This window comes from Neorhizobium huautlense (assembly GCF_030811685.1).
Lineage (GTDB): Bacteria > Pseudomonadota > Alphaproteobacteria > Rhizobiales > Rhizobiaceae > Neorhizobium > Neorhizobium huautlense_A.
Genome location: NZ_JAUSRF010000004.1, coordinates 341,609 through 391,283, shown reverse-complemented (window position 1 = coordinate 391,283; position 49,675 = coordinate 341,609). Strand labels below are relative to the sequence as shown.

The following is a 49,675-nucleotide window of genomic DNA, read 5'->3' as shown; positions in this document are numbered from 1 at the left end:
CCTCTTTAATCGTAGCTACTAACACCTAGCAAAACCGCTTCTAGCGGTTCAAGCGCAGCGTTTCAAACCTCCACCTCTGGTGGAGGTCGTGACTTTGTGGGTAACAAAATCAGGCGGCGCGTCGATGTGCCGGCTGGTATGAACATTTTGCCGCTTCGTCGGCGAAATTGAATTTTGCGATCAGCTGCGACAACTCCTGCGCTTCCTTGACGAGGCCGTGGCTTGATGCCGTGGTTTCCTCGACCATGGCTGCATTCTGCTGGGTCATCTGGTCCATCTGGTTGATGGCCGTGTTGATCTGCTGCAGACCGGTCGACTGTTCCTGCGTGGAATAGGCGATGTCGCTGACGACGGTGTTGATCTCGTTGATCTGGTTGGAAATGTTGCGCAACACTTCACCAGTCTGGTCGACAAGGGCGACACCCTCCGTGACCTGACGCGACGAGGTGTCGATCAGCGTCTTGATTTCCTTCGCGGCATTGGCGGAACGCTGGGCCAGTTCGCGCACTTCCTGGGCGACGACGGCAAAACCACGTCCTGCCTCGCCGGCACGGGCGGCTTCTACGCCTGCATTGAGGGCGAGCAGATTGGTCTGGAAAGCGATTTCATCGATGACGCCGATGATCTTGCCGACCTGCTGCGAGGATTCCTCGATCTGCGACATGGCATTGACGGTGCTTGCGACGACCGATGTCGAGGTTTCGGCGATCTGACGGGCGGAAAGGGTCAGTGATGCGGCCTGCTTGGAGCCGGATGCCGTCTTGCCGACCGTCGAGGTGATCTGGTCGATGGCCGAGGCGGTTTCTTCCAGTGCTGCGGCCTGTCGTTCGGTGCGCGTGGCGAGATCATCGGAAGCGTGGCTGATTTCCGAGGCGGTACCGTGCATGCTCTGCGTCGCGTGGGCAACGGAGGCGACCATGGTCTGCACGGTGCGGACGGCGCGATTGTAGTCGTCCTTCAGGAGGCGGGTCTTTTCCGACAGTTCTGCATTGATGCGGAAGGTCAGGTCGCCGCTCGCCAGTGCCGACAGGCCCTTCAGCAGGCTGTCGATGGCGATCTTGTCCTCGGCGGCCTCACGGGCGGTTTTCTGTTCCAGCAGGATCTGCTCGTGGACATCGGTCAAGGATCCGCAGGCGCGAATGGTTTTACCATCGGCCTGGTGGCGGCAGCCGCCGGTGGCGCGGAACCAGCGATAGGAGCCGTCACGCATCTTGAGACGATAATTGACGCGGTAGCGGGCGCGGCCGGTCTTGTCGGTCAGGTGGCCGGCAAAAGCGGCGAAGGTCGGCTGGACATCATCGGGATGCAGCTTGTCGGACCAGGAGTGCACGACGTTGGGGAAATCCGCAGCGTGTTCATAACCGATCATCCGGCGAAATTCTGCAGACCATGTCCAGCGGCTCTGCGGATGCATGGCGTCGCCATCGACAAGGACAGCTTCCCAAAGGCCGATGCCGCAGGCTTCATCGAGCAATTCTGAGCGTTCGCTGACTGCGGCCAGGCGCTCTTCGATCTGCTTAGTATTCGCGCTTTGTTTGCCACCGAAAAACGACATCGGAATATTCCCTTTTGAAATGGTGAGGCATGGTGCGCAATGGATAGCTGTTCATGGTTATTACTTCGTGAATCCAAGCATATTTCTAAATGTGATCACGTGTATTCATTTGGTGATGTGCCGAATGTTCTTAATTCTTGAAATGTATTATCTGGAGCTGACCTTCCTGTGGTTGTGCTTATGGTATTTGGTGTGTTTTTTATTCATGCGTTGTTTTTGGTTGTGCCTGTGTGGCGACAAAAGCATGTAGCGATGCCGTGGATTTCCGGCGCCGCTGATCTATATTTGCTGTGAAAACTGTCGCTTAGGAGAGCATGTCATGCAGTGGAGAGGTCGGCGCCAATCGGACAATGTCGAGGATCGACGCGGTGGCGGCTCCATGGGTGGCGGTGGCTTTCGCATCCCGATCGGCGGTGGCGGGCGCGGGGGAGGCGGCATCGGTATCGGCGGCCTCGTGCTTATTCTGGGGATTTGCTGGTTGACGGGTATCAATCCGCTGACGCTGCTTTCCGGCGGCGACATCATGGGTGGCGGGAGCGGGTATGAGCAGAGCGACCAACGCCGTACACCCGCCAACGATGAAATGAGCCAGTTTGTCCGCACCGTTCTGGCGGACACCGAGGATACGTGGACGACCATCTTCCAGCAGGCCGGGGAGCGTTATCAGCCGCCGACCCTGGTGATGTTTTCCGGCGGCACCAATTCTGCTTGCGGGACTGCGTCATCGGCGACCGGACCGTTCTATTGCCCGAGTGACCGCAAGGTTTATCTCGATACGGATTTCTTCCGCGAACTCGATCAGCGTTTTGGCGCATCCGGCGATTTTGCCGAGGCTTATGTCGTGGCGCATGAAGTCGGTCACCATGTGCAGAACCTGTTGGGCGTGCTGCCAAAGTTCAATCAGGCGCGCCAGCGCATGAGCGAGGTCGAGGCCAACCGCATGTCGGTGCGGGTCGAGCTGCAGGCCGATTGTTTTGCTGGTGTCTGGGGCAAATATACCGAGCAGCAGGGCATTCTGGAGCGCGGTGATCTGGAAGAGGCGCTGAATGCGGCCCAGCAGATCGGCGACGATACGCTGCAGAAACGCAGTCAGGGTTATGTCGTGCCTGACAGTTTCAATCACGGTACGTCGGCGCAACGGATGAAATGGTTCAAGCGCGGTTTCGACAGCGGCGATATCAAAAGCTGCGATACGTTCTCCGGCGAAGTCTGATCGTCACATCAGCAGTAGTGCCGTGCCGTAAAGCCCGATCGCGAAGATCGTGTGGGCGGCAAAATTCATCAGCCTTACTTTTGCGGGATTGGCCGTCTTCGAGGCGGCCCATCCAAGTCCCATGCCGGGTTGCATGAGGAACCAGCCCGCGCCAATCGTGACGATGCCGAGCAACCATGCGGGTATGAAGGTCGGGCCGGTAAACCACTCCGCGCCGACCAGCACGGCCAGAATGATGCCGTAGAAGATGCCAACGGCATAATGCCCGACCCAGCCGAGGGCGTTTTCGTGAGCGTAGGGTTCGGCCTTGCCGATATCCTCGTGAAAGACTTTTCCGCGCCCGAGATGGTAAAACCAGCGGCCGCCGGGCGCCCAGTTGGGTTTTGCTTCGCCGAGCAGAAAGTGCAGGGCAAAAGCCCAGATATCCATCAGGAGAGTTGCGCCAAAACCGATGACCGCGCCCTTGAGAAGAAGTTCCAGCATATCCATCCCCGTTCAGTTGCGTCTTTTGTGAAATGAAAAACGCACTGTTGTCGAGGTGCACCGCGCCACAAGTCGACCACTGTTCAACACAATTGAAGCCATCGACCAAAAATTCTGCTCGGTCGTCGCCCAGGGTTGCCGTGGTGCGCCCGCTGGTCTATGGCGAGGGCACATCGCCGCTCTCCAGACTTGGAAGCGGCGTTTTCCTTTAGGAGGTCAAAATGTCTGTCGCAGCGGCGCGCCCTGAAACGACGCCCGAAAAAGGGATCGACAATTCGTGGTTCACGCATATGCGTGCCACGCTGATGCTGGGTGTTCCGCTGGTCGGTGCACAGCTGGCACAGGTCGCGATCCACACGACGGACGTCATCCTAGTCGGCTGGCTCGGTACGACGGAGCTTGCCTCCGTGGTTATCGCCACGCAGCTCTATTTCATCACCTTCATCTTCGGCAGCGGCTTTACCAGCGCGATCGTGCCGATGGTGGCGCAGGCGCTCGGCCACGGTGATACGACCGGCGTGCGTCGTTCGGTGCGCATGGGGCTCTGGGTGGTGCTGGCCTATTGCGTGCTGGTCTCGCCGATCCTCTGGTTTTCCGAGCCCCTGCTCCTGAAGCTGGGGCAGGAGCCGGATGTCGCCGCCACCGCCCAGAGTTATCTGCGCACCGCCATGTGGGGCATTTTTCCGGCACTCGGCTTTTTCGCGCTTCGCGCCTTCGTGACGGGGCTGGAAAAGGGCGGCATGGTGCTGTTCGTCACGCTCGGCATGTTCTTCATCAATCTGATCGTGGCCTATCTCCTGATCTTCGGCCATTTCGGTGCGCCTCAGCTTGGCCTGCATGGCGCGGCGATTGCCGCCGTCTGCGCCAACCTGACGGGTTTCGTCATCATCGTCGTCTACATTCAGGTCCTGCGGGATACCCGCGCCTACGAGATTTTCGTGCGTTTCTGGCGACCGGACTGGGGCATGATCCGCGAGGTTTTCGTGCTCGGCCTGCCGATCAGTTTTACCATTCTCGCCGAAACCAGCCTGTTTGGCGCAGCGGCGCTTTTGATGGGCATGATCGGCAAGCTGGAACTGGCCGCCCACGGCATCGCGCTGCAGCTGGCCTCCATCGCCTTCATGATCCCGCTCGGCTTGGCGCAGGTCGCCACCGTTCGCGTGGGGCTGGCGCATGGCCGCCGTGACATGCAGGGCGTGCGGCGCGCCGGTGTGGCCGCTCTGGTTGTCGGGGTGGTGTTCACGACGATCGGCAGCATTCTTTTCATCGGTTTGCCAAGATTTTTTGGTGGTCTGTTCCTCGATACGACCCAGGCCGACGCCGAAACGGTGCTGAGCCTTGCTGCACCGCTGATCATGCTCGCCGGCGTGTTTCAGCTCGTTGACGGTCTGCAGGCGGTCGGCGCCGGGATCCTGCGTGGTCTCAAAGACACGACCATCCCAATGATCCTGGCGCTGATCGCCTATTGGCCGATTGGTTTCGTGTGCGCCTGGGTGCTCGCATTCCCGCTCGGTCTGCGCGGCGAAGGGGTCTGGATCGGTTTCGTGCTCGGTCTTGTCGCCGCCGCGGTCTTTCTCTGCGGGCGCTTCTGGCTGCTGGTGCGCAACAAGACGTCTATCTGACGTTGGCTCGCGCCGGTCCCGTCAGTTCGGGCCGGCGTGGCGGTAAAAGCCGATGTCTGCCTCGATGCCGAGCCTGCGCGACAGGCCTTGCCGATCAATGCCGGCTGCGTGATCCGCCTGCGCGATCGCCGCAATGGTCGGCTGCAGCACATGTTCTCCTTCGAAGCGGATGATCGCCAGAACGCTGAACAGGTTCACTGCCACCTGCTGCTCCAAAATCATCTCGTCGATCACGCCGGACTGGGCGCGAATGACACCGTGTGTCTGTTCCAGCAGCGCCATGAACTCGTCGCGGCCGTCTGATGGCACCGAGAACCGGTTGACGCGGATGACCTGGTTTTGATTGTTGTGCATGAAAAATGCCCCTGCTCGTGTGAACAGGGGCATTTGTGCATCCTCAACAAAGGTTGAGGTCAAGCGGATTTTTGCGTGTGCCGATCAGCGTTCGGCCAGCGCCGGTTCGCCCTTCTTTTCGCGCACCATGTTGATGAAGCGGCGGAAGAGATAGTGGCTGTCCTGCGGGCCTGGCGAGGCTTCCGGGTGGTGCTGCACCGAGAAGACCGGCTTGCCGGCAAGGCGCAGGCCGCAGTTCGAACCGTCGAACAGCGAAACGTGGGTTTCTTCGACACCATCCGGCAGCGATGCCGACGAGACGGCAAAACCATGGTTCATCGACACGATTTCCACCTTGCCGGTGGTGTGATCCTTGACCGGATGGTTGCCGCCGTGATGGCCCTGATGCATCTTTTCGGTGGTGGCGCCGAGCGCCAGACCCAGCATCTGGTGACCGAGGCAGATGCCGAAGGTCGGCAGGCCGGATTTCACGATGTCCTGAATGACCGGAACGGCGTATTCGCCGGTCGCAGCCGGGTCGCCCGGGCCGTTCGACAGGAAAACGCCATCCGGGTTGAGTCCGAGGATCGTTTCACTGGACGTGTTGGCCGGAACCACCGTGACCTTGCAGTCGAGGCCGGCAAACAGGCGCAGAATATTGCGCTTCACGCCGTAATCGACGCAGACGACATGGTATTTCGCGTCCGCCGGGTCGAGATCGGAAAGTTCCTCGTTCCAGACCCACGGTGTCTGCGTCCACTGCGAAGACTGGCCGGACGTGGCTTCCTTGGCGAGGTCGAGGCCGACAAGGCCGCCCCAGGCCTTGGCTTCGGCCTTCAGTGCCTCGATGTCGAAAACGCCGTTCGGGTCATGGGCGATGACGGCGTTCGGTGCGCCGTTCTCACGGATCCATGCGGTGAGTGCGCGCGTATCGATGCCCGACAGGCCGATGACGCCGCGCGCCTTCAGCCATGCGTCGAGATGTTTTGCGGACCGGTAGTTGGACGGATCGGTGATATCGGCCTTGAAGATGGTGCCGACAGCGCCGCGACGTGCTGCCGGTGTCAGGTCTTCGATATCTTCGTCATTGGTGCCGATATTGCCGATATGCGGGAAGGTGAAGGTGACGATTTGGCCGAGATAGGACGGATCGGTCAGGATTTCCTGATAACCGGTGAGTGCCGTGTTGAAGCAGACTTCCGCTGTCACCTTGCCGGTGGCGCCGATGCCGGTGCCTTCGATCACGGTGCCGTCGGCAAGCACGAGAAGGGCAGTGGGTTTGCTGGTGGTCCATGGGGCGGTCGAGGGGGCTGTCGCGGTCATTCGGTTCGTCTCCGCCCGTGTCCGCCAGAGTGTTCTAGCAGAGTGCAGGGCCATCACTGTGGTCGCAGGGGAAGGGGCACGCGAATGCTCGCGCGAAAACCTTCGTTCAATTGGGTGCTAGGTGCGGGAAAATATCGAAGCCGAGGTTCGTGGTCAACCGACAGCGGGCCCCGATCCGGTATTTATTCGCGTATCATTTCATTGAACGGGCGGTTCGCCTCGTCTATGTACGCGTTACATTATTATATTGAGCCGAAAACGGCTTTTAAGGAGTGAGACCATGATCCGCGAAACGCTTTCCACCGCCATGAAGGAAGCGATGAAGGCCAAGGACACGCGCCGCCTTTCGACCGTGCGCCTGATCCAGGCCGCGATCAAGGATCGCGACATCGCCAATCGCGGCACTGGCAAGGACGAGACGAGCGAAGACGAAATCCTGCAGATCCTGCAGAAACTGGTCAAGCAGCGCGAAGAATCGGCCAAGATCTATGACGAGGCCGGCCGCACCGAACTTGCCAGCCAAGAGCGTGAGGAAATCGCCGTCATCAAGACTTTCATGCCGGAGCAGCTTTCCGACGAGAAGGTGTCGGAAATCATTGCCGGCGTCATCGCCGAGATCGGTGCTTCCGGCATCAAGGACATGGGCAAGGTGATGGCGGCGCTGCGCGAGCGTTATGCCGGCCAGATGGATTTCGGCAAGGCATCGGGCGCGATCAAGGCGCAGCTCGGCTAAGCGGCCGGGCCAACCGGAGCGGGGAACCGCTCCGGACACAGGACAGAGTCCACCCTTGGTGATCTTCGATTTTCAAAAAAACACCCGCGGCCATTTTGGGTTATGGGCGGGTTATGTGGTCGGGGCACTGAAAGCTGCCTCGTAATTTAGTGAGTAATTGACACCTCTCAGTGCCCCGTTCGACGGTTTTTGCCCGCGACTTCGGTTCCTCTGCGAAAGCCATCCCGGTGTTTCCACCGACTGGCGATCATGTGTGCCGCACAGGCACGCCCGGCGCGCTTCTTTCGGGCTTCAGAAACAGAGAGACGTTTGACGGCCTCTCCATTTCCCCCGTGTCGCCGGAGGAGAACCAGTTTCCGCGAACCCTGTTGCTGGAGACTTACGTCTTTTCTCCAACACCAGCGCCGGCTCCAACTCGCCGGGACGCCTCCCGGTGTATCCACGATGGAACACTTCGAGTGTAGGCACGGGTTTTCAGGGCGTGGATGAAGTGGGGTTCAACTTTTTTACAAGCCGTTGATTTCGCTTGGAACTATTTTCCGGAAATAAGGCAATCGGGGCAACGTGTTCTGTTTGCGACATGGAGGTGTAGGCCGGACCGGCGTTCAGGACGTAGAGTCCGGGGGTAACCCTCACCAAGCGCGTCCAGCGATCGGCTTCGCCTCTCGCTGACTTGCTATCCTCTCCCGCAAGGGGAGAGGGAGGCGTCGAGGGTGCCGCACCGTTATCTCTCCCCTTGCGAGAGCGAAAGCGATATCAACATCTTAGATTCAGCTAAGTGCTAGAAATCTCAAGTGAGGGGCTTTCTTTTTGGGTGACTTCGGCCAGCTGGGCGCTCTCTTATTTCCGCCACAAGGGCGAGAATGACGGAGGGGGAGGTCGGGATGACGAGGGAGAGAGGACCGGGGATGACGTGGTGCGAGCAAAGAAAAGGCCGGGATCCGATCATGGACCCCGGCCTTTTTGCTCTTCATGCATCCCGCCGGCCGACTGCGGACTTGCCGCCGGCGAGGTAGGCGGCCAACATCACCTTGATGGTGACATCTCCACCCGAAGAGCCAAGGAAGTTTGTACCCGGTTGCGCGGTACATTGTCGGCGCTTTGAAAAAAGCCGCTGACGCTTCCTGACCTGAGATGCAGATTGATCTCGCGCGACGTGCTTTTCAAATTACAAAAAGATAATCTTCGGCCGGGCAAGGCTGCCGCAAATTTGCCTGATCTTGCGCTATGGAGACAAAGGTTGAGCCTGTGAATAGCGGGCACTGTGTGCGCAAGACTCATGTTATAGAATGGCGTTCCGCCGTGCCGGTGCTTATATGGAAGCAGGCTCCGAGGTGACAATGCGCTTTTCCGATACCTTTCTTGATGAAATCCGTGACCGTGTGCCGATCTCCTCGGTGGTCGCGCGGCGCGTGACGTGGGATCGCAAGAAGACCAATGTATCGCGCGGCGATTATTGGGCCTGCTGCCCGTTCCATGGCGAAAAGAGCCCAAGCTTTCACTGCGAGGACCGCAAGGGCCGTTACCACTGCTTCGGCTGTGGCGTGTCCGGCGACCATTTCCGCTTCCTGACCGAGCTGGAAGGGCTGAACTTTCCCGAAGCGGTGCAGCAGATTGCCGACATGGCCGGCATTTCCATGCCCGCACCGGACGTGCAGGCGCAGAAACGGGAACAGCAGCGCACCACGCTGCAGGACGTGATGGAAATGGCGACGCTTTTCTTTCAGGAGCAGTTGCAGGCGCCGATCGGTGCCAAGGCGCGGGCCTATCTGCGCGACCGTGGCCTCACCGCAAAAACCATCGAGACATTTCGCCTGGGCTTTGCTGCCGACAGCCGCAATGCGCTGAAGGAGCATCTGGCGAACAAGGGCGTGCCGAAGGATCTGATCGAGGCGTGTGGTCTCGTGCGCCACGGCGAGGGCATTTCGGTTTCCTACGATTATTTCCGCGATCGCATCATGTTCCCGATCCTGTCGGTTCGGGAAAAGGTGATCGCCTTCGGTGGCCGCGCCATGGCGCCGGATGCACCGGCCAAATACATGAACTCGCCCGAGACCGAACTCTTTCACAAGGGCAGCGTGCTTTACAATCACGCGCGCGCGCGCCAGTCGGCGCAGATGGCAGGGCGTCAGGGCGGCCGTGCCGAGCCGGGCGACGTGATTGCCGTCGAAGGTTACATGGACGTGATCGCGCTCTATCAGGCCGGCGTCGAAAATGCCGTGGCACCGCTCGGCACGGCGCTCACCGAAAACCAGCTGGAACTGATGTGGCGGATGACGCCGCAGCCGATCCTCTGCTTTGATGGTGACGGCGCCGGTATCCGCGCCGCCAACCGCGCTGCGGATATGGCGCTGCCGCATATCAAGCCCGGTCGCTCTGTAAAATTCGCAATGCTGCCGGATGGCAAGGACCCGGACGATCTGGTGAAGCAGGAGGGGCGTGCGCCGTTCGACCGTGTACTGGCCGAGGCAAAGCCGCTCGCCACGATGATCTGGCAGCGCGAATCAACCGGTGCCACCTTTGATACGCCCGAACGGCGGGCCGAGCTTGAGGCGCGGCTGAAGCAGATCGTGTCCGTGATCGCCGACGAAAATGTCCGGCGCTATTACCAGCAGCATATGCGCGAACAGCTGAATACGCTGTTTCGCGGATCGGATCGGCGTGGCGGTTTCGAGCCGGGCAGGGGCGGTGGCGGCGGTCGCCAGAATTTTCGTGGTGGCGGGCAGCAGGGGCGCGGCGAGTTTCGCGGCAGCGTGGCTGTCTCCGATCGGCTGGCGAAATCCGGTCTCGTGCGTGGGCATGTGGAGCTTCCGGCGCTGCGCGAAGTCGTGCTGGCGCTCACCGTCGTCAATCATCCGCTTCTTCTGCTCGACCAGTATGATGATGTTTCCACGGTCGAGTTCGAAAACCGCGATCTGCAGCGTTTCTGGGCTTGTGTGCTTGCGATCATCACCAAGGCCGGCACGCGGGCGACACCGGCACTTGTGCGCGAACAGCTCGAAGAGAATGGTTTTGCCGATCTTCTGAGGTCCATGACCGTGCAGGTGCGCAATGCACGCCTGTGGACCGCGACCGAAGAGGCCGACATGCAGGACGCCCTGCAGGCCTATATGCAGACGCTGGCGCTTTATCTTCGCAACAAGGAGTTGCGCTGGCAGAAGATCGAACTGGAGCGTGAGATCGCCGAAACGCCGGGTGACGAGCCGGAGCGTGGCGATGCATTGCTTAGGGCGCTATCGGAAGTTCACAATGAAATTCTGCGTCTGGAGAACCAGGAAGCGATTATCGACGGTTTTGGTGTGATGTCGGGACGTATAAAGGGAGCGGCTGTCGGGCACGGCTGAATAAAAGCGCCGGTTGTTTTGTACGATAGGGAGGCTTGTCTTTGACGATCGTCTGCCTACATATCAGCCGGACGTAGTGATAGGGCTCTTTAACCCGCGTACCCAGCACTCTCAACTTTTTCTGATTAATACCCGTTTTCAGTGGGTATTTTCCGGGAAAAGCTTGACGGGAAGGAATTTTGTGGGAATCACCGTTTCAGGCAGAATTAGGTGGATGGATCGGACAGGCCAAGGAACCATGAGCGGGGCTCCGATGGTCAATCGATCCTTTATGGCGAACGCCGACGGCGTGGTTAAGCTCGAATTAAAGGTCAGTCGGTTAGGTGAGTGATTGCGATTCGCGGCGGCGGGTGGCAAATCACCCGTAACAGGCAGTACCCGATAACCGCGACGGAATGGCGTCCAGGGAAAGCGACGAATTAAATGGCAACTAAAGTCAAAGAAAACGAAGAAGCAGAAACCGAACGCGAAGGCGCTACGGATGGTCCGCTTCTCGATCTTTCCGATGACGCGGTCAAAAAAATGATCAAGGCCGCGAAGAAGCGCGGCTATGTGACGATGGACGAACTGAACTCGGTGCTTCCCTCCGAAGAAGTGACGTCCGAGCAGATCGAAGACGTCATGGCGATGCTCTCGGATATGGGCATCAATGTTGTCGAGGACGAAGAGGCCGAGGAAAAGGCCGAATCAGACGACGACGGCGATGACGATTCCGAAAGCGAAGGCGGCGAACTGGCGCCATCCGCCGGCACAGCCGTCGCGACCGCGAAGAAGAAAGAGCCGACCGACCGTACGGATGACCCGGTGCGCATGTATCTGCGCGAAATGGGTTCCGTGGAGCTTCTGTCGCGCGAAGGCGAAATCGCCATCGCCAAGCGCATCGAAGCCGGCCGCGAGACGATGATTTCCGGTCTCTGTGAGAGCCCGTTGACGTTCCAGGCGCTGATCATCTGGCGCGACGAACTCAACGAAGGCACGACGCTGCTGCGCGAGATCATCGACCTCGAAACGACCTATTCGGGTCCGGAAGCCAAGGCTGCGCCGCAGTTCCAGAGCCCGGAAAAGATCGAGGCCGACCGCAAGGCCGCCGAAGAAAAGGAAAAGACCCGCAAGAGCCGGGCTGCCAATGACGACGACATCACCGCCGTCGGCGGTGACCTGCCGATGGAGGAAGAGGAAGAGGACGACGACGAGTCGAGCCTGTCCCTGGCCGCCATGGAAGCGGAACTGCGCCCGCAGGTCATGGAAACGCTCGACATCATTGCCGACGTCTACAAGAAGCTGCGCAAGCTGCAGGATCAGCAGGTCGAGGCACGCCTTTCCTGCACTGGCACGCTGTCGTCCGGCCAGGAGCGTCGCTACAAGGAACTCAAGGATCAGCTGATCACGGCCGTCAAGTCGCTGTCGCTGAACCAGAACCGTGTCGACAGCCTCGTCGAGCAGCTTTACGACATTTCCAAGCGTCTGATGCAGAACGAAGGCCGTCTGCTGCGTCTGGCCGAATCCTATGGCGTCAAGCGCGATAGTTTCCTTGAGCAGTATCAGGGTGCCGAGCTCGATCCGCACTGGATGCAGTCGATCGGAAACCTTGCCGCCCGCGGCTGGAAGGAATTCGCCAAGGCTGAAAACAGCACGATCCGCGACATCCGTCAGGAGATCCAGAATCTCGCAACGGAAACCGGCATTTCGATCTCGGAATTCCGTCGCATCGTGTCGATGGTGCAGAAGGGCGAACGCGAAGCGCGTATCGCCAAGAAGGAAATGGTCGAAGCGAACCTTCGTCTCGTCATCTCCATCGCCAAGAAGTACACGAACCGCGGTCTGCAGTTCCTCGACCTCATTCAGGAAGGCAATATCGGCCTGATGAAGGCGGTCGACAAGTTCGAATACCGTCGCGGTTACAAGTTCTCGACCTATGCGACATGGTGGATCCGGCAGGCGATCACCCGTTCGATCGCCGACCAGGCCCGCACGATCCGTATTCCGGTGCACATGATCGAAACGATCAACAAGATCGTTCGTACCTCGCGCCAGATGCTGCACGAAATCGGCCGCGAGCCGACCCCGGAAGAGCTGGCTGAAAAGCTGGCAATGCCGCTCGAAAAGGTCCGCAAGGTCCTGAAGATCGCCAAGGAGCCGATCTCGCTCGAAACCCCGGTGGGTGATGAAGAGGATAGCCATCTCGGTGACTTCATCGAGGACAAGAACGCGCTTCTGCCGATCGACGCCGCCATTCAGGCGAACCTGCGCGAAACGACGACCCGCGTTCTGGCATCGCTGACGCCGCGTGAAGAACGTGTTCTGCGCATGCGTTTCGGCATCGGCATGAACACCGACCACACGCTCGAAGAAGTCGGCCAGCAGTTCTCGGTTACCCGCGAACGTATCCGTCAGATCGAAGCGAAGGCGCTGCGCAAGCTGAAGCACCCGAGCCGCTCGCGCAAGCTGCGGTCGTTCCTCGACAGCTGATCAGCTGGCGGTAAGAAGACATCAAGAGACCCGGTCCACCGCAAGGTTGGCCGGGTTTTTGTTTGGCTGGGAGCGATCAGAGAAGCGTGCAGCGGGCGCCGATGGTTTTGGCGGCGGCGGCGAAGCGTTTGTCGAGGGTGATGATTTCGGCGTTGAATTCCGTTGCGACAGCGAGATGGAGGGCGTCACCGGAGCTCCATTTGATCTGCGAGATGGGCTGCGGTCTTAAAATGGCGGGAGAAGACTGGCGCCACTTCAAGTGAGTTATTGGCCATCTGAAGGAAGCCGCCCAAAGCGAGCTTTCTTAAAGAGGGCGAAATTTTTTCGACACGCGCTTTTACAGACAGTGCAGAGGAAAATTCTGTGTAAGTCCATTCGCTGATGAAAAGGCGTTCGTCTCGGTGATGGTCCATCCATCTCGACACGATGTCGACTGTCGGTTCGCCGACGAGAAGTGCAATCAGTACTGATGTATCTACATAATACATCAGTATCTTTCGCCGTCGCGTACCTTCCGCATGAACTCGCCGGCATTTTCAATCTGTACCGGCATCTGATCGCGAATTGCTTTTAATCGCTCCAGGTCGACGGGTTCTTTTCTTCGTGCCGGCTCTGGCTTGCGCTCCGGTGCCTTTAACGTCGCCACCGGTTTTCCATCTCGCACAATTTCGACAGTCTCGCCGCGTGCGACGCGGTCGATCAGTTCACCGAGCTTTTCCTGTGCTTCTGCCACTGAAACGGTCGCCATTAGAACCTCCAGGCTTCAAGGCAGGGATCATACGCGCAGCAACGGTTTCCCGCAATCAATGCGAAACGCTGTTCGAAAACACGTTGACCACAACCACGCCGGCAATGATCAGGCCAAGGCCCAGGATTGCGGCCAGATCCAGTGTCTGCTTGAACAGGAATACGCCAACGGCCGATACCAGCACGATGCCGAGCCCGCTCCAGATGCCGTAGGCAATGCCGACCGGCATGGTTCGGAGCACGATCGACAGGAGATAAAAGGCGGTACCGTAACACAGCGCCATGCCGAGTGTCGGCAGAAGCCGGGTGAACTGCTGGCTTTGCTGCAAAAGCGTCGTGCCGACGACTTCGAGCGCGATGGCGATGGCAAGCGAGCCGTAGGTGAGAAGGGCGGGGTTCATGGTTTTTCCGTGGATGTCATTGTCTTGAGTTGATCGTGCAGCCGGTCGAGTTCGCCGGCGGGAAGCCCGGATATTTCCGTGAGATTGGCAAGCCAGATGCCGTCGGCGGCGTAACGGGCAATGGCCAGATGCGGGGCGCTGTCCGTTTCCGAATGCCGTTCCAGCCGCTCGTGCATCCATTGCGACCAGCGAGCGCGCAGTTTCGCATCGGTCATGCAGGATACCGAAAGTGCGGCCCATGGGCTGGCGTCGCCCGCTCGTGCCACTTCGAAAAACGCGGCGATATAGGCGCGGGTAAAGCTGCCATTCGCGGCCGTATCGGCCTGCATCAGGCGGTCGATCTCTTCATCCAGCGTGCCGAGCAGGTCCTCGAAGACAGCTTCGATCAGAGCCTGTTTGCTGGGGAAATGGTGTAGCAGGCCACCCTTGGTGACATGGGCGGCATCGGCCACCGACTGCAACGTGATGGCGCTGAGACCGTCTTCCGCGGCATGGCGCGCGGCCTGATCGAGGAGGGAGCGGCGCACCGTATCCGGTTGTTTTTCGCGTCTGTGAGCTTTGGACATGGATAAACATACCGTATGGTCGGTTTGTTTTCAAGCGCCAAGAAAACCGTGGTGTTCAGTCGATTTTGATCGGACGGGGACTCGATCGGGCGTGATTTCCATCCTACATCGACAGCATGGCGGATGATGTTGAGACGCGGAACGGCATGTGGAGATGGGGCATAGTTGCCTCCTTCATGATCCATGGCCTGATTGCGTTCGTCATTCTTGTCGGCATTCCGTTCGAACTGCCGAAGCCCGAGGCGGAGGAAGTCGTCAGCGTCGAGATCGTGCCGCCGGAACAGGAGAAGGCCGAAGAGTTGCCGCCCCCGCCCGCACCATCCGCCGAGGCTGAGGAAGAGGCGCAGCAGCAGCCCGAGCCGCCACCGGCCAGTGACGCGGCGCAGGCGCCGGAAGAGGCCGGTTCAGGCCAGCCACTCGATACATTTCGTCCCGTCGTTCAGTTCGGGGACAAGGATGCCGGACCTGAGAAGGCTGAGGATGGCGCTTCCGCCGATAAGGGCGAGGCGGCGGAAAAGCCGCCTGAGCCTGATATGCCGCAACAGGCTGAATTGCTGCCGCAGGCTGAACCCGTGCCTGAAAATTCCGCCGCGCGCGATGAGCCGCTGGCCGATGCCGATGCCGAGCAGCAGGACGTCGCAGAGGCGGAAAACAAAGCGGAGGCTGCCGGTGCGCCCGTGCCGGAGGAAATCACCGTGCCCGATGTGGCGGAAGGTCCGGTTGCCAGCGAGGGTGGCGGCGTCCCGGTTCCAGTGCCTGCTCCACGCAATGAGATGGTGAATACGGACATTGCTGCCGCCGGTCCGTCCGAATCACCAGAGGCGGATCAGGAGGCAAAGCCGGCAGAAACGCCGGTCCTGCAGAAGGCGGGGCAGCTGTTTTCTCCCAGCGTTACCGATAATCCGCTGGCGACCATTGCGATGGGCAGCATGTCGCGTGGGGAAAGGGCGGCGGAACTCTGCAATACGGAGCTGCGCGAACAGTTGCGCCACGGTTCTCCCGCCTACAACCCCAATCTTCTGCCAAAACCACGGTTGACCGGAGAAAACGTCATCGATGCACGTTCCATCGGTTTTCGTGCCCGGGACCGGTGGTATGACGTGAGTTTCCGCTGTGAGGTCGACGGGCAGGCGATGAAGGTCGTTTCGTTTTCGCATCAGGTCGGCGGCGCCATTCCGAAAAGTGAATGGCGCAAGCGTGGTTTCCCGGCTTACTGACCGACAGCCGCCACGATATCGCGTGTCGTATCGTGGTCGCCGGTTTCTTCGGTATCCAGTAGCCGAACGAATTCGACGCCCCGCTTCTTCAGTGTCAGAAGGGCGCGCGCCACGCCTTCACCGGCCGCATGGGTCGGCTGGTTGATATGGGCAATCACCACGTCGCCATCCTTGGCGGCAGCGATCTTTTTCTCCGCGACGGCTGCGCCAAGCAGGGAGCCTCCGTCGCCATTCAGGGAATATCCGGCAATCCTGTAGCCCATGGAGCGGATCTGGCGGATGGCGGATGCATCATATCTGGCTGTTGAGCCGCGAAACCATTTTGGCGCTGCAAAACCCGCAGCGTTTATGGCATCGGCTCCGCCTCTCACTTCCCGCAATACCGCGTCGCTCGAGCCTGCCGCTGCGATCCCGTAGATCGAAACCGGCGCATCAACGGCCGGCACATGATTCTGGCCATGGTTCTCGATCTCGAACAGGTCGGCATTCTGCTTGAGGATGGCGACTGCCTGCGGATTGGTGCGCAGCCAGCGTGCCGTGACGAAAATGGTGGCCGGAATGCGCTCGGATACCAGAACGGAAAGGATGCGGTCATCCGTCTTTCCCATGCAGGCATCGAAGGTCAGCGCCACGCGCGGGCGTCTGCTGTCGCCAGAGTGGGCGACGCGCAGGCTTGGTTCCAGCAATGCCGGTGCCCTTTGGCGCATGGCCGGCGCGGGCGTGGCCAAGGTGGGCTTGGCCGCCGTCGTTACGCCGGAATTTTTGTTGGGGCGCACTGCGATGGTGGTGTCGTCGGCATGGGCGCCGGACGCCAGCAGCAGGGGGAGGAGAAAAATGAAACGTGCGTGCGCCGTCATGATGGGTAACCCGGAGGAAAAGGCGTCTTGCCCTTAAGATTGCGCCGATCGAAAAGCCATGCGAGATCGTGCTCACTATGGCAGATTTGATGTCAATTTGCGCCTGTGTTGCAAAGAAATCAGCGTCTGTCGTGCATTTTCCTAGCCGTTCTCCATTGTCGGACACTGCCGACAGCGGTTGTGCCGGCCTCAAAGGTCATGCGATAGGCTGGCTGCTTAGTCATTCGGAAGCAGGAGTAAAGCGGATGCCGCAGATGACGATCACTGTGTCCACGCGCGGACAGGGGCTTTATGAGTTCACCCATGAAGTCGAGGCTTTTGTGCGTGACAGCGGCGGGGGTGAGGGGCTGCTCACGGTTTTCGTTCGCCACACGTCGTGCTCGCTGATCATTCAGGAAAATGCGGATCCCGATGTGCAGCACGACCTGAAGGAATTTTTCCGGAGAATAGCGCCGGCCTCGGATGATCCGTCCATGCGCTGGATGCGGCACACAACGGAAGGGCCGGATGACATGCCGGCGCATATCAAAGCGGCGCTGACGGCTGTGTCGATCGGTATTCCGGTTTCGCGCGGACGTCTCGTGCTCGGCACATGGCAGGGCATCTATCTGTTCGAACATCGCGATCGCCCGCATCGTCGAGACGTGGTCCTGCATCTGGGCGTGTGATTTGTGTCTGGTCTGCCAAAATTCCGGCTGAATGACAGATGAACGCAGCTTTCGGAAGCCGTTCATGTGGCGACCCATAATCTGCAAACATCTCCGGATGACCGGAGCCATTCAATTTGGAGAGAAACGTGACCCATATCGTTGTGAAGGCTGGCATCGCAGCCCTGGTCGCTTTGACTTCGTTCGGCGCCACCCTGACGGGCGCTGCCGCTGCCGGCCCGGATTACGGAATCTATGTTCAGTATCACGACCGCGACCGCGGCCCGCCGCGTGGTTGGCACGGTGGTCCTCCGCCGCGTGACTGGCGTGGCCCGCCGCCGCGTCGCGACCGCTGCTCCTCGGGGCTTGCGGAAGACAAGGCAAGCCGCATGGGCCTTCGTCGCGCCCGTGTCGTGGATGTCTCGCGCCGTGTCGTCGTGGTCGAGGGTTTTGATCGTCGTGGTCGTGACCGGATCGTTTTTGCCAATGAGCGTGGTTGCCCGGTTATCCGCCGCTAACCCCGTCATGGCCTGAAAGAATTCCATCTCCGTCGCCCGTTGATGGAATGTGGCCGCTCTTCGTTTCCGTCTCCCCGACTGGCGAAGAGCGGCTTTTTTGTGTGAGGATGCCGCTAACCGGCGAAGCCCAGGCTTTTCGAGGCGGTCTGCCCGGCCTCGAGCAGGATCCGCACATAGGTGGATTTGCGGGCGGGATCGAAGCGGAAGAGCGGAAATGAAATGCTGATCGCGGCGACCGATTTGCCCAGATGGTCGCGGATCGGCACGGCCATGCAGCGCACGCCCGCTTCGCTTTCCTCCACTTCCTCCGAATAACCATCCTCGCGAATGCGCACCAGCTGGTCGCGCAGCGTGCCGATATCGGTGATCGTTTTTGGTGCGAGCTTTTCAAACGTCATCTTCGACAGCCGGTCGGCAATCTCCGTCTCGTCGCGAAACGCCAAGAGCGCCTTGCCGAGCGAGGTGCTGTGCAGCGGGTTGCGCTTGCCGAGCGGCGAGTTCATCGACAGGCTGTAGGCGCTGTCATACTTGTGGATATAGGCGACCCGTTGTTCGCGTTCATCCATCACGCCGAGATTGATGGCCTCGCCTGTCTCGCGCGACAACATGCCCATGGCGCGGTCGGCGATCTGCAACAGATGTGTCTGGCCGCGCAGCGTGCGCGCGCCCAGCCCGAACAGTTTGAGCGTCAGCCGATATTTGTCGGTCTCTTCCTCCTGCTCGGCATAACCGAGATCGACCATAGTCTGCAGCAGGCGGTGTGTGGTCGCCTTGGATGTCATCGCGTGCTGCGCGATGTCGGCAAGGCTGGAGCGGCCGTTTTCCGCCAGCGTTTCCAGGACCGAAAAAACCTTGAGAACCGCGGCGACGTTGTCGGGTTTGTTGCGAGACATGTCGGACATATTGCGTTCCAAAAAATATGAAACCGCATTCTGAAAATTTTATTACCCGGTGTCAAGGCGTGTAAAAATTGCTGAAATACTTGATACAAGTCGTGAAAATTGAGAAATTTCGGCTTTTCAAGCTTTGGTTCAATAAATTCTGAACCCCTATTGCATTTCATTTTTGAGTGTGTTTCCTTCCTGAAAATGAAATCGCATTCCGATTTCGTGTCCGGACGGAGGGGCCCGGTCGCATTGGGAGGGAAGTTGTTTTGACGATGCATGTGCTCTTGCAGCAGAAGGAATTCGTGGCGCCGCGGCGGGACGTCGTGGGGCTGATCCATCGGCTGGCCGACAATCTCGTCGCCATCGAGGACAAGACGGGTGAATTCCTTCTGCGTCTGGAAGACGGTCGGGTGATCGACACCAAGGGCTGGGCCGGCTGGGAATGGACCCACGGTATCGGGCTTTATGGTCTTTTCAATTACTGGAAGCTGACCGGCGACCAAAAGGCGCTCGACATCATCACTTCGTGGTTCGATGCGCGCCTTGGCGAAGGCACGCCGACCAAGAACGTCAACACCGTCTGCCCTTTCCTGACGCTGGCATGTCTTTATGAGCTCAATCCCAACCCGGCCTGGAAACCCTATCTGGAAGCCTGGGCGGAATGGGTGATGCACGAAATGCCGCGCACCCGCGAAGGCGGCCTGCAGCACATCGTCTATAACAACGTCAACCATCAGCAGATGTGGGACGACACGCTGATGATGAGCGTGATGCCGCTCGCCAAGATCGGTCTGCTGCTGGGGCGTCCGGACTATGTGGAGGAGGCAAAATACCAGTTCCTCATTCACACCCAGTATCTGGCCGACCGCAAGAGCGGCCTGTGGTTTCATGGCTGGACGTTCGAGGGCAACCACAATTTTGCCGATGCGCTTTGGGCGCGTGGCAATTCTTGGGTCACCATCGCCATTCCGGAGTTCCTCGACCTGCTTGATCTGCCCGAAGGCGATGCCTTCCGGCGCCATCTGATCTCGACCCTGAAGCGCCAGGCGGAAACGTTGGCGGAGCGCCAGTCGTCGTCCGGCCTGTGGCATACGCTGATCGATGATCCGCAGAGCTATGTGGAGGCCTCGGCCGCAGCCGGCTTCGGTTACGGGCTGATGAAGGCCGTGCGCAAACGATATCTGGGCCCGGAATTTCTGCCTGTGGCCGAGCGCGCGGTGAAGGGTGTGATAGGCCATATCGATGCAGCCGGCGAGTTGCAGAACACATCTTTCGGCACGGCCATGGGGGCTGATCTGGATTATTACCGTCAGATCAAGCTGACGGCGATGCCTTATGGACAGGCGATGGCGATCCTCTGCCTGTCGGAATATCTGCGTTCCTACATTTGACGGTATGCCCGGTTTTTCGGGCTTTTCATGACCTTCTTGATCGTCCGGTGCCGCCGCCGGACCGATGAGCGCTGACCTTTTCAGGAGGAGGAAAGCATGCATTCTCATTCTGTTTCCCGGGCCGTTTCTCAAGCCGTTTCTCAGGCCGTTGAGAGCGGCTGCCCGGTACGGTCGGACCTGAAGGGGCGACTGCCATGAGTGGCGACAGTCGTCTCCTCGGCTTCTGGTACGTTCTGCCCTACCTGATCGGCCTTCTGGTTTTTACGGCCATTCCGTTTCTCGGATCGCTCTACCTGTCCTTCACCGATTACCGGCTGATGCAGGGCGCCAGTTTCATCGGGCTGGAAAACTATACCGACATCCTCACCAGAGACCGCACCTTCACGCGCTCCTTCAACGTGACAATGCTCTATGTGCTGATCACCGTGCCGCTGAAACTGGCGTTTGCGTTGTTCATCGCCGGGGTCCTGAATTCGAAGCTCAAGGGCATCGGCTTTTTCCGCACCGCCTATTACGTGCCCTCCATTCTCGGCGGATCGATCGCGGTCGCGGTACTCTGGCGTTACATGTTCGCCGATACCGGTTTCATCAACATGATGCTCACCTCGATCGGTTTCGAGGCGATCAACTGGTTCGGCAATCCCGGTACGGCGCTGTTCACCATCACGCTTTTGCGCCTGTGGCAGTTCGGCTCGGCCATGGTGATCTTTCTGGCCGCGCTGCAATCCATCGACAAGTCGCTTTATGAAGCAGCCGCCATCGATGGCGCAAAACCGTGGCGGGCCTTTTTTGCCATCACGCTGCCGCTGCTGACGCCGGTGATCTTCTTCAACCTGATCATGCAGATGGTCCAGGCCTTTCAGGAGTTCAACGGACCTTACGTGATCACCAGCGGCGGGCCGCTGAAATCCACCTATCTGCTGCCGCTCTACATCTACGAAATGGCCTTCAAGAAATTCGACATGGGCTATGCCTCGGCCATCGCCTGGGTGCTGTTCGCGGTCATCATGGTGCTGACGCTGATCGCCTTCTGGTCGTCGAAACACTGGGTCTATTACGCCGGCGACAAGAGGAGCTGACCATGAGCGACAGTGTCACCCATTTCGATAAGGCAATCGACGAGGCGGAAAAATATCTTGCCGCGCAAAAACGCCGCCAGACCGTGTCGCTTGCCATCCGCTATACGATCCTGACGGTGGTCGGGCTGATCATGCTTTATCCGCTGATCTGGCTGGTCGGTGCGAGCTTCAAGAGCAATACGGAAATCTTTGCGGGCGCCGGTTTCATGCCGGTCAATCCGACCACGGACGGTTATGTCGAAGGCTGGCAGACCTCGACGCCCTATACGTTCGGCAGGTTCTTCTGGAACACGTTTCTGATCATCGCGCCCAAAACCATCTGCACGGTGATTTCCTGCACGGTGGTGGCCTATGGTTTTGCCCGTTTCGATTTTCCCGGCAAGAAGATCCTTTTTGCCACCGTGATCGGCACGCTGCTTCTGCCCAATGTCGTCACCCGCATTCCGCAATATCTGCTGTTTCGTGATCTCGGCTGGCTCGACAGCTACCTGCCGCTCTGGGTGCCGTCCGCCTTTGCCGGCGATGCCTTCTTCGTTTTCATGCTCTTACAGTTCCTGCGCTCGATCCCGCGTGACATGGAAGAGGCGGCGCGCGTCGATGGCGCCACCAGTTTCCAGGCGCTGATCTATGTGGTCGTGCCGATGCTGGTGCCGGCGATGATTTCCGTCGCCTTGTTCCAGTTCATGTGGACGATGAACGATTTTCTCGGGCCGCTGATTTACGTCTCCTCGGTCGACAAGTTCCCGGTTTCTCTGGCCTTGAAACTGTCGATCGACACGGCCGAATCCTTCGAATGGAACCGCATCCTTGCCATGTCGGTGCTGACGCTTCTGCCGTCGCTACTGGTGTTCTTCCTGTCGCAGAAATATTTTGTCGAAGGCATCTCGGCCGGCGGCGTGAAGGGATAATTGTATGGCTCAGCTTTCCATCCGCAACCTGGAAAAGGTCTATGGCGGCTCGCTCAAGGCACTTCACGGCATCAATCTCGATGTGAAGGACGGGGAATTCATGGTGCTGGTCGGCCCGTCGGGCTGCGCCAAATCGACGACACTGCGCATGATCGCCGGGCTGGAAACCGTGTCCGGCGGGCATATCACCATCGGCGACAAGATCGTCAACAATCTGGCTCCGGGTGAGCGCGGCATCGCCATGGTGTTCCAGAATTATGCGCTCTATCCGCATATGAAAGTGCGCAAGAACCTTTCCTTCGGCCTGAAGCTGGCCGGCGAAAAAAAGGAGGAGATTTCCCGCCGGGTGCAGGAAGTGGCCGAGGTTCTCGAAATCGAACCCTTGCTCGACCGCCTGCCAAAACAGCTTTCCGGTGGTCAGGCGCAGCGCGTGGCGCTTGGCCGTGCGCTGATCAAGAAACCGGAAGTATTTCTGTTTGACGAGCCTCTGTCCAATCTGGACGCGAAACTGCGCGCATCCATGCGGGTGCGCATCACCGATCTGCATCGCCGTCTGAAGGAGCAGGGGCAGTCATCGACTGTCGTCTACGTGACCCATGATCAGGTCGAGGCGATGACCATGGGCGATCGCATCTGCGTCATGAAGGACGGTCGCATCATGCAGGTGGACGATCCCGAAACGCTGTATGCGAAGCCCGCCAATGCTTTTGTCGCCGGTTTTATCGGCATGCCGGAAATGAACCTTGTCGATGCGACCTTGACCCGTGGCGAAAGCGGGCCGGTGGTGACATTCGGCGATCAGTCGATCCGGTTCGGCGCCAAACTGGCGGGGCGACTGGAGGCGGGTGTCGGTGGTGAGGTCACCTTTGGCGTGCGCCCGCAGCATTTCCGGTTGGCGGCAGCAGGTGAAGACGCATTGACGGCAAAGGTCATCAAGGCGGATTTCCTCGGCCATGAGGTCGATGTGCACATCATGATCGGCGGCCAACGTTTTACCGTCGTCCTGCCCGTCGAGGATTACCGAAAGGCCGCCGTGGACGGCACGATCCGCATTCGCCCGGAAGAGGACCGGGTGTTCATTTTCGATCGCGAAAGCGGTCAGAACGTCAGCCTCGCCTGAGGGCGCGGCCGGCGCTTTTGCCACCGATGCAATGTTTCAGGAGGGAAACGCATCATGAGGAAAAAATCGATACTTGCAGCATTGTCGCTTTCATTGGCGACATCAGTGGTCGCGACGAGTGTCGCTTCGGCGGCCGATCTGCGCATGTCCTGGTGGGGCGGCGATGGCCGCCATGTCGCCACCCAGAAGGCGCTGGACTATTGCACCACGAAAACCGGTCACAAGGTGAAAGCCGAGTTTGCCGGTTTCGAGGGTTATCTCGAAAAGCTGACGACGCAGATGGCCGGCAGCACCGAGGCGGATATCATCCAGGTCGACTGGCCGTGGCTTTTCCAGTTTTCCAAGGAAGGCGAGGGGTTTGCCGATCTGAAACAGTTTTCCGGCGATCTCGACCTGAGCCAGTGGAATGACAGCCAGCTTGCGCCCGCCATGATCGAGGGCAAGCTCAATGGCGTGCCTGTCTCAGTCACCGGCGCCACCTATTATTTCAGCGACGAGATCTACAGGAAGGCCGGTCTCGAACTGCCGAAAAGCTGGGAGGACCTTGCCGCCGCCGCCAAGAAGATGAACCCGGACGGCGTTTATCCCTTCGACAGCACCCGTGTCATCCTGATGCTGATGATCGAGGCCTTTGCGGCGCAGATTTCCGGCCAGGAATTCGTCAAACCCGGCACCAATGAACTGGCCTGGACGGCGGAAGACATTGCCGGTGCGCTAAAACATTATCAGTGGATGGTCGATAACGGCATCGTGCGTTCGGCCAAGGATGCGGCAGCCGTCGGCAATGTCGAGATTTTCGATGATCCGGCCTGGGTCTCGGGCCGTATCGGCGGCACCTATTTCTGGGACTCGACCTATTCGAAATACGATGACCCGCTGACGGTTGGAAAGCTCGTGCCGGCGGCACCGCTGAAGATCGAAGGGGCCAAATCCGACGGTGTCTACAAGAAGCCGTCCATGGTCTTTGCGATTTCAAGACATTCGAAAGACCAGAAGGCTGCGGCACAGGTGATCAATTGCCTGCTGAACGACAAGGATGCCATCCTGATCCTCGGTGACAGTCGCGGCTTGCCCGCCTCGGCCATCGCCAAGGCAACGCTGGAAGAAGCGGGAAAACTGACCCGTGAACGTCTGGACGGCGCAAAGATCGTTGCCGAGGCCACGGGCCCGGTCATGTCACCACTGATCGAACATCCATCCGTGCAGGAAGTGTTCAAGGACGTCATCGAGCAGTTCGCCTATGGCCAGATGACGGCCGAGGAAGCCGGCGAGGAAATGATCGACGGCCTGACCAGGGCATTGCGTCGCCTTTGATGGTGCGTATGGCCCGTGTCGCGAGGCATGGGCTTTGCTTCTTCATGATGAGGCACCATTTTCCGCAGTCAGGCGACAGGATGTTCGGCATCACCGGATCCAGGTTATGGATTCCGGTGATGTTTTTTGTTGTCATGTTGATGGAACCGGCGGCAAAGAGGGATGACGGTCGGTTCTCTCTGTCACATTTGCCGATGGACGTCGGAAATCTTAACCGACCACGCGTGGGCTCCGATCCTTTATCGAGCGGATTAAACTGGAATGACGACTGTGAAATTTCATCTTATCGCGTCAACATTCGCTGTTCTACTGGCCGCTTTGACGATGTCGGCGGCCTTCAGCACGCGCCTTGAAGCAGCCCCTGCACAACTTGAAAAGGTTCCGCTCTGCAGCCGAACTGGCTACGAGATCTATGAGCCGCCGGTCTTTATCCAGGGCGAACGGATCGCGATAAAGGCATTTGAACGAGAAGAATTCAAAGGTTGCCAGAAGGTTTTTGCCTTTGACGATGCCGGGGAAACCGATCCTTTTATCTTCGCAGTATTCCTGTCTTCCGAGCGGATCGAGGCCAGCCAGAGAGATGCGTTCGCCGTTTTCATCACCGAAACCTTTCGCAAAGGGCAGGATACAAACCTCACCATCATGCCGGAAAGGACCAAGGGTTCATTTCGCGAGTTCCGGTTTTCGGTGGCGGTAAAAGGGCAGTCCGCAATGGACGGGGATATATCCCGCATGTCCTTCCTGGATGTGGAAGCGGGTACGCTGGTTGTCTATTCGTCAGGCCCGCTGACTGTCCTGGAGGCATTGCTGAAGACAGAGAAGGGCGAGGAAAACGCGCCAAGCCTGCCGGTCAGGAAAGCCATGTATGTCAAGCTCTGGCACAACGCCAATCTCGAATTGCTGAATTCCCAATAAACGGCCTGCATCGATCTCGGTTGCTTGTTGCATCCTTGCTGGTGATATGGCGATCGAAGAAAGATCGCCTTCATGCATACTTTTGGAGAAACCGGATGTCCGGTCTTGTTAGACACGTTTTGCATCTGCCGCATGCCGATATTCCGTTGTATTTTAGGCACTTCCGTCTCGACATTGCCTACCGGGAGGGCATGGCGCCGGACGAAGAACGCCGGGAGGTGCTGGAAGAGGCATTTGCTGAACTCCAGCAGGGATTGCGCTACGGCTTTTTCTGCTGGGACGGGTTTTCGACGCGTGAAACAGCCGAAGTGGAGGTCCGCTGGAGCGATGCAGGTGATATGTCGGTGACTGTGTCGTCCGAAAGTATCCATTACAATGCGCTTGTCGCGGCTATTCGCATCACGGCACGGCTTCACCATACAAGTCAGGAAGGATATGAGGCAATGCGAGCTATCCTCGGTGATGACGCTGATGGATTGCCGGCGCCGGTAAGTTTCACACAAAATGTTTCGTCACTCGCCATTTCGGATATCGTGGCGGCCGGGCAGGATATCGTCGCAACGGCGGATGTCCTTAATTTTATCGCCGATGGCATACGTTTCCCTGACTTTGCGCCTTTTGCGAAGGGAATCGGTGAGGACTACACGGGCGGCAGGCTGATCGCCACTGTGAGCGATGGTGGAAGTTTTCCTGCGGGCGATCCGATCGATATCGAGGATTACTTTCTGCGTCTTTTCGCAGGTGGTGTTTTTACATCTGTCGATGACCTCGACCGTGAAGTGGCTGACAACGAAGCCGAAATTTTCACGCGCCGACGTGATGGCCGGACCGAACTGCTGATTGATGACTACACTGACCAGAAATACGGATTGATCGAGCTTTTCAATGTTGTCGCCGGCGGACATATGACGCGGCTGGATATCCGTAGCGAAGGCGATGACTGAGCGCGGAGGCGCAGATAACGGTTCGCCATAAAAAACGGAATAATCCGGGAGGCTCAAGGTGGCTAATCACACGCTAAGTGCCTTTTGAAATATAGGCAAATTGGTAGACCCGGAGGGACTCGAACCCCCAACCAAGCGGTTATGAGCCGCCGGCTCTAACCATTGAGCTACGGGTCCAGCCGTAAACACGGCTCGCGGTGGCGCAATGGTTCGCCTTCCGCGAAAAACGCTCTAACTTAATTCTGCAGTCGTCACAAGCCGTTGCCGCAATAGGTTCACAATCGATCGTCACTGAGTTGTGGCCGAAGACTTTTTCATTCAGACAAGGACCGTTTTCATGCGCCGTACCAATTATCGCTCCACCGGCCCTCTCTCCGCCCTGTTCGCCGCTACCCTCATTGCCATGCCGCTTGCCGCAACCTCCGTTTCGGCACAGGAGCGCCCGATGCGTGATCCCGTCATCCGGGTTACCGGCACCGGTGAAGCATCCGTTGCGCCTGATATGGCGATCATCAACCTCACCGTGGCGCGCAATGCAGAGACCGCTGAAAAGGCGCTGGCCGACAACAATACGGCCATGAACCAGGTGCTGGCGGCGCTGAAGACTGCCGGCATTGCAGAGAAGGATTTGCAGACCAGCAATTTCTCCATCTATCCGCAATACCAGCAGAACGAACCGAAAGACGGTCGTATCGACCCGCCAAAGATCATCGGTTACGAGGTTCAGAACGGCGTGACGGTCAAGATTCGCGATCTGAAGGCGCTGGGTGGCATCATCGATCAATCGGTGAAGCTTGGCGTCAATCAGGGCGGCCAGATCACCTTTACCAATGACGATCCGTCGGGTGCCCGCACCGAGGCGCGCAAAAAGGCCGTGGCGGAGGCCATGGAAAAGGCGCGTACGCTTGCGGAAGCGGCGGGCGTGAAAGTCGGCAAGGTTGTCGATATCAGCGAGGGCGAAGATCGCTTCATGCCGCCATCGCCGATGCCGCGCATGGCGGCGATGAAGGCCGAGTCCGACAGCTTTGCGGTTGCTGCCGGTGAAAATACCTATTCGATCTCCGTCACCATGACGCTGGCGATCGACCAGAACTGATTTTTGGCGGACGGGCTGTTCATGCAGTCCGTCCGGCTTATGCCTCTGGCAGGCGTGATGGCGGAAACCAGTCATGTCCTTGCGCCGGCAGAGTTTTTGGGTTTCCAATCCCCGTTTTGCGCGGGTGAGGTCCTCCCTCGTGGACTCACGTTAACGCTTTACTTTAAATTTAATTCTACCGAATGCAGCTTTTGATTGCATGTAGTCTCGCGCATGTGGGAAAACATCGGGGGCTTCTGACATGCATGATATCGAAAGCGTGGTGGCCGGTTTGAAGAAGATCCGGGACGAGATTTGTACTATCGACGAGCGCAGTGTCGTGGCCCATCTTGTGGGGCTCGCCCTGCATGAGGCCCTGCTGATGGCCTGGGAAAGCGTACGGCGCGATCCCGATGAAAAACGCAGGGCAGCACGGTTCTTCCGGCTTTATGCGATCATGCCGAAGGATTGAGTTTTTGGCGCTGTCGTAAAACTGTCGCGCAATCTTCATAAATGTCCCGCGCCGGGAGGCAACGGACGGAGCGGAAAAGCATGGCAACATTGGAAGAGGTCGCGAAACGCGCGGGCTGTTCGGTGGCAACCGCCAGCCGTGCCCTGACCGACAAGGGTGCCGTCAGCGACAGCGCGCGGCGGCGGGTCGCCAAGGCGGCGGCCGAGCTTGGCTATCGGGCCTCCGTGGTTGCGGCGGGCAGGGCGGCGCGGCGACCGGTCGTCGGCCTGCTCATCCCCAGCATCACCAATCCGGTTTTCGCCACATCGGTTTCCATCATCCAGAACCGTATGCTGGTGGCGGGACATGGCGTGCTGATCGCGCAATCGAACTACGATCCGGCGCAGGAGGCGAATGCCATTGCGGCACTTCTGAACGAACGGCCGACCGGGCTGATCCTGACGCTGTGTGATGCCGCAAGCTATCGGCTGCCGATAACCGACATGCCGCCGACGGTGCTGATGCACAATCGCCCGACGGCTGCGTTTACGGCGGCGGTCACGGTCGATAATTTTGCGGCGAGCCGGATGATCACGCGGCACATGATCGCGCATGGGCATAGCCGCATCCTGTTCGTATCCGGCAGTTTCGCGGCATCCGACCGGGCGCGTCATCGTTATGAGGGCCATGTTGAAGCGATGCGGCAGGCGGGGCTGGAGCCGATCCCGGCGCTGGAGATTGATTTTACCGAATATGACCGGCTCGATCTCGGCGAGGCGCTTCGGCTGACGCAGCCGACGGCGATCATTGCGTCCAACGACCTTTTGGCGCTCGGTGTCATTGGGGCCTTGAAGCGTGAAGGGCTTTCGGTGCCGGGCGATGTGTCGGTTGCGGGTTTCGATGGCATTTCCATCGGCCGGCTGATCGATCCGGTTCTGACGACGATCGAAATGCCGGATGTCAGCATGGGGGCGGCTGCCGCCTCGCTGCTGCTCGATATCGCGGAAAACCACGCGCCGGCGCGGCATCTCGACGTGCCGTTCACGATGCGGCCGGGCGGCACGGTCCGGGCGATCTGATTTTTCAAAAGAAAACCGCCGCACGATTGCTCGTGCGGCGGTTTTTTCGAGATGAAGAGTTTTAGCTGCGTGGCAGCAGGCGCTTCACTTCCTTGGCGGCATCTTCCAGCGCTTCTTCCGGCTTGGCCGACTGGTCAACGACGCGCGAGGAATTGTCGACGATCGTCTGGGTGACGCGGACACCGTTGGAGCCCGGGAAGGCGTACCACGGGATCATGCGCGGCATCTGCTTGAGACCGGCCTGGAACAGCGGGTTCCTGGCGTAGAAATCACCGAGATATTCCGGCGACTTGGCGGCCAGTTCGTTGTTCGGCACGTAACCGGTGCCGGGAACGACAACCGAGGCGCCGTAAGGGCCGGCTGCGAACTTGGCGAACTTCCAGGCGGCGTCCTGCTTGGCTTCGTCCTTGGTCAGGATGACGACGGCGTTGCCGCCGGTCGGCAGCTTGCCGTTGACCGGGTCGAGAAGCGGGATTTCGGCAGTGCGCAGGTCGAACTTGCCGCCAACGTTCTTGATGGTGTTGGCGAGAGCACCGGTGGTCTGGAAGGCAAAGCCGACCTTGCCGGCGACAAAAGCCTGCTCACCGGCAGCCTTGGTGAAGACCGGCATGCCGGCTTCCTTGACCAGACGGTCAAGGACGGCAAAAGCCTTCTGGCCTTCAGGACCGTTGAAGGCGACCTTGCTTTCGTCTTCCGACAGCATGGTGCCGCCGGCGCCGAACAGCAGCGCGGAGAACATCCAGTCGTCACCCTGCCAGCGGAAATCGACCGAGTCGACGCCGTTGCCGAGCGCCTTGATCTTGGCGCCGAGAGCGATCACTTCGTCCCATGTCTTCGGCGGTTGGTCGGGGTTGCCACCAGCGGCTTTCACCAGATCGGCGTTGTAGTACATGATTGGGTTCGACGTTGCGAAAGCGAGGCCGACCTGCTTGCCGTTGACCTGAGCGAGCTTCAGGATCGTGTCCGAAAAGCCCTGTTCGGCCATCGAGGCCTTGTCCTTGGCCATGAACGGCGCGAGATCGACCGGGATCGAACGCTCGTCGGCCATGCGCAGACGGTTGAGGCCGATGAAGGTCAGGTCCGGCATTTCGGACGTGCCGGCCTGGCGCATGATCGTCTGGATGCCTTCCTCATAGGTCGGCGACGGGTTGGCGAACTCGATCTTGATGTCCGGGTTTTCTTCCATGAACTTCTTGGACACCTTGTCCATGACGTCCTTGAAGAAGCCCGGCATCGGGTAATGAACGGTCAGCGTGGTTTCGGCGTGAGCCGGGAAAGCTGCTGCCATGGTGATGGCGGCTGCCGAGAGAAGTTTTGCAAAATGCTTCACTGCATTTCTCCTTGGGAGGATGGGCGGGAGGTTGGCGACCAGTTCTCGGAGTTATCCCTTGAGACCGGTCATGGTGATGCCCTCGACGAAGCGTTTTTGTGCGAGAAGGAATGCCGCAACGAGGGGAAGGGTGATGATCAGGGTGGCGGCCATCAGCGCGCCGTAGTCGTCGCCGGCTTCGGCTGCCCGGAAGAACAACAGGCCGAGCGGCGGGGTGGCATAGGCCTGGTTGGAGACGACGATCAGCGGCCAGTAGAGGTCGTTCCAGTGCGCCACTACAGAAAAGATCGCAAAGGCGGTGATTGCCGGCCAGGCATTGGGAACGATGACGCGCATGACGATGCCGAGTTCCGACATGCCGTCCAGACGGGCGGCGTGGATGAGGTCGTCCGGCATGGCGCGGAAAAACTGCAGGAACAGGAAGATCGCAAACACCGAGATCGAGAACGGAGCGACGAGAGCCGTATAGCTGTTGAGCAGGGCGGCGCTGTCGAAAGCGACGTAGAGCGGCAGCGAGGTGGCATGGATCGGCACCAGAAGGCCGAGCATGACCAGTGCCATCAGCAGGCGGGCAGCGCCGAATTTCAGCTTGGCCATGGCATAGGCGCAAGGAATGGCGATGATCACCTGAATGACAAAGATCAGGCCGCAGACGATGACGCCGTTCCAGAGCAGCTGGCCCATCGAGACGCGGCCAAAAGCCTTGGCGAAATTCTCGAGGTAGAAGAACTGCGTCGGGATCAGCGACAGCGACGAGGTGAAGATCTCGCTCTGGCCCTTGCCGGCGGTGGAGATCATGAAGATGTAGGGCGCGAGGAAGATCAGCGCGCCGAGCGACAGGAGCGTGAGGCGGAAGGCCCGACCGAAGGAAAGGGTGTTGGTCATCAGTAATGTACCTTCCGGTCGACGAGGCGGTATTGCGCGAACATCATCACCACCAGCACGGCGAGGAAGACGACGGTCATGGCCGAGGCGTAACCGACGCGCAGGTAGACAAAGCCTTCCTGGTAGATGGTGAAAAGCAGCACTTCGGATGCCTTGTTGGGGCCGCCTTCGGTGAGCGTTTTTACCGTTTCGAACACTTTGACCGCGTTGATGATGCTGATCGTGGTGACGAAGACCGTGGTCGGGCCGAGCATGGGCAGCGTGACGAGGAAGAACCGGTCGATCGGGGACTTTGCGCCATCGATTTCGGCGGCGGAATACAGGTCGCGCGGGATGGCGGTGAGGCCGGCCAAAAACAGGATCATGTTGAAGCCGACCGTCTGCCAGACGCCGATCATCGACAGGCTGTAGAGAACGGTGCCGGCGGAGCCGAGCCAGTTGGGGCCGGGCAGGCCGATCAGGTTGAGCAGGCTGTTGACCGGGCCGATGGTCGGGTGCAGCAGGTATTGCCAGACTGTGGCCATGGCGACGAGCAGCGAGGCGACCGGCAGAAAATAGGCCGTGCGAAAAAAGGAACGGCCGACGGTTTCGCTTTCGATCAGCAGCGCCACACCGAGGCCGAGCAGGATCGAGGCGGGCGCGACGATCGCGGTATACACGGCGGTGTTCCACAGCGACTGGCGGAAGGTGCGGTCGCCCATCAGTTCGGCGTAGTTTTCGAACCCGACAAACTTGAAGGTGCTGTAACCCAGTTCGAAATCGGTGAAACCGAGCGTGATGACGGCGACGACCGGGGCGAGGATGAACAGCACGATCAGGATCATCGCCGGTGCGGCGAGCATCCATGCAACGCGGGCTTCGTGACGTTCGCTGACGTTGACGATCGGGCGTGATTTCTCGACGGGCAGGGAGATGGCGGTCATGTCAGCCATGCGCCCGCTCCAGCTGGGTGGTGAAAGTCAGGTCCGCGGGCAGGCGAAGTCCGTCGGCGCCGAACACCATCAGGCGTTCGCCCTGCGGCACGATTGTCACCGGCTTGCCGGCGACAAGGCCCCTGGCGTCGGACGGAGCGAGCTTGACGACCATGCTTTCGCCGATGGCGTCGAGTTTGGTGTAAACGATCACTTCCGAGCCAAGGAACTCCAGACGCTCGATGTGTGCCGGCAGGCCCGGTGCGCCGAGATCGGCAATCGACAGGAATTCCGAGCGGATGGCGACGGTGATATCCGATCCCGGTGTTAGCCTGTCATGCGGCTGCAGCCGCCATGTGCCGAGCGTGACGGCGCCATCGGCATCCACGCGGCTGGCAATGGTGTTGATGCGCGGCTGGCCGACGAATTTGGCGACCTCGATATGGGCCGGATCGTCATAGATGACTTCGGGTGCCGCGAGCTGCAGCAGGTTGCCGGACATCATCACCGCGACACGGTCCGCCATCGACAGGGCTTCGGCCTGATCATGGGTGACGTAGAGCGTCGGCACACCGGCGCGGCGGTGGAGGTCGACGATTTCGCCACGGGCGTGGACGCGCAGGTTGGCGTCGAGGTTGGAAAGCGGCTCGTCCATCAGGAACAGGCCGGGCTGGCGTACCATGGCGCGGGCAAGTGCCACACGCTGGCGCTGGCCACCGGACATCTGGCCGGGTTTGCGGTCGAGCAGGTGGTCGATCTTCAGCGAGCGGGCCATGTCGGTGACCTGCCGCATGATATCCGTGCGGATCGCCTTCTGCCCCGGCAGCAGCGAGCCGATGACCGGTAGGCGCTGCATGGAGGTGAGATTGCGCATGGCGAGCGGCACGGCGATGTTCTGGCCGGCCGTCAGGTGCGGATAGAGCGCGTAGGACTGGAAGACCATGGCGACGTTGCGTTCGGCCGCGACCAGGCGCGTCAGGTCGCGGCCGCCGGCAACGATCTCACCGCTGTCGGCGCCTTCAAGACCGGCGACGATCCGCAGCAGCGTGCTCTTGCCGCAGCCCGAGGGACCCACCAGCGCGATGAACTCGCCGGCTTCCGCCTCCAGGCTGATGCCCTTCAAAATGTGGTTTTCACCAAACGACTTGGTGACATTGGTGATCGAAAGCGCGCTCATTCGGCGGCCTCCGCAGCTTCTTTGTTCTTGGCGCTTTGCGGATAGACTTCCTCGATGATGTCATCGATGACATGGGCGACCATGCCCGGAACGGCGACGATGGTGCTCTTGACCGTTTCGCCGAACTCGTGGACGACGGCGCCGACCAAGCGCTCGCCTGGCATTTCGCGCTCCAGCGTGTCGATGATAAAGGCGGCGGCGGGCCCCCAGATGAGCGAAGTGTTCTCGAACTTGCCTTCCCATGCCCAGTGCAGGTGGCCGCTGGCGAACAGTGCAACGTCATGGGCGGCGATCAGATCAAACATGCGGCCGCGCTGGGCCGGGCGCAGGCCCCAGTAACCGGTGTCGCCTTCCTGCGGTTCGTCGACAAACAGCGGCTTGTGGGAGAACATGGCGACGCGGCGGTCGCCGCGGTTTTCCAGCACTTCCTTCAGCCAGACGAACTGGGCTTCTTCTTCCGTGCCGTCCGCATCATCGCCCTGACCAAACAGGAGCGCGTTGAGGCCGACGAAACGCCAGTTGCCGTTGTCGGTATGGGCATCGTGGAACCAGTAATCGCGGCCGACCATGTCGCGCCAACGGTTGAGGCGTTCCTCGTTGACGGGCTGCGGCGAGCCGGGCAGGTGGCCGACATCGTGATTGCCGGGAAGGATCAGCATTGGAGCCGACACTTCGCGCATCAGGTCCATGGAGAAGGAAAGATCGTTGGCATGGTCCGCGCCATCCACCGAGAGGTCGCCGGTATGGATGATGAGATCCGGCTCTTCGGCTTCGATCCACTGCAGCAGTGGCGCCCAGTTGCCGTTGAAATGCGGCTTCATGGGGCTCAAGTGCGTGTCGGTGATCTGGATGATTTTCATGGGGCAGGCTCCAACATTTCGGCGGGCGGCCTTCATGGCGCCACGCATTCGTTGAGCGGCGTCTTAGCGAGCTTGCTTGTCAGTCAAATTACAGGGGTTTCCAGTTTCCTTCCATTTTCGTCATGGAACCGTCATCTGCGCACATTTCTGCGGATTTTGCGGGAAAAGCAGGCTTCCCATCAAAAACGGGGAAACTGAAATAAAGTTGTCGCATGACACGTGTATTGGGCGGCGCAAAGGAGCCCAACCGATGTCCCGAGACCTTACGCTTTGTCAGGCAGTCCATGATCCGCTGATCGCGCTGATGCGCAAGGCGGATGGCATCGAGACGCCGGAATTTGCGAAGTTCCTGATGTCGGCTGCCGACCATTATCGCGTAACGGAAATCGAAAGCCTGCAGCGCCGTCGGGTCGACCAGTTCTACAGGATGATCGGGGCTGGCGACATTCATGTGCCGCCGCCGCGCGAAGCCGTTCGCGACGTGCCGAAACATGTGGTCAAGGGACCGATCTGGGACCTTTGCTGAGCCGCGATCTGCGCTGAATACCCCATTGCCTGACCCGAGCGTGATGCTTACACCTTGAGCTTCAACAGCCAAGGGTGCAGTGCATGACATCTTCCAGCTATTTTTCCGCCTTGGGCGGCCTGCCGCCGCAGACGCAGACGCTGTCCAGCAAAGCAGTTTTCACCACGGCCTACGCCGTCATTCCGAAGACTGTCATGAGCGACATCGTGACCTCGGTTCTGCCGCACTGGGAAAAGACGCGGGCGTGGATTCTGGCGCGGCCGATGACCGGTTTTTCCGAGACGTTTTCGCAATATATCGTTGAGGTTCTGCCGGGTGGCGGCAGCGTGCGGCCGGAGCCGGATGCGCGGGCTCAAGCGGCGATCTTTGTCGTGGCCGGGGGCGTGACGATTACGCTCGATGGCGAAAAGCATGTGTTGAAGACGGGCTCGTTTGCCTATCTGCCGGCCGGATCAGAGTGGACGATCTCCAATGATGGCGCGGAGGCCGTGCGCTTCCACTGGGTGCGAAAGGTCTTCAAGGTGGTGGAGGGGCTGGAACTGCCGCCCGCAATCTTTACCCATGAAGACGATTGCGAAATGTCGGCCATGCCGGATACCGATGGCCGCTGGGCAACGACCCGTTTTATCGATCCCTCCGACGTGCGTTACGACATGCACCTCAACATCGTCACCTTCGAGCCGGGTGCCACCATTCCCTTCATGGAAACCCATATCATGGAGCACGGGCTTTATGTGCTGGAGGGCAAGGCGGTCTATCGGCTCAATTCCGATTGGGTCGAGGTGGAAGCCGGGGATTTCATGTGGCTGCGCGCCTATTGCCCGCAGGCCTGTTATGCCGGTGGTCCGGGCCGTTTCCGCTACCTGCTTTACAAGGATGTGAACCGCCACGCCGACCTCTGGTGAGGTCGGCTTCACCGTAGCCGCCTGACGGAACCGTCGCGCATGTCTCCACGTTGTTCCATCAAGTTCACGATGATGGAGGACACAATGGCCATGGCGCACGACAATTCCAACAAGGCTCCATCCGATGCGGTCAAATCGCTGAAGGAGGAGAAGAAGGTGCAGCGGCGCACCGATGCGGAAAGCGAACTGGACGAGGCTCTGGAGGACACGTTTCCGGCCAGCGACCCGGTTTCGGCGACGCGTCCGGGCAATGCGCCGGATGACGACAAGAGAAAGTCCTGATCCGGGCTGCATCGAAGACGAAAGCCCGGCTGCGAGCCGGCCGGGTGTTCAGCAATATTTCCGTCCGGTATCGGACGAAGAAAGAGATGCAGTCTTCTCAATCTTGTCGTAAATATACCCCACGCTATCTTTTCCAAAGGATTCCTTCCTGGAGGCGGAAGCGTTTCTCTATTCATATCCCCGGTATCTGCCGCGGGGCGGAATAACCAAAAAGAACAAATTGACGGCCCGGGGTAACTGATATGACCGACCTGCAGACGCAACGACGGATCCTGATGGTGGATGACGACGTGCTGATCGCCATGACATCCGTCGACATGCTGGAAGAGCTTGGCCACAAGGTGATCGAGGCGCATTCCGGCCGCGAGGCGCTGGAACTGCTCGGCAAATCGATCGATGGCGGCGACCGTATCGACCTGATGATTACCGATTTTTCCATGCCCGGCATGAACGGTGCCGAGCTTGCACAGCAGGCCCGCCAGCTCGTGCCCGGCCTGCCGATCCTGCTAGCTTCCGGTTATACGGACCTGCCGGATGGCATGGATGTCGATGTCGGGCGCTTGGGAAAACCGTATTCGCAGGAAGAACTGGCGAGCGAGATCGCCAAGGTCATTCCAGCGTAAGCTGTTTTCCCAGTTGAACGGACTGCCAGATATTCCTGTAGCTGTGGGGACGGGATGTTGCAGATCAGGAAAGCAGAGCCGGCTGACCGTCCCGACTGGGAGAGGCTTTGGCGCGAAAATTGTCTCCATTTCGGCGCCGAGGGCATGTCAGACGCGGTGATCGATGCGCTCTGGCAGCGGATTTTGGAGGGCAGCCACCCGATGTATGCTTGGCTTTTGTCCGATGGCGAGGAGACTGTCGGGCTGGCTCATGCCATCATTCATCCCCATACATTCACGTTGCGGTCGGTCTGCTATCTGGAAGATCTCTGGGTTACGCCGTCCGCGCGCGGCCGGGGAATGGCGACAGCTTTTATCAATCACCTGTCGAAAGTCGGGAAGTCTGAAGGCTGGCGGCGAATCTATTGGGAGACCGGTCTTGATAACGAGGCGGGGCAGCGCTTGTACGAGCGGATCGCAAAGCGGCGAGCCGTCGCGATATACGACCTTGATCCCGGTGCCTGATATCTTACAGATCGATCGCGTGCGCGAGATCGTCAAGGTCGTGGCAAAATGATCATTCTCCCGCTTCCCTGACCGATATCGTCGGCATCCGCGGGCGCAGATGCGCGGCACCGCGATAACGGGCCTCGTCCATCGTCTCCAGATCGAAGCCATCTCGTGTCGTTGCATAGCCATGGCCACCCATGCGGCCGACGGCATCGAGGATGGCCGGATCGATATGCAGGCGGTCGTTGACCATGTCGGCGCGCAGATGGGCGGCGAGGATCTCGCCGACGACGATTTCCCGGGAATTGCCGATATCGAGATAGGAATGCAGGCGGCATTCGAGTGCTGCCGGTGCTTCCGCGATGCTGGGGCAGGCGATTTTCGAGCCCGGCCGCAGTGTCAGCCCCGCCTCGGCCACTTCATCGACTGTTTCGTCGAAAGGCACGGCGGTGATGTTCATCGCATCCATCAGCGCGTGCGAAACGATGTTGACGGAAAATATGCCGGTGTCGCGGATGTTGCGGCCGGTATCCTTGGAGGCGCCGGTCTGGCGATATTCGACGCCGAGCGCGACGATCGGCGGATCGGAACTGAGGCAATTGAAGAAGCTGAACGGCGCGGCGTTGACGCGGCCGTCCGTGCCGATCGTCGTTACCCAGGCGATCGGCCGCGGCACGATGGTGCCGATCATGATCTTGTAGCGGTCGCGCGGGGAGAGGTCCGCAAAGTCGAGCGTGATGGTTTCGGTCATTGTTGTTGTGGTCATGGCTGGTTCCCGTCGGCCGTATTGTCGGCCTGTCCTTGTTTTCCGCTCTCTTCGGCGGTGCAGCATGAGGCTACACGTGTTGTGAAGCTTTGGGCAAGGTGGTTCGGGAGCGTCTCCAATGACGGCCGTCAGCCAAAGTGGAAAAGCCCGAAGCATTGCTGCTCCGGGCTTTTCTCATGCGGGTCTCTTGGGAGGACCTGAGGGGGCTTGATTATTCGGCGGGCTGCAGGGCGGCCGGTGCCGGTTCGCCGGTCAGCTGGCCGGACATCGCTTTGTCGAGCATCGACTTGTCCAGTTCGCCTTCCCAGCGGGCAACGACGATGGTGGCAACCGCATTGCCGACGAGGTTGGTCAGCGCGCGGCATTCCGACATGAAGCGGTCGATGCCGAGGATCAGCGCCATGCCGGCAACCGGAACGGCCGGGACGACAGAAAGCGTTGCGGCAAGCGTGATGAAGCCGGCGCCGGTGATGCCGGCAGCGCCCTTGGACGACAGCATGGCCACGAGCAGAAGCAGGATCTGGTCGCTCAGCGACAGGTCGATGCCGGTTGCCTGGGCGATGAACAAGGCCGCCAGCGTCATGTAGATGTTGGTGCCGTCGAGGTTGAACGAGTAACCGGTCGGGATGACCAGGCCTACAACCGAGCGCTTGCAGCCGGCGCGTTCCATCTTCTGCATCAGGTTCGGCAGGGCCGCTTCCGAAGAAGAGGTGCCGAGAACCAGCAGGAGTTCTTCCTTGATATAGCGGATCAGGGAGAAGATCGAGAAGCCGTTATACTTGGCGACTGCGCCGAGAACGACGACCACGAACAGGAATGCCGTGATGTAGAAGGTCAGGATGAGGAAGGCGAGGTTGGCGACCGAACCGATGCCATACTTGCCGATGGTGAAGGCCATGGCGCCGAAAGCGCCGATCGGGGCGGCCTTCATCAGGATGGCGACGAGGCGGAAGATCGGGGTGGTGAGCGCGGTCAGGAAGTCTAGAACCGGCTTGCCCTTTTCACCGACCATGCCGAGCGAAATACCGAACAGGACCGAGAAGAACAGGACCTGCAGGATATCGCCCTGCGCAAACGCGCCGACGATGGTTTCCGGGATGATGTTCATCAGGAAGCCGGTGATCGTCGTTTCATGCGCCTTGGTGGCGTAGGTGGCGACTGCCTTGCCGTCGAGCGAGGCCGGGTCGATGTTCATGCCGGCGCCGGGTTGCAGCACGTTGCCGACGATGAGGCCGACGATGAGGGCCAGGGTCGAGAAGGTGAGGAAGTAGAGCATCGCCTTGCCGGCAACGCGACCGACCTTCTTCAGGTCCGACATGCCGGCGATGCCGGTTGCGACGGTCAGGAAGATGACGGGGGCGATGATCATCTTCACCAGACGGATGAAGGCGTCACCCAGCGGCTTCAGGCTGGCGCCGAAATCCGGGTAAAAATGGCCGAGCAGCATGCCGGCGACGATCGCCACGATGACCTGGAAATACAGGTGGCGATAAAATGGCAGGGCCTCCGCCTTTGTGGCAGCGGGTGCGTGGATATCCATGATGTCCTCCAGTTGCCCCGCTCAAGGTTCCTACCCGGGGCAGCAGTTGATAGAATGCAGCTAAGACAGCAAGGCTCGTGCCAGTTTCCGTTTCAATCGATTAAGTCATTGAAATGACAGGTGCCAATTTGATCCGGATTAACTTTTCATTTGCAAATTGTGCGGATATCCGCACTTTTTGTTGATGGCAGTGTGAAATCATGCTCATTGGCGCCATGTCGAAATCAGCTCGTTTTCAGACCGAAGATATTTTGCGCCGGCAATTTCGCCGGACATGGGCCATCTTCGCGGTGGCGGCCTTGTGTCTGGCTCTGGCCCTGGGCTTTCTGGTGGAGCATTTCGGCCGGGTTTCAGCGCTGGCACTGCTGGAACGCCAGGGGCGCACCGAGGCCGATCTGAAGGTGGCTTTGCTGCGGGCCTCGTTGGAACGGCCGCGGGCATTGCCGCTGCTTCTGGCCGGCGACCGCGATGTACGCGATGCCCTGATCGACCCGGGGGCGCCAACGGCGGCACAGCGGCGCGAGGTTCTCGATGCCAAGCTGGAAGATCTCGTCGTGCAGACCAATGCCTCGGTCATCTATGTGATCGGGCTCGACGGTGTTGCGATCGCATCGAGCAACTGGCGCGAGCCGACCAGCTTTGTCGGCAATGATTATGCTTTTCGGGCTTATTTTTCCGGGGCGATGAAGGACGGCTCCGCCGAACATTTCGCGCTTGGCAGCGTTAGCAAGCGGCCGGGTCTTTATATCTCGCAGCGGGTGGGCCCGGTGGATGCGCCGCTTGGCGTCGTGGTCGCCAAGATGGAATTCGACCAGTTGGAAACGGACTGGCGCAATTCCGGCCGACCTTCCTATGTGGTGGACAACAATCATGTCGTGCTGGTGTCGAGCGTGCCGTCCTGGCGTTTCATGACGACGCAGCCGCTGCATCCCGAAGATCTCGGCGCTATCAGAGAAAGCCTGCAGTTCGGCGATGCGCCGCTTCTGCCGCTGCCGTTTTCGCGCGAGCGCATGGTGAATGATGGGGCGGCGATCCTGTGGGTGGTGATGCCGGGTGAGGCGGGACCGCAGGACTTCTTGCGCATCACGGCGCCGATCGCCTCGACGCCGTGGCGGTTCGAATACCTGATGCCGATCCGGCTGCCGCTTGCCGACGCCATGCGCGAGGTGCGGCTGACGACGCTTATGGGCTGGGCGGGTCTGGTGGCGCTGGCCGGCCTCCTGTTGCGGCGCCGGCAGGTGACGGTGATGACGATCGCCGGCGAGCAGCGGGCGCGCGAGGAACTGGAGGAGCGGGTGGCGGCGCGCACGATCGACCTCAGTCTGGCGCGTGACCGGCTGGAGGCTGAGATCGCCGACCACGAGATGACCGACCGCAAGCTGCATGCGGTGCAGCAGGATCTGGTTCAGGCCAACCGTCTGGCGATCCTCGGGCAGGTGGCGGCCGGCGTGGCGCATGAGATCAACCAGCCGGTGGCGACCATTCGCGCCTATGCCGACAATTCCAAGATCTTTTTGGCACGCGGAAAGCCTGAAAGCGCGGTCGAAAACCTTGACCAGATCGCCTCGCTGACCGAGCGGATCGGTGCGATTACCGAAGACCTGAAGGCGCTGGCGCGCAAGGGCCGGTCCGAGGCGGTGCCGGTTCTGTTGAAGGAGGTTTTCGACGGCGCGCTGATGCTGGTGCGCAGCCGCTTTGCCGGCAAGATGGACACGCTGACGATCTTTCCGCCGCCGCAAGGGTTGCAGGTGATGGGCAGCCGGCTGCGGCTGGAGCAGGTGTTCATCAACCTCATTCTCAATGCGCTGGAGGCAGTGGAAGGGCAGGGCGACGCGCATATCACGGTCACCACGGAAGTCGCAGGTGAGCGTGTCGCTATCCGTGTTTCCGACAATGGGCCGGGTGTGCCGGAAAAAATTCTGGCGGCGATGTTCGAGCCCTTCAACTCGTCCAAGGAAAGAGGATTGGGTCTCGGGCTGGTGATCTCCAAGGATATCGTTTCGGATTATGGCGGGCGCATCGAGGTGGAAAGCGAGCCGGGGCATACCTGCTTCACCGTATTTCTGGCGCTGGTGACTGCGGATATGAATGAGGAGGCGCCATGAGCGACGCAACAAAAATCTTTCTGATCGATGATGATGCCGATCTGTTGCGCGCGACCGGGCAGACGCTGGAACTGGCCGGTTTCGATGCGGCGCTGTTTACCTCCGCAACGGAAGCGCTGTCGCGGCTGCGTTCTGATTTCGAGGGCGTGATCGTGTCCGATATCCGCATGCCGGGTCTGGATGGGCTGGAGCTTTTCGAGCACGTGAAGGAGCTGGATGCGGAATTGCCGGTGATCCTGATGACCGGGCATGGCGATATTCCGATGGCGGTGAAAGCCATTCAGGATGGCGTTTATGACTTTATCGCCAAACCATTCGCCACCGAGCGTCTGTTGCAATGCATTCGCCGGGCGGCGGAAAAACGGCGGCTGACAATGGAAAACCGCCGGCTGCGGCTGGCCGCAGCGGAAGGCGGGGCCGGGCCGCAATTGCTGGGGCAGACACCTGTGATGGTGCGGCTGCGCCAGACGTTGAAACAGATTGCCGATACGGATGTCGATGTGTTGGTGACCGGCGAAACCGGCAGCGGCAAGGAAGTGGTGGCGAGCCTGCTGCATCAATGGGGAAGGCGCGCGCATGGTCATTTCGTGGCGCTGAACTGCGGCGCATTGCCGGAGCAGATCATCGAAAGCGAGCTGTTCGGTCACGAGCCGGGCGCGTTTACCGGGGCGCAGAAGAGGCGTGTCGGTCGCATCGAGCACGCGGATGGCGGCACGCTGTTTCTCGATGAGATCGAAAGCATGCCGATGGCGACGCAGGTGCGCATGTTGCGTGTGCTGGAAATGCGTGAGGTGGCCCCTCTGGGCACCAATGATATTCGTCCGGTCGATCTGCGTGTCGTGGCGGCGGCCAAGGTGGATCTGGGTGATCCCGGTCAGCGGGCGAGTTTTCGCGAGGACCTTTATTACCGGCTGAACGTGGTGTCGCTGTCGATCCCGCCTTTGCGCGAGCGGCGTGAGGATGTCGCTTTGCTGTTTCATTATTTTGCGGAAAAGGCGGCGCGGCGTTTTTCGCGTGATGTCCCGGCAATGTCGGATTCGGTGTCGCGTTATCTCGCCGATCATCACTGGCCGGGCAATGTGCGCGAGCTTTCGCATTTTGCCGAACGGGTGACGCTGGGTCTGGAGCCGGTGCCGGTTTCGGGTGCTGCGCAGCCGGGGAGGGGAGGGGAGCTTTCGCTGCCCGAGCGAGTCGATGCCCATGAGGCGGAGATCATCCGCGAGACGCTGACGTCGTTCGGCGGCAATGTGCAGCAGACCATCGCGGCTTTGAAAATTCCGCGAAAAACCTTTTACGACAAGCTGCAGCGCCATGGCATCGTGCGCTCAGACTATGCCGAGCGCTGAAGGCGTCGTTTACCGGATCGGTTCTCGGATGACGATTTTTCCGATTTATTTTAAGTGAATGAAATCAGATGCATGAGTGGGTGATAGGGTAATTTTCTCGTGGTTTCGGGGAGTCTCGACATGGCACGGCGAGGGGCGATTGAAAGGGGTTGTTAACCTTTATTTTCTATCTCTTTAGGTCTTCGTGCCACTCCTGTCCTTCGTTCGGTGCCCATGCAGTTTTCTCGTAAAAATCCATCCCAGAATAACGAAAAAAACATCGCCGAGGACGGCGGATCGCAGACCGTAGACACCGCGCAGACGCCATCGCTGGCGGAGCAGGAAGTGGCCTATGCGGCCGCCCAGGCCCGCAAGGACCTTCTGGCACGCATGCAGGCACCGGTTCAGCTTTCGGCGCAGGCCCGCAAGGCAGCTGCCGCTACGGCAGTAACGGAAACTGCTGAGGCGACGCGGGCGAAGGAAGACGAGGCGTGGCAGCAGGCATTTCGTCTGGCGCCCAACGTTCGGTTTACCCGCACGCCCGAGGCCGCCTTGTCATCGCGCCATGCGGATGCGCACGAGCCGGCGGCCGCCGTGATGCCCGATGCCTATGCGCAGTTTTCGATCGAAGGCGCGAGCGAGAATGCTGCCCGCAAGGTGACGGCAGGCCCGGTCGTGGATAACGAAGCCGAACGGGTGGCGGCCGAAGCGGCAGCCGCACGCGCTGCCGCTGCCGAAGCATTCCGCAATTCTCTTCCCAAGACGGGTTCGCCGCTGATCGTGCCGCGGCGTGTGCCGGCCGCTTCGGCGGCGCCAATCGCAGCGGCGGCCATGACCCCCGTGCCGATGACGCCGGTCAGCGGTCCCGTTTCGCAGATCCCTGCTGTAGAGCAGGTCCCGGCTCAGGTTCAGGCGCAGGCAGACGTTCAGCAGATGGTCGCCACCACTGCGACCGTCGCCGCGCCATCGATCCTGATGCCGGATGGTTTCGATGGATATGTCGCGGTGGCCCCTCAGGCACCTGCGTCGCATCCGAAGTTTTCGTCGAGCGGTTCGGTCGATACGATTGCCGGATTGCAGCAGCTGGCCGCCGCCATGCGTCGTGGTCTGGTGCAGACGATGCCGACGCCTGCCGGTTCGCTTGTGGCCAATGATGTGGCGCCCGTTGTCGCTCCGGCTGCTGCGCCGATCGCTGCCGTGGGCGACGTGCAGGCCGAAATTGCTGCGGCGCCCGTGGCCGTTTCCGATTTCGCCTTCTGGGAAGTGATGCCGTTCGACATTTCGGAAATTCCGCCGATGTCAGATGCGCTCAATGGCCACCAGATCGCTACGCCGGTGGAAAAGCCGGTTGCTGCGGCACCTCTGCCGGTGATCGTGCAGGCGCCGCGTCCGGTCAAGCCGGTGATGGCGCCGGAAATGCTGACGCTACTGAACTCGAAGCGCCGTTATGCGCCGGCTGGTTCCGTCGTCGCGCTTTATCGCGAAGTAGCAACCGCAAAACATGCGGAAGCTGCCGTTGAACTGCCCTCCCTGCCGCCGCTTCTGCAGGCCGCGATCGAAGGTCCGGTGAAGCATGCGACGCAGCCGACCGTGCAGGCAGCACCCGTGCCGGTGACGCCTGTGCCGGAACCGGCCAACCAGCAGGCCGCGCAGCCCATGCAGATGGTCGCCAACGCGCATCCGTTTATGCAGGCTCATGGCATCCAGTTTGGCGCCATGCAGGCAGCTGCCATGCTGCAACCGACCGTTTCCATCGCGGCAACGCCGATGGCGGCACCTGCCGGTCTGACCCAGACGACGGCATTCGTGCAGCCGACCCCGGTCGCCGCCGAACCGGTGGTCGCCAGCCCGTTCGTTTCTACGCCGATTTTTGGCAGCCCTGCCTTTGGTGGTTCCGCGTTCGGCGGCTCTTCGTTCGGTGCGTCTGCTCCGGTCGCACCCGTTGCCGAAATTGCGCCGGCCGAGCCGGTTGCAGAAACCGTTGCCGTCGAGGCTCCCCTCGAAGTGGTCGCGGCCCCGGTTCCGACGCCGAGCAACGTTACGATCACCGTTCCGGCCGCAACGCCGGCGCGTGCCCAGACCGTGCGCCCCAGCCTTGCCGAATACGAGTTTCCGCCGATCGGCCTGTTGCAGGAACCGCGCGGCGAGCGTGGGCAGGCCATGCAGCCCGACGCGCTTCAGCAGAGTGCCGGTCTTCTCGAAAGCATTCTGGAAGATTTTGGCGTCAAGGGCGAGATCATCGACGTGCGCCCGGGTCCGGTCGTTACGCTTTATGAATTCGAACCGGCGCCGGGTGTCAAATCCTCGCGCGTCATCGGTCTGGCCGACGATATCGCCCGTTCGATGTCGGCGCTGTCCGCCCGTGTCGCCGTGGTGCCCGGCCGCAATGTCATCGGTATCGAACTGCCGAATGCCGTGCGCGAAACCGTGTTCTTCCGCGAACTGATCGAATGCGAAGACTATTGGGAAACCAAGCATCGCCTCGCGCTTTGCCTCGGCAAGACGATCGGTGGCGAGCCGGTTATTGCCGAACTGGCAAAAATGCCGCATCTGCTCGTGGCCGGCACCACCGGTTCGGGCAAGTCGGTCGCCATCAACACGATGATCCTGTCGCTTCTCTACCGGCTGCGTCCGGAAGAATGCCGCCTGATCATGATCGATCCAAAAATGCTGGAACTGTCGGTTTATGACGGCATCCCGCACCTGCTGACCCCGGTCGTCACAGACCCGAAGAAGGCAGTGCTGGCGCTCAAATGGGCCGTGCGCGAGATGGAAGACCGTTATCGCAAGATGTCGCGTCTGGCCGTTCGCAATATCGACGGCTACAACCAGCGCGCTGCCGCCGCCCGCGAGGCCGGCGAGGTGATCACCGTCAACGTGCAGGTCGGTTTCGACCGCCACAATGGCGAGATCGTCTACGAGGAACAGGAGATGGACCTCGCGCCGATGCCTTACATCGTCGTCATCATCGACGAGATGGCCGACCTGATGATGGTGGCGGGCAAGGAAATCGAAGGTGCTGTCCAGCGTCTGGCGCAGATGGCGCGTGCCGCCGGTATCCATGTCATCATGGCGACCCAGCGTCCTTCGGTTGACGTCATCACCGGCACGATCAAGGCGAACTTCCCGACGCGCATTTCCTTCCAGGTGACGTCGAAGATCGACAGCCGCACCATTCTGGGTGAGCAGGGTGCCGAAAACCTGCTCGGCCAGGGCGACATGCTGCACATGGCCGGTGGTGGACGCATTTCTCGCGTGCACGGTCCATTCGTCTCGGATGCCGAGGTGGAGCATGTGGTCAAGCACCTGAAGCTGCAGGGCCGTCCGGAATATCTCGGCACCGTGACCGAGGATGAGGAAGAGGCGGGCGCTGAGGAAACGACTGACGAAGCCGTGTTCGACAAGAGCGCCATGGGTTCGGAAGACAGCGGCGACGACCTTTACGACAAGGCCGTCAAGGTTGTGCTGAAGGACAAGAAGTGCTCGACTTCCTACATCCAGCGCCGCCTGTCGGTGGGCTATAACCGCGCCGCCTCGCTGGTGGAGCGGATGGAGCAGGAAGGTCTGGTTGGCCCGGCCAACCATGTCGGCAAGCGAGAGATCATCGGCGATGGTCGCGGCCCGCAGGGTTCCGGCATGGATGATTGAGGTTTTGCCTCGGATGTGAATGATGAAGAGGGTCCGCTTGCGGGCCCTTTTTCGTATGTGGTGCCGACAGGAAAGAGAGCGAAAACTTGACGGCCATCCTCGCCTTTCACTAAAACAGTCCGACCGCGATCCTTGCGTCGCGCGATGTCCCGGAGGATGTTTTCTTGAAAAATTCCGTTGCTCTTCTCGCCGGTGCCAGCGCGCTGGTGGTTTCCGCTTTTGCCCTGCCGGTTCAGGCACAAGTGGCCGACAGCATCACCATCTACAATGCGCAGCACGAGGGGCTAACGAAGGAGTGGGCGGAGGCGTTCAAGGAGGATACCGGGATCGTCGTCACCATCCGCAACGGTTCCGACATGGAATTTGCCAACCAGATCGTGCAGGAGGGGGAAAATTCTCCCGCAGACGTGTTCTTGACTGAAAACTCGCCGGCCATGGCGCTGGTGGATGGCAAGGGCCTGTTCGAGCCGGTTGCCACTGACACGCTGGCGCAGGTGCCGGAACAGTTCCGTCCCGCCAACGGTCACTGGATCGGGGTGGCGGCGCGTTCCACCGTGTTTGCCTATGACAAGACGAAGCTGACCGAAGACAAGCTGCCGAAATCCATGCTCGATCTCGCCACGCCGGAATGGAAAGGTCGCTGGGCCGCGTCGCCTTCAGGCGCGGATTTTCAGGCGATCGTCGGCGCGCTCTTGCAGTTGAAGGGGGCGGATGTCACGGAAAACTGGCTGCAAGGCATGCAGGCCAATTACACTGCCTACAAGGGCAATTCGATCGCCATGAAGGCCGTCAACGCCGGTGAGATCGAGGGTGCGTTGATCTACCATTATTATTATTTCGGTGATCAGGCGAAGACCGGTGAAAACAGCAACAATGTCGGCCTGCATTATTTCAAGGGGCAGGATCCGGGTGCCTTCGTTTCGATTTCCGGCGGCGGCATTCTGAAATCGTCGAAACACAAGGAGCAGGCGCAAGCTTTTCTAGAATGGCTGACCGGCGAAAGCGGGCAGCGCATTTTGCGCGAGGGCACCTCGTTCGAATATGCGGTGGGCAAAGGGGCGGCGTCGAACAAGGCGCTGGTGCCGCTGGCCGAACTGGATGCGCCCAAGGTGGAGCCTTCGACGCTCAACAATTCCGAAGTGACCGATCTGATGACCGAGGCAGGGATTTTCTGATCAAGGTTGGTTGAGGAAGGCCGCTCGCGCTTTGCAGATACGGGCGGCCCCATTGCCTATTCGTGCGAGGCGGCGATGGCTTCCGAGCGGATTTCCTCCGTCAGTTTCAGGCGCAGCGCCGAAAATTCCGGGCTGGCCTTGACCGTGTAATGGCGCGGATGCGGCAGGTCGACCGGGGTGATCGACTTGATGCGGCCGGGACGCGCCGTCATCGTCACCACGCGATTGGCCATGAACACGGCCTCTTCGATATCGTGGGTGACGAAGATCACGGTCTTCTGTTCACGCTCCCAGATGCCGAGCAGCAATTCCTGCATCAGCCCACGTGTCTGGTTGTCGAGCGCGCCAAAAGGCTCGTCGAGCAGCAGGATTTTGGGATCGTTGGCGAGCGCACGGGCAATCGCCGTGCGCTGCTGCATGCCGCCGGAGAGCTGTTTTGGCCAGTGGTTTTCGAAACCGCGCAGGCCCACCTTGTCGATATAGCTGTCGACGATCTCCCACTTTTCCTTCGCCCCGATGCCACGCTCGCGCAGTCCGAAAGCGACGTTTTCGCGGATCGAGAGCCAGGGAAACAGCGTATAGGACTGGAACACCATGCCGCGATCGGCACCCGGACCGGTGATCTGTTTGCCTTCCAGCGTGACGGTGCCGGTGGTCGGTTTGTCCAACCCGGCAATGATGCGCAGCAGCGTGGATTTTCCGCAGCCGGATGGGCCAAGGATGGTGACAAAGTCGTTCTTGGCGATGTCGAGATCGGTCGGTTGCAGCGCCGTCACCGGCTTGCCGCCATGGACGCCCGGAAAGATGCGCGATACGCCCTTTACGACGAGTTCGCTCAGATCGGTGTCGCTCATGCCAGCCTCCACGCAAACAGTTTTTTGTTGAGGCTCTTGAAGGCGAAGTCGGAGATGAGGCCGATAATGCCGATGACGATAATGCCAAAGATGATCTGGCCGGTGGCGAGCAGTGCCTGGCTGTTGATGATCATGTAGCCGATGCCCGACGAGGCGCCGATCAGTTCGGCGACGATGACGTATGTCCAGGCCCAGCCGAGAACGAGACGCAGGGTTTCGGCGATATCCGGCGCGCTGGACGGGATGAGAACGCGGCGCACGACACCGCTGTCGCTGGCGCCGAGCGTGTAGGCTGCCTCCATCAGGTCGCGGCGGGTACCGGCGACCGAAACGGCGATCATCAGGATGATCTGGAACACGGCGCCGATGAAGATGACCAGCAGTTTCTGCATCTCGCCGATGCCGGCCCAGAGGATGAGGAGCGGCACGAAGGCGGAGGCCGGCAGGTAGCGCGCGAAGGACACGAAGGGTTCGAGCAGCGCCTCGATCGGCTTGTAGGCGCCCATCAGGATGCCGAGCGGCACGGCGATGATCGCCGAGAGCACAAAGCCGCCGACAACACGCCAGATGGTCATGCCGATATCATAGGCAAAACCCTGGTTGACGAGAAGGTCATAACCATCCCGCAGCATGGTGATCGGATCGGCGAGAAAGGTGCGGGACACGAAGCCGCCGAGCGTCGCATAGGCCCAACCGGCGAAAAACAGAACGAAAAACAGGATGCCGAGGAGCACGCGCGAACGTGCACTGATCGGTTGGAGAGGTTGCATGATGCGCCCCTTGCTGAACATGAAAGGGAGCGCCGTTTTTTCTCACCCGGCGCCCCGAACCATTTTGAACAGGTCGATTACTTGATGAAGGCCGGGTCGGCGAGTTTCGTCAGGTCAGGCTTGGCCTTGATGACGCCGGCCTGAAGCAGCAGTTCGGCTGCCTCGTCGTTGAATGTCTTGAAGCCGGTTTCGAAAAATTTCAGCGAGGCGTCGCGCTCCTGCCATGTCAGGAAGGCGGCCGATTCACCGAACTGCGTGCCGGACTGTTTGACGTCCTTGCCCATGATCTCGAAAGATTTTTCCTTGTCCGCCT

At 60.0% G+C, this 49,675-nt stretch carries 47 protein-coding genes, 1 tRNA gene and 1 pseudogene (1 of these 49 only partly in view); 27 read left to right on the top strand and 22 right to left on the bottom strand.

Annotation, left to right across the window (positions count from 1 at the left end):
- Positions 1-109: 109 nt before the first annotated feature.
- Entirely contained in the window at positions 110-1,555 is a 1,446-nt protein-coding gene (locus J2T09_RS08485) for a methyl-accepting chemotaxis protein (RefSeq protein WP_306833207.1), read from the bottom strand.
- Positions 1,556-1,874: 319 nt separating this feature from the next.
- On the opposite strand from J2T09_RS08485, the gene ypfJ reads away from it, so the two are divergent.
- Positions 1,875-2,768, top strand: a complete 894-nt coding sequence (gene ypfJ / locus J2T09_RS08480; RefSeq protein ID WP_306833204.1) for a KPN_02809 family neutral zinc metallopeptidase — start codon at positions 1,875-1,877, stop codon at positions 2,766-2,768.
- A gap of 3 nt (positions 2,769-2,771) precedes the next feature.
- On the opposite strand, the gene J2T09_RS08475 is transcribed toward ypfJ, so the two are convergent.
- Complete coding sequence (locus tag J2T09_RS08475) at positions 2,772-3,251, bottom strand: DUF2938 domain-containing protein (protein ID WP_306833202.1); 480 nt, start codon at positions 3,249-3,251, stop codon at positions 2,772-2,774.
- A gap of 221 nt (positions 3,252-3,472) precedes the next feature.
- Here J2T09_RS08475 and J2T09_RS08470 point away from each other — a divergent pair, with 221 nt between their 5' ends.
- Positions 3,473-4,873: an MATE family efflux transporter gene (locus J2T09_RS08470; RefSeq protein WP_306833200.1), complete on the top strand. Its 1,401-nt coding sequence runs from the start codon at positions 3,473-3,475 to the stop codon at positions 4,871-4,873.
- Between the two features lie 21 nt (positions 4,874-4,894).
- On the opposite strand, the gene J2T09_RS08465 is transcribed toward J2T09_RS08470, so the two are convergent.
- Both J2T09_RS08465 and carA read right to left on the bottom strand, forming a co-directional pair.
- Entirely contained in the window at positions 4,895-5,227 is a 333-nt protein-coding gene (locus J2T09_RS08465) for an antibiotic biosynthesis monooxygenase (RefSeq protein WP_306833198.1), read from the bottom strand.
- Positions 5,228-5,311: 84 nt separating this feature from the next.
- The gene (carA, locus tag J2T09_RS08460) at positions 5,312-6,529 is read right to left on the bottom strand and encodes a glutamine-hydrolyzing carbamoyl-phosphate synthase small subunit (RefSeq protein WP_306833196.1); all 1,218 of its coding nucleotides are present in this window, start codon (positions 6,527-6,529) and stop codon (positions 5,312-5,314) included.
- A 280-nt stretch (positions 6,530-6,809) separates the two neighbouring features.
- Between carA and J2T09_RS08455 the strand changes: the two genes are divergently transcribed.
- The 3 genes from J2T09_RS08455 to rpoD all read left to right on the top strand — a co-directional run bounded on the left by J2T09_RS08455 (position 6,810) and on the right by rpoD (position 13,075).
- Positions 6,810-7,262: a GatB/YqeY domain-containing protein gene (locus J2T09_RS08455; RefSeq protein WP_306833194.1), complete on the top strand. Its 453-nt coding sequence runs from the start codon at positions 6,810-6,812 to the stop codon at positions 7,260-7,262.
- Positions 7,263-8,602: 1,340 nt separating this feature from the next.
- Positions 8,603-10,606 carry a DNA primase gene (gene dnaG, locus J2T09_RS08450; RefSeq protein ID WP_306833192.1) on the top strand — a complete coding sequence of 668 codons (2,004 nt, stop codon included), beginning with the start codon at positions 8,603-8,605 and terminating at the stop codon, positions 10,604-10,606.
- A gap of 423 nt (positions 10,607-11,029) precedes the next feature.
- Positions 11,030-13,075: an RNA polymerase sigma factor RpoD gene (gene rpoD / locus J2T09_RS08445; RefSeq protein ID WP_306833190.1), complete on the top strand. Its 2,046-nt coding sequence runs from the start codon at positions 11,030-11,032 to the stop codon at positions 13,073-13,075.
- Between the two features lie 76 nt (positions 13,076-13,151).
- Here the strand turns inward: rpoD and J2T09_RS27580 are convergent, their stop codons facing one another.
- From J2T09_RS27580 to J2T09_RS08425, 5 genes are read right to left on the bottom strand one after another with little or no spacing between them, the layout of a single operon-like run.
- Positions 13,152-13,334, bottom strand: coding sequence for a PIN domain-containing protein (locus J2T09_RS27580; RefSeq protein ID WP_373458398.1), 183 nt, complete (start codon positions 13,332-13,334; stop codon positions 13,152-13,154).
- A complete protein-coding gene (locus J2T09_RS08440; protein ID WP_306833189.1) occupies positions 13,261-13,563 on the bottom strand; it encodes a type II toxin-antitoxin system VapC family toxin in 303 nt (100 codons plus the stop codon). The genes J2T09_RS27580 and J2T09_RS08440 overlap by 74 nt, the downstream gene beginning before the upstream one ends.
- Entirely contained in the window at positions 13,563-13,823 is a 261-nt protein-coding gene (locus tag J2T09_RS08435) for a type II toxin-antitoxin system Phd/YefM family antitoxin (RefSeq protein ID WP_306833188.1), read from the bottom strand. The genes J2T09_RS08440 and J2T09_RS08435 overlap by 1 nt, the downstream gene beginning before the upstream one ends.
- Before the next feature lie 55 nt (positions 13,824-13,878).
- A complete protein-coding gene (locus J2T09_RS08430; protein WP_306833186.1) occupies positions 13,879-14,223 on the bottom strand; it encodes a DMT family transporter in 345 nt (114 codons plus the stop codon).
- The gene (locus tag J2T09_RS08425; RefSeq protein WP_306833184.1) at positions 14,220-14,789 is read right to left on the bottom strand and encodes a TetR/AcrR family transcriptional regulator; all 570 of its coding nucleotides are present in this window, start codon (positions 14,787-14,789) and stop codon (positions 14,220-14,222) included. The genes J2T09_RS08430 and J2T09_RS08425 overlap by 4 nt, the downstream gene beginning before the upstream one ends.
- A gap of 116 nt (positions 14,790-14,905) precedes the next feature.
- On the opposite strand from J2T09_RS08425, the gene J2T09_RS08420 reads away from it, so the two are divergent.
- Positions 14,906-16,006, top strand: a complete 1,101-nt coding sequence (locus J2T09_RS08420; protein WP_306833182.1) for a DUF930 domain-containing protein — start codon at positions 14,906-14,908, stop codon at positions 16,004-16,006.
- On the opposite strand, the gene J2T09_RS08415 is transcribed toward J2T09_RS08420, so the two are convergent.
- Positions 16,000-16,863 (bottom strand): polysaccharide deacetylase family protein, encoded by an 864-nt coding sequence (locus tag J2T09_RS08415; protein ID WP_306833180.1) that lies wholly within the window; start codon positions 16,861-16,863, stop codon positions 16,000-16,002. The two genes, J2T09_RS08420 and J2T09_RS08415, sit on opposite strands and share 7 nt — an antisense overlap.
- A gap of 245 nt (positions 16,864-17,108) precedes the next feature.
- Between J2T09_RS08415 and J2T09_RS08410 the strand changes: the two genes are divergently transcribed.
- Positions 17,109-17,531, top strand: a complete 423-nt coding sequence (locus J2T09_RS08410; protein WP_306833178.1) for a secondary thiamine-phosphate synthase enzyme YjbQ — start codon at positions 17,109-17,111, stop codon at positions 17,529-17,531.
- A gap of 128 nt (positions 17,532-17,659) precedes the next feature.
- Entirely contained in the window at positions 17,660-18,028 is a 369-nt protein-coding gene (locus tag J2T09_RS08405) for a hypothetical protein (protein ID WP_306833176.1), read from the top strand.
- Between the two features lie 113 nt (positions 18,029-18,141).
- On the opposite strand, the gene kdgR is transcribed toward J2T09_RS08405, so the two are convergent.
- A complete protein-coding gene (gene kdgR / locus J2T09_RS08400) occupies positions 18,142-18,930 on the bottom strand; it encodes a DNA-binding transcriptional regulator KdgR (RefSeq protein WP_306833174.1) in 789 nt (262 codons plus the stop codon).
- A gap of 257 nt (positions 18,931-19,187) precedes the next feature.
- Here kdgR and bglB point away from each other — a divergent pair, with 257 nt between their 5' ends.
- The 7 genes from bglB (at position 19,188) to J2T09_RS08365 (ending at position 26,586) form a co-directional block, all read left to right on the top strand.
- On the top strand, positions 19,188-20,306 hold the full coding sequence (gene bglB / locus J2T09_RS08395) for a beta-galactosidase BglB (RefSeq protein ID WP_306833235.1): 1,119 nt from the start codon (positions 19,188-19,190) through the stop codon (positions 20,304-20,306).
- 194 nt (positions 20,307-20,500) lie between these two features.
- Positions 20,501-21,385, top strand: a complete 885-nt coding sequence (locus J2T09_RS08390; protein ID WP_306833172.1) for a carbohydrate ABC transporter permease — start codon at positions 20,501-20,503, stop codon at positions 21,383-21,385.
- A 2-nt stretch (positions 21,386-21,387) separates the two neighbouring features.
- Positions 21,388-22,293, top strand: coding sequence for a carbohydrate ABC transporter permease (locus J2T09_RS08385; protein ID WP_306833169.1), 906 nt, complete (start codon positions 21,388-21,390; stop codon positions 22,291-22,293).
- A 4-nt stretch (positions 22,294-22,297) separates the two neighbouring features.
- Positions 22,298-23,413 carry an ABC transporter ATP-binding protein gene (locus tag J2T09_RS08380; protein ID WP_306833168.1) on the top strand — a complete coding sequence of 372 codons (1,116 nt, stop codon included), beginning with the start codon at positions 22,298-22,300 and terminating at the stop codon, positions 23,411-23,413.
- A gap of 54 nt (positions 23,414-23,467) precedes the next feature.
- The gene (locus tag J2T09_RS08375; RefSeq protein WP_306833166.1) at positions 23,468-24,727 is read left to right on the top strand and encodes an ABC transporter substrate-binding protein; all 1,260 of its coding nucleotides are present in this window, start codon (positions 23,468-23,470) and stop codon (positions 24,725-24,727) included.
- Between the two features lie 261 nt (positions 24,728-24,988).
- Entirely contained in the window at positions 24,989-25,642 is a 654-nt protein-coding gene (locus J2T09_RS08370) for a hypothetical protein (protein ID WP_306833164.1), read from the top strand.
- Between the two features lie 95 nt (positions 25,643-25,737).
- Entirely contained in the window at positions 25,738-26,586 is an 849-nt protein-coding gene (locus J2T09_RS08365; protein ID WP_306833162.1) for a hypothetical protein, read from the top strand.
- A 101-nt stretch (positions 26,587-26,687) separates the two neighbouring features.
- Here the strand turns inward: J2T09_RS08365 and J2T09_RS08360 are convergent.
- Positions 26,688-26,763, bottom strand: a tRNA-Ile gene (locus J2T09_RS08360).
- 160 nt (positions 26,764-26,923) lie between these two features.
- Here J2T09_RS08360 and J2T09_RS08355 point away from each other — a divergent pair.
- The 3 genes from J2T09_RS08355 (at position 26,924) to J2T09_RS08345 (ending at position 29,191) form a co-directional block, all read left to right on the top strand.
- Positions 26,924-27,682 (top strand): SIMPL domain-containing protein, encoded by a 759-nt coding sequence (locus tag J2T09_RS08355; protein ID WP_306833161.1) that lies wholly within the window; start codon positions 26,924-26,926, stop codon positions 27,680-27,682.
- 241 nt (positions 27,683-27,923) lie between these two features.
- A complete protein-coding gene (locus J2T09_RS08350; protein ID WP_306833159.1) occupies positions 27,924-28,133 on the top strand; it encodes a hypothetical protein in 210 nt (69 codons plus the stop codon).
- A gap of 80 nt (positions 28,134-28,213) precedes the next feature.
- Positions 28,214-29,191 carry a substrate-binding domain-containing protein gene (locus tag J2T09_RS08345; RefSeq protein ID WP_306833157.1) on the top strand — a complete coding sequence of 326 codons (978 nt, stop codon included), beginning with the start codon at positions 28,214-28,216 and terminating at the stop codon, positions 29,189-29,191.
- 61 nt (positions 29,192-29,252) lie between these two features.
- On the opposite strand, the gene J2T09_RS08340 is transcribed toward J2T09_RS08345, so the two are convergent.
- From J2T09_RS08340 to J2T09_RS08320, 5 genes are read right to left on the bottom strand one after another with little or no spacing between them, the layout of a single operon-like run.
- The gene (locus J2T09_RS08340) at positions 29,253-30,521 is read right to left on the bottom strand and encodes an ABC transporter substrate-binding protein (RefSeq protein WP_306833155.1); all 1,269 of its coding nucleotides are present in this window, start codon (positions 30,519-30,521) and stop codon (positions 29,253-29,255) included.
- A 51-nt stretch (positions 30,522-30,572) separates the two neighbouring features.
- Positions 30,573-31,406 (bottom strand): carbohydrate ABC transporter permease, encoded by an 834-nt coding sequence (locus J2T09_RS08335; protein WP_373458397.1) that lies wholly within the window; start codon positions 31,404-31,406, stop codon positions 30,573-30,575.
- Positions 31,406-32,338, bottom strand: coding sequence for a carbohydrate ABC transporter permease (locus J2T09_RS08330; protein ID WP_306833152.1), 933 nt, complete (start codon positions 32,336-32,338; stop codon positions 31,406-31,408). The genes J2T09_RS08335 and J2T09_RS08330 overlap by 1 nt, the downstream gene beginning before the upstream one ends.
- The gene (locus J2T09_RS08325; protein ID WP_306833149.1) at positions 32,331-33,494 is read right to left on the bottom strand and encodes an ABC transporter ATP-binding protein; all 1,164 of its coding nucleotides are present in this window, start codon (positions 33,492-33,494) and stop codon (positions 32,331-32,333) included. Before J2T09_RS08325 ends, J2T09_RS08330 begins: the two co-directional genes overlap by 8 nt.
- Positions 33,491-34,354, bottom strand: coding sequence for a metallophosphoesterase family protein (locus J2T09_RS08320; RefSeq protein ID WP_306833147.1), 864 nt, complete (start codon positions 34,352-34,354; stop codon positions 33,491-33,493). The genes J2T09_RS08325 and J2T09_RS08320 overlap by 4 nt, the downstream gene beginning before the upstream one ends.
- Before the next feature lie 250 nt (positions 34,355-34,604).
- Here J2T09_RS08320 and J2T09_RS08315 point away from each other — a divergent pair, with 250 nt between their 5' ends.
- From J2T09_RS08315 to J2T09_RS08295, 5 genes and pseudogenes are all read left to right on the top strand, one after another.
- A complete protein-coding gene (locus J2T09_RS08315) occupies positions 34,605-34,880 on the top strand; it encodes a hypothetical protein (protein WP_306833142.1) in 276 nt (91 codons plus the stop codon).
- An 83-nt stretch (positions 34,881-34,963) separates the two neighbouring features.
- On the top strand, positions 34,964-35,785 hold the full coding sequence (locus J2T09_RS08310) for a bifunctional allantoicase/(S)-ureidoglycine aminohydrolase (RefSeq protein ID WP_306833141.1): 822 nt from the start codon (positions 34,964-34,966) through the stop codon (positions 35,783-35,785).
- Between the two features lie 84 nt (positions 35,786-35,869).
- A complete protein-coding gene (locus J2T09_RS08305) occupies positions 35,870-36,067 on the top strand; it encodes a hypothetical protein (protein ID WP_306833138.1) in 198 nt (65 codons plus the stop codon).
- Positions 36,068-36,333: 266 nt separating this feature from the next.
- Positions 36,334-36,690, top strand: a pseudogene (locus J2T09_RS08300) (response regulator); the annotation flags it as partial.
- Positions 36,691-36,744: 54 nt separating this feature from the next.
- Positions 36,745-37,194, top strand: coding sequence for a GNAT family N-acetyltransferase (locus tag J2T09_RS08295; protein ID WP_306833136.1), 450 nt, complete (start codon positions 36,745-36,747; stop codon positions 37,192-37,194).
- 52 nt (positions 37,195-37,246) lie between these two features.
- On the opposite strand, the gene J2T09_RS08290 is transcribed toward J2T09_RS08295, so the two are convergent.
- Positions 37,247-37,945 carry a flavin reductase family protein gene (locus J2T09_RS08290; RefSeq protein WP_306833134.1) on the bottom strand — a complete coding sequence of 233 codons (699 nt, stop codon included), beginning with the start codon at positions 37,943-37,945 and terminating at the stop codon, positions 37,247-37,249.
- Positions 37,946-38,156: 211 nt separating this feature from the next.
- Positions 38,157-39,485, bottom strand: a complete 1,329-nt coding sequence (locus J2T09_RS08285) for a dicarboxylate/amino acid:cation symporter (protein WP_306833131.1) — start codon at positions 39,483-39,485, stop codon at positions 38,157-38,159.
- Positions 39,486-39,700: 215 nt separating this feature from the next.
- On the opposite strand from J2T09_RS08285, the gene J2T09_RS08280 reads away from it, so the two are divergent.
- The 4 genes from J2T09_RS08280 (at position 39,701) to J2T09_RS08265 (ending at position 47,738) form a co-directional block, all read left to right on the top strand.
- A complete protein-coding gene (locus J2T09_RS08280) occupies positions 39,701-41,590 on the top strand; it encodes a sensor histidine kinase (protein WP_306833129.1) in 1,890 nt (629 codons plus the stop codon).
- Entirely contained in the window at positions 41,587-42,936 is a 1,350-nt protein-coding gene (locus tag J2T09_RS08275; RefSeq protein ID WP_306833127.1) for a sigma-54-dependent transcriptional regulator, read from the top strand. Before J2T09_RS08280 ends, J2T09_RS08275 begins: the two co-directional genes overlap by 4 nt.
- 810 nt (positions 42,937-43,746) lie before the next feature.
- Positions 43,747-46,563, top strand: a complete 2,817-nt coding sequence (locus J2T09_RS08270) for a DNA translocase FtsK (RefSeq protein WP_444939722.1) — start codon at positions 43,747-43,749, stop codon at positions 46,561-46,563.
- A gap of 164 nt (positions 46,564-46,727) precedes the next feature.
- Positions 46,728-47,738 carry an iron ABC transporter substrate-binding protein gene (locus tag J2T09_RS08265; RefSeq protein WP_306833125.1) on the top strand — a complete coding sequence of 337 codons (1,011 nt, stop codon included), beginning with the start codon at positions 46,728-46,730 and terminating at the stop codon, positions 47,736-47,738.
- A 56-nt stretch (positions 47,739-47,794) separates the two neighbouring features.
- Here J2T09_RS08265 and J2T09_RS08260 read toward each other — a convergent pair whose 3' ends face one another.
- The 3 genes from J2T09_RS08260 to J2T09_RS08250 all read right to left on the bottom strand — a co-directional run.
- Positions 47,795-48,577, bottom strand: a complete 783-nt coding sequence (locus tag J2T09_RS08260; RefSeq protein ID WP_306833228.1) for an ABC transporter ATP-binding protein — start codon at positions 48,575-48,577, stop codon at positions 47,795-47,797.
- Between the two features lie 11 nt (positions 48,578-48,588).
- Positions 48,589-49,362 (bottom strand): ABC transporter permease, encoded by a 774-nt coding sequence (locus J2T09_RS08255; RefSeq protein WP_306833124.1) that lies wholly within the window; start codon positions 49,360-49,362, stop codon positions 48,589-48,591.
- A 77-nt stretch (positions 49,363-49,439) separates the two neighbouring features.
- Positions 49,440-49,675, bottom strand: partial view of an ABC transporter substrate-binding protein gene (locus J2T09_RS08250; protein ID WP_306833122.1) — the final stretch only. The gene runs 709 nt beyond the window's last position; 236 of the gene's 945 nt are visible here — the last part of the coding sequence; its start codon lies beyond the right edge, outside the window; the stop codon is at positions 49,440-49,442.

Bases quoted from the DNA above. Each gene is read 5' to 3' on its own strand.
- J2T09_RS08485 (WP_306833207.1), bottom strand. From the start codon at position 1,555: ATGTCGTTTTTCGGTGGCAAACAAAGCGCGAATACTAAGCAGATCGAA.
- ypfJ (WP_306833204.1), top strand. From the start codon at position 1,875: ATGCAGTGGAGAGGTCGGCGCCAATCGGACAATGTCGAGGATCGACGC.
- J2T09_RS08475 (WP_306833202.1), bottom strand. From the start codon at position 3,251: ATGCTGGAACTTCTTCTCAAGGGCGCGGTCATCGGTTTTGGCGCAACT.
- J2T09_RS08470 (WP_306833200.1), top strand. From the start codon at position 3,473: ATGTCTGTCGCAGCGGCGCGCCCTGAAACGACGCCCGAAAAAGGGATC.
- J2T09_RS08465 (WP_306833198.1), bottom strand. From the start codon at position 5,227: ATGCACAACAATCAAAACCAGGTCATCCGCGTCAACCGGTTCTCGGTG.
- carA (WP_306833196.1), bottom strand. From the start codon at position 6,529: ATGACCGCGACAGCCCCCTCGACCGCCCCATGGACCACCAGCAAACCC.
- J2T09_RS08455 (WP_306833194.1), top strand. From the start codon at position 6,810: ATGATCCGCGAAACGCTTTCCACCGCCATGAAGGAAGCGATGAAGGCC.
- dnaG (WP_306833192.1), top strand. From the start codon at position 8,603: ATGCGCTTTTCCGATACCTTTCTTGATGAAATCCGTGACCGTGTGCCG.
- rpoD (WP_306833190.1), top strand. From the start codon at position 11,030: ATGGCAACTAAAGTCAAAGAAAACGAAGAAGCAGAAACCGAACGCGAA.
- J2T09_RS08440 (WP_306833189.1), bottom strand. From the start codon at position 13,563: ATGTATTATGTAGATACATCAGTACTGATTGCACTTCTCGTCGGCGAA.
- J2T09_RS08435 (WP_306833188.1), bottom strand. From the start codon at position 13,823: ATGGCGACCGTTTCAGTGGCAGAAGCACAGGAAAAGCTCGGTGAACTG.
- J2T09_RS08430 (WP_306833186.1), bottom strand. From the start codon at position 14,223: ATGAACCCCGCCCTTCTCACCTACGGCTCGCTTGCCATCGCCATCGCG.
- J2T09_RS08425 (WP_306833184.1), bottom strand. From the start codon at position 14,789: ATGTCCAAAGCTCACAGACGCGAAAAACAACCGGATACGGTGCGCCGC.
- J2T09_RS08420 (WP_306833182.1), top strand. From the start codon at position 14,906: ATGGCGGATGATGTTGAGACGCGGAACGGCATGTGGAGATGGGGCATA.
- J2T09_RS08415 (WP_306833180.1), bottom strand. From the start codon at position 16,863: ATGACGGCGCACGCACGTTTCATTTTTCTCCTCCCCCTGCTGCTGGCG.
- J2T09_RS08410 (WP_306833178.1), top strand. From the start codon at position 17,109: ATGCCGCAGATGACGATCACTGTGTCCACGCGCGGACAGGGGCTTTAT.
- kdgR (WP_306833174.1), bottom strand. From the start codon at position 18,930: ATGTCCGACATGTCTCGCAACAAACCCGACAACGTCGCCGCGGTTCTC.
- bglB (WP_306833235.1), top strand. From the start codon at position 19,188: ATGCATGTGCTCTTGCAGCAGAAGGAATTCGTGGCGCCGCGGCGGGAC.
- J2T09_RS08390 (WP_306833172.1), top strand. From the start codon at position 20,501: ATGAGTGGCGACAGTCGTCTCCTCGGCTTCTGGTACGTTCTGCCCTAC.
- J2T09_RS08385 (WP_306833169.1), top strand. From the start codon at position 21,388: ATGAGCGACAGTGTCACCCATTTCGATAAGGCAATCGACGAGGCGGAA.
- J2T09_RS08380 (WP_306833168.1), top strand. From the start codon at position 22,298: ATGGCTCAGCTTTCCATCCGCAACCTGGAAAAGGTCTATGGCGGCTCG.
- J2T09_RS08375 (WP_306833166.1), top strand. From the start codon at position 23,468: ATGAGGAAAAAATCGATACTTGCAGCATTGTCGCTTTCATTGGCGACA.
- J2T09_RS08370 (WP_306833164.1), top strand. From the start codon at position 24,989: ATGACGACTGTGAAATTTCATCTTATCGCGTCAACATTCGCTGTTCTA.
- J2T09_RS08365 (WP_306833162.1), top strand. From the start codon at position 25,738: ATGTCCGGTCTTGTTAGACACGTTTTGCATCTGCCGCATGCCGATATT.
- J2T09_RS08355 (WP_306833161.1), top strand. From the start codon at position 26,924: ATGCGCCGTACCAATTATCGCTCCACCGGCCCTCTCTCCGCCCTGTTC.
- J2T09_RS08350 (WP_306833159.1), top strand. From the start codon at position 27,924: ATGCATGATATCGAAAGCGTGGTGGCCGGTTTGAAGAAGATCCGGGAC.
- J2T09_RS08345 (WP_306833157.1), top strand. From the start codon at position 28,214: ATGGCAACATTGGAAGAGGTCGCGAAACGCGCGGGCTGTTCGGTGGCA.
- J2T09_RS08335 (WP_373458397.1), bottom strand. From the start codon at position 31,406: ATGACCAACACCCTTTCCTTCGGTCGGGCCTTCCGCCTCACGCTCCTG.
- J2T09_RS08330 (WP_306833152.1), bottom strand. From the start codon at position 32,338: ATGGCTGACATGACCGCCATCTCCCTGCCCGTCGAGAAATCACGCCCG.
- J2T09_RS08325 (WP_306833149.1), bottom strand. From the start codon at position 33,494: ATGAGCGCGCTTTCGATCACCAATGTCACCAAGTCGTTTGGTGAAAAC.
- J2T09_RS08320 (WP_306833147.1), bottom strand. From the start codon at position 34,354: ATGAAAATCATCCAGATCACCGACACGCACTTGAGCCCCATGAAGCCG.
- J2T09_RS08315 (WP_306833142.1), top strand. From the start codon at position 34,605: ATGTCCCGAGACCTTACGCTTTGTCAGGCAGTCCATGATCCGCTGATC.
- J2T09_RS08310 (WP_306833141.1), top strand. From the start codon at position 34,964: ATGACATCTTCCAGCTATTTTTCCGCCTTGGGCGGCCTGCCGCCGCAG.
- J2T09_RS08305 (WP_306833138.1), top strand. From the start codon at position 35,870: ATGGCCATGGCGCACGACAATTCCAACAAGGCTCCATCCGATGCGGTC.
- J2T09_RS08295 (WP_306833136.1), top strand. From the start codon at position 36,745: ATGTTGCAGATCAGGAAAGCAGAGCCGGCTGACCGTCCCGACTGGGAG.
- J2T09_RS08290 (WP_306833134.1), bottom strand. From the start codon at position 37,945: ATGACCACAACAACAATGACCGAAACCATCACGCTCGACTTTGCGGAC.
- J2T09_RS08285 (WP_306833131.1), bottom strand. From the start codon at position 39,485: ATGGATATCCACGCACCCGCTGCCACAAAGGCGGAGGCCCTGCCATTT.
- J2T09_RS08280 (WP_306833129.1), top strand. From the start codon at position 39,701: ATGTCGAAATCAGCTCGTTTTCAGACCGAAGATATTTTGCGCCGGCAA.
- J2T09_RS08275 (WP_306833127.1), top strand. From the start codon at position 41,587: ATGAGCGACGCAACAAAAATCTTTCTGATCGATGATGATGCCGATCTG.
- J2T09_RS08270 (WP_444939722.1), top strand. From the start codon at position 43,747: ATGACCCCCGTGCCGATGACGCCGGTCAGCGGTCCCGTTTCGCAGATC.
- J2T09_RS08255 (WP_306833124.1), bottom strand. From the start codon at position 49,362: ATGCAACCTCTCCAACCGATCAGTGCACGTTCGCGCGTGCTCCTCGGC.